General features: G+C 69.7%; 61 protein-coding genes and 3 pseudogenes (2 of these 64 running past the window's edge). 24 read left to right on the plus strand and 40 right to left on the minus strand.

The window, feature by feature from the left end:
* Positions 1-1,903, plus strand: the 3' portion of a protein-coding gene (locus ACGFY5_RS34030) for an indolepyruvate ferredoxin oxidoreductase family protein (RefSeq protein ID WP_392726644.1). The gene continues 1,550 nt to the left of window position 1, outside the view; only the last 1,903 of its 3,453 coding nucleotides appear in the window; its start codon lies beyond the left edge, outside the window; its stop codon occupies positions 1,901-1,903.
* On the opposite strand, the gene ACGFY5_RS34035 is transcribed toward ACGFY5_RS34030, so the two are convergent.
* Positions 1,875-3,236, minus strand: a complete 1,362-nt coding sequence (locus ACGFY5_RS34035; RefSeq protein ID WP_392726647.1) for an FAD-binding oxidoreductase — start codon at positions 3,234-3,236, stop codon at positions 1,875-1,877. The genes ACGFY5_RS34030 and ACGFY5_RS34035 overlap by 29 nt on opposite strands.
* Complete coding sequence (locus ACGFY5_RS34040) at positions 3,233-4,030, minus strand: SDR family NAD(P)-dependent oxidoreductase (protein WP_392726650.1); 798 nt, start codon at positions 4,028-4,030, stop codon at positions 3,233-3,235. The genes ACGFY5_RS34035 and ACGFY5_RS34040 overlap by 4 nt, the downstream gene beginning before the upstream one ends.
* A gap of 132 nt (positions 4,031-4,162) precedes the next feature.
* On the opposite strand from ACGFY5_RS34040, the gene ACGFY5_RS34045 reads away from it, so the two are divergent.
* Together ACGFY5_RS34045 and ACGFY5_RS34050 are read left to right on the plus strand one after the other, a co-directional pair.
* Positions 4,163-5,068 (plus strand): LysR family transcriptional regulator, encoded by a 906-nt coding sequence (locus ACGFY5_RS34045; protein ID WP_392726651.1) that lies wholly within the window; start codon positions 4,163-4,165, stop codon positions 5,066-5,068.
* Positions 5,069-5,109: 41 nt separating this feature from the next.
* Positions 5,110-6,048 carry a phosphoglycerate dehydrogenase gene (locus ACGFY5_RS34050; RefSeq protein WP_392726653.1) on the plus strand — a complete coding sequence of 313 codons (939 nt, stop codon included), beginning with the start codon at positions 5,110-5,112 and terminating at the stop codon, positions 6,046-6,048.
* Positions 6,049-6,071: 23 nt separating this feature from the next.
* Here the strand turns inward: ACGFY5_RS34050 and ACGFY5_RS34055 are convergent, their stop codons facing one another.
* Complete coding sequence (locus tag ACGFY5_RS34055) at positions 6,072-6,608, minus strand: TetR/AcrR family transcriptional regulator (RefSeq protein WP_392726656.1); 537 nt, start codon at positions 6,606-6,608, stop codon at positions 6,072-6,074.
* A 60-nt stretch (positions 6,609-6,668) separates the two neighbouring features.
* Between ACGFY5_RS34055 and ACGFY5_RS34060 the strand changes: the two genes are divergently transcribed.
* Positions 6,669-7,748 (plus strand): FAD-dependent monooxygenase, encoded by a 1,080-nt coding sequence (locus ACGFY5_RS34060; protein WP_392726658.1) that lies wholly within the window; start codon positions 6,669-6,671, stop codon positions 7,746-7,748.
* Here ACGFY5_RS34060 and ACGFY5_RS34065 read toward each other — a convergent pair.
* The 4 genes from ACGFY5_RS34065 to ACGFY5_RS34080 form a co-directional block, all read right to left on the minus strand.
* Positions 7,745-8,446 (minus strand): hypothetical protein, encoded by a 702-nt coding sequence (locus ACGFY5_RS34065; protein ID WP_392726660.1) that lies wholly within the window; start codon positions 8,444-8,446, stop codon positions 7,745-7,747. The two genes, ACGFY5_RS34060 and ACGFY5_RS34065, sit on opposite strands and share 4 nt — an antisense overlap.
* Positions 8,443-9,312, minus strand: a complete 870-nt coding sequence (locus ACGFY5_RS34070) for an ATP-binding cassette domain-containing protein (protein WP_392726662.1) — start codon at positions 9,310-9,312, stop codon at positions 8,443-8,445. Before ACGFY5_RS34070 ends, ACGFY5_RS34065 begins: the two co-directional genes overlap by 4 nt.
* The gene (locus ACGFY5_RS34075) at positions 9,293-9,661 is read right to left on the minus strand and encodes a GntR family transcriptional regulator (protein WP_392726664.1); all 369 of its coding nucleotides are present in this window, start codon (positions 9,659-9,661) and stop codon (positions 9,293-9,295) included. Before ACGFY5_RS34075 ends, ACGFY5_RS34070 begins: the two co-directional genes overlap by 20 nt.
* Before the next feature lie 71 nt (positions 9,662-9,732).
* A complete protein-coding gene (locus ACGFY5_RS34080; RefSeq protein ID WP_392726666.1) occupies positions 9,733-10,725 on the minus strand; it encodes an SDR family oxidoreductase in 993 nt (330 codons plus the stop codon).
* Positions 10,726-10,823: 98 nt separating this feature from the next.
* Between ACGFY5_RS34080 and ACGFY5_RS34085 the strand changes: the two genes are divergently transcribed.
* On the plus strand, positions 10,824-11,906 hold the full coding sequence (locus tag ACGFY5_RS34085) for a magnesium transporter CorA family protein (protein WP_392726668.1): 1,083 nt from the start codon (positions 10,824-10,826) through the stop codon (positions 11,904-11,906).
* Here the strand turns inward: ACGFY5_RS34085 and ACGFY5_RS34090 are convergent.
* The 7 genes and pseudogenes from ACGFY5_RS34090 to ACGFY5_RS34120 form a co-directional block, all read right to left on the minus strand.
* Positions 11,903-12,511 carry a hypothetical protein gene (locus ACGFY5_RS34090; protein WP_392726670.1) on the minus strand — a complete coding sequence of 203 codons (609 nt, stop codon included), beginning with the start codon at positions 12,509-12,511 and terminating at the stop codon, positions 11,903-11,905. The genes ACGFY5_RS34085 and ACGFY5_RS34090 overlap by 4 nt on opposite strands.
* A gap of 90 nt (positions 12,512-12,601) precedes the next feature.
* Positions 12,602-13,012: pseudogene (locus ACGFY5_RS34095) on the minus strand (pyridoxamine 5'-phosphate oxidase family protein).
* Between the two features lie 7 nt (positions 13,013-13,019).
* Entirely contained in the window at positions 13,020-13,496 is a 477-nt protein-coding gene (locus ACGFY5_RS34100) for a group II truncated hemoglobin (protein ID WP_392727821.1), read from the minus strand.
* Between the two features lie 121 nt (positions 13,497-13,617).
* Positions 13,618-14,388, minus strand: a complete 771-nt coding sequence (locus ACGFY5_RS34105) for an aldolase/citrate lyase family protein (protein ID WP_392726672.1) — start codon at positions 14,386-14,388, stop codon at positions 13,618-13,620.
* Positions 14,373-15,158 (minus strand): 2-oxo-hept-4-ene-1,7-dioate hydratase, encoded by a 786-nt coding sequence (gene hpaH / locus ACGFY5_RS34110; protein WP_392726674.1) that lies wholly within the window; start codon positions 15,156-15,158, stop codon positions 14,373-14,375. Before hpaH ends, ACGFY5_RS34105 begins: the two co-directional genes overlap by 16 nt.
* Positions 15,159-15,854, minus strand: coding sequence for a GntR family transcriptional regulator (locus ACGFY5_RS34115; protein WP_392726676.1), 696 nt, complete (start codon positions 15,852-15,854; stop codon positions 15,159-15,161). It abuts the gene before it with no gap.
* The gene (locus ACGFY5_RS34120; protein WP_392726679.1) at positions 15,851-16,348 is read right to left on the minus strand and encodes a hypothetical protein; all 498 of its coding nucleotides are present in this window, start codon (positions 16,346-16,348) and stop codon (positions 15,851-15,853) included. The genes ACGFY5_RS34115 and ACGFY5_RS34120 overlap by 4 nt, the downstream gene beginning before the upstream one ends.
* A gap of 3 nt (positions 16,349-16,351) precedes the next feature.
* Between ACGFY5_RS34120 and ACGFY5_RS34125 the strand changes: the two genes are divergently transcribed.
* On the plus strand, positions 16,352-17,038 hold the full coding sequence (locus ACGFY5_RS34125; protein ID WP_392726680.1) for a GntR family transcriptional regulator: 687 nt from the start codon (positions 16,352-16,354) through the stop codon (positions 17,036-17,038).
* Here the strand turns inward: ACGFY5_RS34125 and ACGFY5_RS34130 are convergent.
* Positions 16,996-18,279 (minus strand): DUF3500 domain-containing protein, encoded by a 1,284-nt coding sequence (locus ACGFY5_RS34130; protein WP_392726682.1) that lies wholly within the window; start codon positions 18,277-18,279, stop codon positions 16,996-16,998. The two genes, ACGFY5_RS34125 and ACGFY5_RS34130, sit on opposite strands and share 43 nt — an antisense overlap.
* Positions 18,279-19,328, minus strand: coding sequence for an amidohydrolase family protein (locus ACGFY5_RS34135; RefSeq protein ID WP_392726684.1), 1,050 nt, complete (start codon positions 19,326-19,328; stop codon positions 18,279-18,281). Before ACGFY5_RS34135 ends, ACGFY5_RS34130 begins: the two co-directional genes overlap by 1 nt.
* A gap of 118 nt (positions 19,329-19,446) precedes the next feature.
* Between ACGFY5_RS34135 and ACGFY5_RS34140 the strand changes: the two genes are divergently transcribed.
* From ACGFY5_RS34140 to ACGFY5_RS34165, 6 genes and pseudogenes are all read left to right on the plus strand, one after another.
* The gene (locus ACGFY5_RS34140) at positions 19,447-20,733 is read left to right on the plus strand and encodes an FAD-dependent monooxygenase (RefSeq protein WP_392726686.1); all 1,287 of its coding nucleotides are present in this window, start codon (positions 19,447-19,449) and stop codon (positions 20,731-20,733) included.
* A gap of 1 nt (position 20,734) precedes the next feature.
* Positions 20,735-21,211, plus strand: a complete 477-nt coding sequence (locus tag ACGFY5_RS34145) for a nuclear transport factor 2 family protein (protein WP_392726688.1) — start codon at positions 20,735-20,737, stop codon at positions 21,209-21,211.
* Between the two features lie 7 nt (positions 21,212-21,218).
* Positions 21,219-22,055, plus strand: a pseudogene (locus tag ACGFY5_RS34150) (fumarylacetoacetate hydrolase family protein); the annotation flags it as partial.
* A gap of 96 nt (positions 22,056-22,151) precedes the next feature.
* A complete protein-coding gene (locus tag ACGFY5_RS34155) occupies positions 22,152-22,445 on the plus strand; it encodes a RidA family protein (protein WP_392727824.1) in 294 nt (97 codons plus the stop codon).
* Positions 22,442-22,720 (plus strand): hypothetical protein, encoded by a 279-nt coding sequence (locus ACGFY5_RS34160; protein ID WP_392727872.1) that lies wholly within the window; start codon positions 22,442-22,444, stop codon positions 22,718-22,720. Before ACGFY5_RS34155 ends, ACGFY5_RS34160 begins: the two co-directional genes overlap by 4 nt.
* Positions 22,690-23,628, plus strand: a complete 939-nt coding sequence (locus ACGFY5_RS34165) for a DUF3500 domain-containing protein (RefSeq protein ID WP_392727826.1) — start codon at positions 22,690-22,692, stop codon at positions 23,626-23,628. Before ACGFY5_RS34160 ends, ACGFY5_RS34165 begins: the two co-directional genes overlap by 31 nt.
* Here ACGFY5_RS34165 and ACGFY5_RS34170 read toward each other — a convergent pair.
* Complete coding sequence (locus ACGFY5_RS34170; protein ID WP_392726689.1) at positions 23,615-24,538, minus strand: LysR family transcriptional regulator; 924 nt, start codon at positions 24,536-24,538, stop codon at positions 23,615-23,617. The genes ACGFY5_RS34165 and ACGFY5_RS34170 overlap by 14 nt on opposite strands.
* A gap of 67 nt (positions 24,539-24,605) precedes the next feature.
* Between ACGFY5_RS34170 and ACGFY5_RS34175 the strand changes: the two genes are divergently transcribed.
* The gene (locus ACGFY5_RS34175; RefSeq protein WP_392726691.1) at positions 24,606-25,526 is read left to right on the plus strand and encodes a LacI family DNA-binding transcriptional regulator; all 921 of its coding nucleotides are present in this window, start codon (positions 24,606-24,608) and stop codon (positions 25,524-25,526) included.
* A 167-nt stretch (positions 25,527-25,693) separates the two neighbouring features.
* On the opposite strand, the gene ACGFY5_RS34180 is transcribed toward ACGFY5_RS34175, so the two are convergent.
* The 8 genes from ACGFY5_RS34180 to ACGFY5_RS34215 form a co-directional block, all read right to left on the minus strand.
* Positions 25,694-26,266, minus strand: a complete 573-nt coding sequence (locus tag ACGFY5_RS34180; RefSeq protein ID WP_392726693.1) for an anthranilate synthase component II — start codon at positions 26,264-26,266, stop codon at positions 25,694-25,696.
* A complete protein-coding gene (locus ACGFY5_RS34185; RefSeq protein WP_392726696.1) occupies positions 26,263-27,003 on the minus strand; it encodes an ABC transporter permease in 741 nt (246 codons plus the stop codon). The genes ACGFY5_RS34180 and ACGFY5_RS34185 overlap by 4 nt, the downstream gene beginning before the upstream one ends.
* On the minus strand, positions 27,000-27,788 hold the full coding sequence (locus tag ACGFY5_RS34190; protein WP_392726698.1) for an ABC transporter permease: 789 nt from the start codon (positions 27,786-27,788) through the stop codon (positions 27,000-27,002). The genes ACGFY5_RS34185 and ACGFY5_RS34190 overlap by 4 nt, the downstream gene beginning before the upstream one ends.
* A complete protein-coding gene (locus tag ACGFY5_RS34195) occupies positions 27,778-28,596 on the minus strand; it encodes an ABC transporter ATP-binding protein (protein ID WP_392726701.1) in 819 nt (272 codons plus the stop codon). The genes ACGFY5_RS34190 and ACGFY5_RS34195 overlap by 11 nt, the downstream gene beginning before the upstream one ends.
* 23 nt (positions 28,597-28,619) lie before the next feature.
* The gene (locus tag ACGFY5_RS34200) at positions 28,620-29,630 is read right to left on the minus strand and encodes an ABC transporter substrate-binding protein (RefSeq protein WP_392726703.1); all 1,011 of its coding nucleotides are present in this window, start codon (positions 29,628-29,630) and stop codon (positions 28,620-28,622) included.
* A 394-nt stretch (positions 29,631-30,024) separates the two neighbouring features.
* Positions 30,025-31,035, minus strand: coding sequence for an aldo/keto reductase (locus ACGFY5_RS34205; RefSeq protein ID WP_392726704.1), 1,011 nt, complete (start codon positions 31,033-31,035; stop codon positions 30,025-30,027).
* A 74-nt stretch (positions 31,036-31,109) separates the two neighbouring features.
* Positions 31,110-31,481, minus strand: coding sequence for a hypothetical protein (locus ACGFY5_RS34210; protein ID WP_392726706.1), 372 nt, complete (start codon positions 31,479-31,481; stop codon positions 31,110-31,112).
* Positions 31,482-31,502: 21 nt separating this feature from the next.
* Complete coding sequence (locus tag ACGFY5_RS34215) at positions 31,503-33,131, minus strand: methyl-accepting chemotaxis protein (protein ID WP_392726709.1); 1,629 nt, start codon at positions 33,129-33,131, stop codon at positions 31,503-31,505.
* Positions 33,132-33,264: 133 nt separating this feature from the next.
* Between ACGFY5_RS34215 and ACGFY5_RS34220 the strand changes: the two genes are divergently transcribed.
* Positions 33,265-33,924, plus strand: coding sequence for a histidine phosphatase family protein (locus ACGFY5_RS34220; RefSeq protein WP_392726710.1), 660 nt, complete (start codon positions 33,265-33,267; stop codon positions 33,922-33,924).
* Here the strand turns inward: ACGFY5_RS34220 and ACGFY5_RS34225 are convergent.
* Positions 33,921-34,739 (minus strand): endonuclease/exonuclease/phosphatase family protein, encoded by an 819-nt coding sequence (locus ACGFY5_RS34225; protein WP_392726713.1) that lies wholly within the window; start codon positions 34,737-34,739, stop codon positions 33,921-33,923. The genes ACGFY5_RS34220 and ACGFY5_RS34225 overlap by 4 nt on opposite strands.
* Positions 34,736-35,491, minus strand: coding sequence for an SDR family NAD(P)-dependent oxidoreductase (locus ACGFY5_RS34230; RefSeq protein WP_392726715.1), 756 nt, complete (start codon positions 35,489-35,491; stop codon positions 34,736-34,738). The genes ACGFY5_RS34225 and ACGFY5_RS34230 overlap by 4 nt, the downstream gene beginning before the upstream one ends.
* A 35-nt stretch (positions 35,492-35,526) precedes the next feature.
* Between ACGFY5_RS34230 and ACGFY5_RS34235 the strand changes: the two genes are divergently transcribed.
* On the plus strand, positions 35,527-36,009 hold the full coding sequence (locus ACGFY5_RS34235) for a hypothetical protein (protein WP_392726716.1): 483 nt from the start codon (positions 35,527-35,529) through the stop codon (positions 36,007-36,009).
* 91 nt (positions 36,010-36,100) lie between these two features.
* Here the strand turns inward: ACGFY5_RS34235 and ACGFY5_RS34240 are convergent, their stop codons facing one another.
* Positions 36,101-36,877 (minus strand): EI24 domain-containing protein, encoded by a 777-nt coding sequence (locus ACGFY5_RS34240; protein WP_392726719.1) that lies wholly within the window; start codon positions 36,875-36,877, stop codon positions 36,101-36,103.
* 171 nt (positions 36,878-37,048) lie between these two features.
* Positions 37,049-37,555 (minus strand): VOC family protein, encoded by a 507-nt coding sequence (locus ACGFY5_RS34245; RefSeq protein ID WP_392726722.1) that lies wholly within the window; start codon positions 37,553-37,555, stop codon positions 37,049-37,051.
* A 115-nt stretch (positions 37,556-37,670) separates the two neighbouring features.
* Between ACGFY5_RS34245 and ACGFY5_RS34250 the strand changes: the two genes are divergently transcribed.
* From ACGFY5_RS34250 to ACGFY5_RS34260, 3 genes are all read left to right on the plus strand, one after another.
* The gene (locus ACGFY5_RS34250; RefSeq protein ID WP_392726724.1) at positions 37,671-38,066 is read left to right on the plus strand and encodes a YciI family protein; all 396 of its coding nucleotides are present in this window, start codon (positions 37,671-37,673) and stop codon (positions 38,064-38,066) included.
* Positions 38,063-39,268 (plus strand): RNA polymerase sigma factor, encoded by a 1,206-nt coding sequence (locus ACGFY5_RS34255; protein WP_392727828.1) that lies wholly within the window; start codon positions 38,063-38,065, stop codon positions 39,266-39,268. Before ACGFY5_RS34250 ends, ACGFY5_RS34255 begins: the two co-directional genes overlap by 4 nt.
* Before the next feature lie 186 nt (positions 39,269-39,454).
* Positions 39,455-40,036 carry a DUF998 domain-containing protein gene (locus ACGFY5_RS34260; protein WP_392726725.1) on the plus strand — a complete coding sequence of 194 codons (582 nt, stop codon included), beginning with the start codon at positions 39,455-39,457 and terminating at the stop codon, positions 40,034-40,036.
* A gap of 132 nt (positions 40,037-40,168) precedes the next feature.
* Here the strand turns inward: ACGFY5_RS34260 and ACGFY5_RS34265 are convergent, their stop codons facing one another.
* The 3 genes from ACGFY5_RS34265 to ACGFY5_RS34275 form a co-directional block, all read right to left on the minus strand.
* Complete coding sequence (locus ACGFY5_RS34265; protein WP_392726726.1) at positions 40,169-41,299, minus strand: ankyrin repeat domain-containing protein; 1,131 nt, start codon at positions 41,297-41,299, stop codon at positions 40,169-40,171.
* 56 nt (positions 41,300-41,355) lie between these two features.
* A complete protein-coding gene (gene gap, locus ACGFY5_RS34270) occupies positions 41,356-42,354 on the minus strand; it encodes a type I glyceraldehyde-3-phosphate dehydrogenase (RefSeq protein WP_392726728.1) in 999 nt (332 codons plus the stop codon).
* 76 nt (positions 42,355-42,430) lie between these two features.
* Complete coding sequence (locus ACGFY5_RS34275) at positions 42,431-43,387, minus strand: GlxA family transcriptional regulator (RefSeq protein ID WP_392726730.1); 957 nt, start codon at positions 43,385-43,387, stop codon at positions 42,431-42,433.
* A gap of 96 nt (positions 43,388-43,483) precedes the next feature.
* Here ACGFY5_RS34275 and ACGFY5_RS34280 point away from each other — a divergent pair, with 96 nt between their 5' ends.
* Together ACGFY5_RS34280 and ACGFY5_RS34285 are read left to right on the plus strand one after the other, a co-directional pair.
* Positions 43,484-43,906, plus strand: coding sequence for a hypothetical protein (locus ACGFY5_RS34280; RefSeq protein WP_392726733.1), 423 nt, complete (start codon positions 43,484-43,486; stop codon positions 43,904-43,906).
* Positions 43,907-43,999: 93 nt separating this feature from the next.
* A complete protein-coding gene (locus tag ACGFY5_RS34285; protein WP_392727830.1) occupies positions 44,000-45,430 on the plus strand; it encodes an FAD-dependent monooxygenase in 1,431 nt (476 codons plus the stop codon).
* Between the two features lie 35 nt (positions 45,431-45,465).
* Here the strand turns inward: ACGFY5_RS34285 and ACGFY5_RS34290 are convergent, their stop codons facing one another.
* The 4 genes and pseudogenes from ACGFY5_RS34290 to ACGFY5_RS34305 form a co-directional block, all read right to left on the minus strand.
* Positions 45,466-45,612 carry a hypothetical protein gene (locus tag ACGFY5_RS34290; RefSeq protein WP_392726736.1) on the minus strand — a complete coding sequence of 49 codons (147 nt, stop codon included), beginning with the start codon at positions 45,610-45,612 and terminating at the stop codon, positions 45,466-45,468.
* Positions 45,613-45,653: 41 nt separating this feature from the next.
* Positions 45,654-45,833 carry a hypothetical protein gene (locus tag ACGFY5_RS34295; protein ID WP_392726738.1) on the minus strand — a complete coding sequence of 60 codons (180 nt, stop codon included), beginning with the start codon at positions 45,831-45,833 and terminating at the stop codon, positions 45,654-45,656.
* Between the two features lie 74 nt (positions 45,834-45,907).
* Positions 45,908-46,321 carry a nitroreductase/quinone reductase family protein gene (locus ACGFY5_RS34300; RefSeq protein WP_392726740.1) on the minus strand — a complete coding sequence of 138 codons (414 nt, stop codon included), beginning with the start codon at positions 46,319-46,321 and terminating at the stop codon, positions 45,908-45,910.
* A gap of 68 nt (positions 46,322-46,389) precedes the next feature.
* Positions 46,390-46,992, minus strand: a pseudogene (locus ACGFY5_RS34305) (sugar nucleotide-binding protein); the annotation flags it as partial.
* A 73-nt stretch (positions 46,993-47,065) separates the two neighbouring features.
* Here ACGFY5_RS34305 and ACGFY5_RS34310 point away from each other — a divergent pair.
* Positions 47,066-47,608, plus strand: a complete 543-nt coding sequence (locus tag ACGFY5_RS34310) for a 1,4-alpha-glucan branching protein (RefSeq protein ID WP_392726742.1) — start codon at positions 47,066-47,068, stop codon at positions 47,606-47,608.
* 75 nt (positions 47,609-47,683) lie between these two features.
* Here ACGFY5_RS34310 and ACGFY5_RS34315 read toward each other — a convergent pair whose 3' ends face one another.
* Positions 47,684-47,950, minus strand: coding sequence for a helix-turn-helix domain-containing protein (locus ACGFY5_RS34315; protein WP_392726744.1), 267 nt, complete (start codon positions 47,948-47,950; stop codon positions 47,684-47,686).
* Between the two features lie 66 nt (positions 47,951-48,016).
* Here ACGFY5_RS34315 and map point away from each other — a divergent pair, with 66 nt between their 5' ends.
* Both map and ACGFY5_RS34325 read left to right on the plus strand, forming a co-directional pair.
* Positions 48,017-48,787: a type I methionyl aminopeptidase gene (map, locus tag ACGFY5_RS34320; protein WP_392726746.1), complete on the plus strand. Its 771-nt coding sequence runs from the start codon at positions 48,017-48,019 to the stop codon at positions 48,785-48,787.
* A gap of 38 nt (positions 48,788-48,825) precedes the next feature.
* On the plus strand, positions 48,826-50,268 hold the full coding sequence (locus tag ACGFY5_RS34325) for a PQQ-dependent sugar dehydrogenase (protein ID WP_392726749.1): 1,443 nt from the start codon (positions 48,826-48,828) through the stop codon (positions 50,266-50,268).
* Here ACGFY5_RS34325 and ACGFY5_RS34330 read toward each other — a convergent pair.
* Genes ACGFY5_RS34330 through ACGFY5_RS34340 form a run of 3 tightly spaced genes read right to left on the minus strand, consistent with a single transcriptional unit; the run spans position 50,247 to position 52,293 of the window.
* The gene (locus tag ACGFY5_RS34330) at positions 50,247-50,678 is read right to left on the minus strand and encodes an iron chaperone (RefSeq protein ID WP_392726750.1); all 432 of its coding nucleotides are present in this window, start codon (positions 50,676-50,678) and stop codon (positions 50,247-50,249) included. The two genes, ACGFY5_RS34325 and ACGFY5_RS34330, sit on opposite strands and share 22 nt — an antisense overlap.
* Before the next feature lie 27 nt (positions 50,679-50,705).
* Complete coding sequence (locus ACGFY5_RS34335) at positions 50,706-51,047, minus strand: putative quinol monooxygenase (protein ID WP_392726752.1); 342 nt, start codon at positions 51,045-51,047, stop codon at positions 50,706-50,708.
* Positions 51,001-52,293, minus strand: coding sequence for an MFS transporter (locus tag ACGFY5_RS34340; protein WP_392726754.1), 1,293 nt, complete (start codon positions 52,291-52,293; stop codon positions 51,001-51,003). Before ACGFY5_RS34340 ends, ACGFY5_RS34335 begins: the two co-directional genes overlap by 47 nt.
* 78 nt (positions 52,294-52,371) lie before the next feature.
* Between ACGFY5_RS34340 and ACGFY5_RS34345 the strand changes: the two genes are divergently transcribed.
* Positions 52,372-53,098 carry the 5' portion of an Lrp/AsnC family transcriptional regulator gene (locus ACGFY5_RS34345; protein ID WP_392726756.1) on the plus strand. It continues 245 nt past the right edge of the window, so 727 of the gene's 972 nt are visible here — the first part of the coding sequence; the start codon lies at positions 52,372-52,374; the stop codon falls past the right edge of the window.

Below are 53,098 nucleotides of genomic sequence, written 5' to 3' on the forward strand. Positions count from 1 at the left end.
CTTCAAGCTCCTCTACAACTCCGCCGTCGCCATGACCGGCGGCCAGCAGGCGGTCGGCCGGATGAGCGTCGCCGAGATCGTCAGCGAGCTGACGGCAGAGGGCGTCAAGCGCATCGTCGTCACCACCGAGGACCCCACGCGCTACCGAGGAATAAGAGGCATCGACGTCCGGCACCGCGACACCCTGGTCCCGACCCAGGAGGAGCTCGCCACGATCCCTGGCGTCACCGTACTGATCCACGACCAGGAGTGCGCTACCGAACTGCGCCGCAAACGCAAACGCAAACTCGTCGACGTTCCGACCGAGCGCGCGTTCATCAACGAACGGGTCTGCGAGGGCTGCGGCGACTGCGGCGCGAAGTCGAGCTGCCTCTCGGTGCAGCCGGTGAGTACCGAACACGGCCGCAAGACCCGCATCCACCAGGCGTCGTGCAACGTCGACCTCTCGTGCCTGGACGGCGACTGCCCGTCGTTCCTCACCGTCACGCCCGGCACGAAGAAGACGAAACCCACCGCTGAGGACCTCGGCGATCTTCCCGCGCCCGCCACCACGGTGAACGCCGACGAGTTCAGCATGCGGATCACCGGCATCGGCGGCACCGGTGTCGTCACGACCGCGCAGATCGTCGCGACCGCGGCGGCCCGCTCCGGCCGGTTCGTGCGCACGCTGGATCAGACCGGACTCGCCCAGAAGGGCGGCGCCGTGGTGTCCGACGTCAAGATCGCGACGCGGCCGCTCAACCGGGCGAACCAGGTCGCGCGCGGCGAAGCCGACCTGTACCTCGGCTGCGACCTGCTGGTCGCAGCCGGCCCGACCTACCTCGGTGTCGCCGACCCGGCCCGGACCGTCGCGGTGGTCTCGACCGCCGAGGTACCCACCGGCGCGATGGTGACCGACACGTCGGTCGCGTTCCCGGAGACGACCCGCACCGTCGATCAGATCCAGGCCGCGTCCCGCGCCGACCACAGCCGCTTCGTCGACGCCCGCCGCCTGACGAAAGACCTGTTCGACGACGACCAGTTCGCGAACCTCTTTCTCCTCGGCGTGGCGTTCCAACTCGGCGCGCTGCCGCTGCCGCCGGACACGCTGGAGGAAGCGATCGGCCTCAACGGGGTCCAGGTCGAACGCAACGTCCAGGCGTTCCGCCGGGGCCGCCAGCTCGTCTCCGATCCGAGCGCACTCCTGGCCGCGCTGCCCCCGTCGACCCCCACGACGGTCGAGCCCTCGCCCGAAGCGGTCCGGACAGCCGAAACCGTGCGCGCACGGAACGACGGTGAGCTCGCGGCACTGGTCGTGAACAGGGTCGCCGATCTGATCGCCTACCAGGGCCCCGGCTACGCGACGAGTTACGTCGAACTGATCGAGAAGGTCCGCGCCGCCGAAGACGCGGCCGTGCCCGGTTCGGAGGAGCTCGCGCTCACCGCAGCGCGGAACCTGCACAAACTCATGGCCTACAAGGACGAGTACGAGGTCGCGCGGCTGTCGCTCGACCCGGCGCTCGACGCTGCCCTCCGGGCCGAGTTCGGCCCGGGGTACCGGGCCTCCTACCGGCTGCATCCACCGGTGCTGCGCGCGCTCGGGATGACGAACAAGCTGACGCTCGGCCGCTGGTTCCGCGGGGCGTTCGTACTGCTCCGAGCCATGCGACGCCTCCGCGGTACGCCGTTCGACGTGTTCGGGTACGCCTCGGTGCGTCGCGTCGAGCGGGCGCTGGTCACCGAGTACCGCTCGATCCTGACTGAGCTCACGTGCACCGTGAGCGCCGACGACCTCGACACCGCCGTGGAGATCGCCGCGCTCCCGGACATGATCCGCGGCTACGAACACGTCAAGCTGCGTAACGTCGACGCCTACCATCGGCGGCTGACCGAACTCAGAACGGAAGCATCTTTCCGGGGTTGAGGATCCCGAAGGGATCCAGGGCGTTCTTGACCGCCAGCTGGGCGCGGGTCGACACCGCGCCCAGCTCGGTCTCGAGCCACGCGCGCTTGAGGACACCGACGCCGTGCTCGCCGGTGATCGTGCCGCCCAGGTCGAGCCCCAGCTTCAGGATCGCTTCGAACGCCGCCTGACCGCGCCGGGTGGCGTCCACGTCGGTGGCGTCGAAAACGACGACGGGGTGCATGTTGCCGTCACCGGCGTGCCCGTTGACGGGAATGCGGACGTTCAGCTCGCGGGCGATGTCAGCGACACCGGACACCAGGGGCGCCAGTTGGCGCCGGGGGACGCACACGTCCTCGACCAACAGACCCAGCCCCAGTCCTTCGAGCGCCGGTCCGATCAGCCGGCGCGCTTCCACGAGCAGTTCGCCCTCCTCGGGACTCTCGGCCACGACGACGTCGATGCTCCGATGCCGACGGCAGGCGTCGGCAAACGCTTCCAGCTCCGAACCGGCGACGTCCGACTGCATGATCAGGAGCGCGCCGACGTCGGCGCCGAAACCCAGGTCCCGATGGGTGGACACCACTTCGATCGACGCTGCGTCCATCAGTTCGAGCAGGGACGGCCGCAGCCCGGAGGCCATCACGTCGTTGACTGCCCGGCAGGCGTCGGTGACGTCGGCGAACGTCGCCGCGGCGGTCAGCGACGGCGCCGGAGCGGGCCGCAGCGCGACCGTGACCTCGGTGACGACGCCGAGCGTGCCCTCGGACCCGACGAAGAGGTGCGTGAGGTCGTAGCCGGCGACGCCCTTGGCGGTACGCCGTCCGGTGTGGAGCAGCGAGCCGTCGGCCAGCACCACTTCGAGCGCGCGGACCGCGTCGCCGGTGACGCCGTACTTCACGCAGCACAGGCCGCCGGCGTTGGTGGCGACGTTGCCGCCGATCGTCGAGAACTCCCACGACGCCGGGTCCGGTGGGTAGAACAGGCCCTGTTCGGCGACGGTCCGCGACAGCACCGCGTTGACGACACCGGGCTGCACCACCGCGAGCTGCTCACCGGCGTCGACGTCGAGGATGCGGTTCATGCGTTCCAGGCTGAGCAGCACACATCCGTCGACGGCGTTCGCGCCGCCGGACAGGCCGCTGCGTGCCCCCTGCGGCACGACCGGCACCCGGGCCTCGTGCGCCGCGCGCATCGTGGTGACCACGTCGTCGGTGGAGCGCGCCCGGACCAGCACCGCCGCGGTGCCGGTCGGGCAGAACGGGGCGTAGTCCGACCCGTAGGCCGCGAGGACGTCCGGGTCGGTGGTCACGACCCCGTCGCCCAGCTGGGCCAGTAGGACATCGGCGATCATGCGGTGATCCCTTCGCTCGCCCAGATCGGTGCGTTCAGTGCTCGGAAGCGCTCCAGCTCGCCCGGTGCGCCGTACTCGCGGATGACGTCGGCGTCGGTGAGCAGTGCGCCGGTGCGGTGCCCGGGCTGCGTCGCGAGCAGGATCGCCGCCTCCACGTAGCTGTCGGGCGGCGAGACCCGGTGGGCGCGCTCGGCCAGCGCCTGCGGGCTCCGGCTCGCGAGCCACCCGGGCGTCGCGATCGCGGCCACCGGGCGCAGCGCGTTCACCGCGATCCCCGCCTCGCGCTGCTCGGCCGCGAATCCGAGCGTCATCTCCTCGACGACCCGCTTGGTGACGCCGTACGGGCTGCTCCTGTGCGCCGCGACCGACGAGACCGTGATGACGTGTCCCCCGCCCTGCGCGGCCAGCACCGGGACGACGGCCCGGACGAGGTGGAACACGCCGTGCACGTTGACGCGGAACTGCTGCTCCCAGTCCGCGGGTGTCACCGTGGAGAAGCCGCCCGCTGCGAAGTGGGCCGCGTTGGCCATGACGACGTCGAGGCGTCCGGTCACCGCGAGCGCCCGTCGGACGAGCGCGGCGATCGAGTCCGGATCGGCGACGTCGACGGGCGCCGCGTGTGCGGTGCCGCCGCTGTGCGCGATCAGCGCGACCGTTTCGTCCAGATCCGACGCCGAGCGGGCCGCCACGATCACTGTCGCACCCTCGGCCGCGTAACCCAGCGCGCAGTACCGGCCGAGCCCGCGGCCGGCACCCGTGATCAGCGCGGTCTTCCCGGTGAGTCGTCCCGACATGACCGCGACCCTAACCACGGGAAGCGCCGGAGGTACCTACGAGCGAGGCATCGTTTCATGCACATCGTGACTGTTGCCGCGTCCTCCGAGAGAGGCCTACGATCGCCTGTTACACAGCACCGGGAGCCTCTCGTGGACATTGAATGGCTCGAAGACTTCATCGCGCTGATCGACCACGGGAGCTTCTCGCGCGCGGCCGAGGCGCGGTCGGTGAGCCAGCCGACGTTCAGCCGCCGGATCCGCTCACTGGAGAAGTGGGTCGGAACGACGCTCGTCGACCGCACCACCCACACCCTCCGGCTCACTCCGGCCGGTGAGCGGTTCCGCACCGTCGCCGAGGAGACGCTCCGCCGCCTCCGCGTGGGGCGCAACGAGGTGCGGCTGCTCGCGCGGGCCAGTTCGAAGACGCTTCGCCTGGCGTCGACTCATGTGTTGTCGATGACGTTCTTCCCGGCGTGGCTGCGGCAGATGGATCTGGAGTCGCCGACGAACGGCACGATGGAGCTGACCGCGGACAACATGGTCGCCTGCGAGAAACGCATGGTGGAGGGGAAGTCGCAGTTCCTGCTGTGTCACCACCACCCGGCGGCGGCCACGCGGATGGATGCCGACTTCCGGTCGATCCGGCTCGGTGAGGATTTGCTGATCCCCGTGCTGTCGCCGGAGCTGGCCGAGCGGTACGCGCTCAACGCCGCTCCGCAGCTGGCGTTCACCGAGGAGTCCGGGATGGGGCGCATTTTGAAGGCGGCGTGGCTGGCGTCCGGTCGGCGGCCGCCGCGTCGGCCGATCTTCTCGTCGCACCTCGCGAGCGTGCTGGTCGAGATGGCGCGCGATGGTCGTGGGGCGACCTGGACGGCGCGCAGTCTGGTGGAGGACGACCTCGAGTCCGGGCGCCTCGTGCACGCCGGTACTCCCGAGGACGACATTCCGATCGAGATCCGGCTCTGGCGGGCGAAGGCCCGGCAGGCACCGGTGGCCGAACGGTTCTGGGAGAAGGTGAAGAAGCGTTGCCCTGAGGGCAAGGTGGCCTTTCCGTGAGCGGGCTTATTCGCTGAAGTTCGGCTCGTTACGGTCCGGTCATGGCTCGCATTCTCGTCACGACCGATTATCTGCGTCCCGGCGACGCGGTGGACGTCTACCTGCGTGAGCACGGTCACGAGACGGTGCACGAGCCGATGACGAAGCGCCGCACCGAGGAGGAGCTGGTCGCTCTGCTCGACGGCATCGAGGGCGCGTTGATCGCGAACGAGCCGATGACTGCGGCGGTGCTGTCGCGGGCCGAGACGCTTCGGGCTGTCGTGCGTACGGGTGTCGGGTACGACTCGGTCGACGTCGCGGCCGCTGATCGGCTCGGCATCAGTGTCAGCAATCTGCCGGGGATCAACGCCAACGCCGTCGCGGAGTACACGATCGGGTTGATGCTCGATGCGTCACGCCACCTGGTCGCGCTGGCTTCCGGCGTCGCGGAGGGTCGGTGGCCCCGGACCGACGGGCACGAACTGCGCGGGTCGACGCTCGGGTTGGTGGGGTTCGGCGCGACCGCGCGCGCCGTCGTGCCGCTCGCGCGGGCGTTCGGGATGACGATCCTGTGCTTCAGCTCGGTGGATGACGACGTGCCCGGCGTGGAGTTCGTGGAGCTCGACGTTCTGCTCGGGCGGTCGGACGTCGTGTCGCTGCACTGTGCGCTGAACGACGCCACCCGCGGGTTGATCGGCGCCCGGACCTTGGCCCTCATGAAGCCGTCCGCCCTGCTGGTGAACACCGCACGGGGTCCGATCGTCGACGAGTCCGCGCTCGCCGACGCGGTGCGCGCGGGCCGGATCGCCGGGGCCGCGCTCGACGTCACCGCCGTGGAACCGCTGCCCGCCGACAGCGTGCTGCGTGGCATCGACGGCATCACTGTCTACTCCCACATGGCCGGCCAGACCGCCGAAGCCCGCGAAGCCGCCGGCCGCGAAGGCGCCATCGAGCTCGTCGCCGCGCTAAAAGGCAAGCCCCGCTTCCGCGTAGACGCGTAACCGACCACCGCGCGCGTCACCGCTTAGCCGACCACCGCGCGCATCGCCGCTAGCAGGTCCGCTCCGGAGGGCGTACCCGCCGGATCCGCTAGCCAGATTGCGGCCAGGCCGCCCAGGAGCGCCTGGTAGAGGGCGCCTACCTGGGCCGGGGCGCCCTCGGATGCTCCGCCGAAGAGCTCGACGAGGCCGAGCCGCGCCTCCCGGTGCGCACCGGCGAACAACTCCCGCACCTCCGGCGGCAGATCCCGCTGCGCCAGCAGCTCGAACTGCACCGCCCACAGTGCCCGGTTGGCCGCGAACGACTCGATCACCCGGTCCCACGTCTCCGCGAATCCCGAAGCCGACGACGACGCCAACGAGCGCGCCAGCTCCTGCCCCCACTCGTCCAGCGCCTGCACCAGCGCAGCCTGGAGCAACGCTTCCTTCGTGCCGTAGTGGTAGCCGATCGCCGCGAGGCTCACCCCCGCGCCGCCGGCGATGTCCCGGGCTGTCGTCCGCGCGTACCCCTTGGTCTCCAGGCACCGCTTCGCAGAGTCCAGGAGGTCTTCTCGATTTCCCATACCCCCAGTCTTGCACATCCGTCTTGCACAACTGTCTAAGACGTGCGTACCATTTGAGCCATGACGAAAACCGCTCTGGTCGTCGGCGCGAGCATCGCCGGCATCTCCTCCGCCTACTGGCTGCACCGCGCGGGCTACACCGTGACCGTCATCGAGCGGTCCCCCGCCCTGCGCGACGGCGGCTACAAGGTCGACATCCGCGGCGCCGCGCTCGACGTCGTCGACCGCATGGGGCTGTTAGAGGACGTGCGGAAGGCACGGACGGACGTGCGATCCGGCACTGTGGTCGACGCCACCGGTCGCCGAGTGGCCAGCATGGACGGTGACACGTTCGGCGGACGCACCCACGGCGACGCGGAACTGCTCCGCGGTGACCTGACCCGCCTGCTCTACGACCACACCAAGAACGACGTCGAGTACCGCTTCGGCGAGGCGCTCACCGAACTGCCCGGTGGCTACGACCTGATCGTCGGCGCGGACGGCCTGCACTCCGCGACCCGCGCCCTCGCGTTCGGGCCGGAGAAGGATTACGTGCACGACCTCGGCTACCGCATCGCGATCGCCACCGTGCCCAACCACCTCGGCCTCGACCGCGAAGAGGTCACCTACGTCGGCCCCGGTCGCACGACGCTGGTCTACAGCACCGCCGGTGAGGCCACCGCGAAGGCGATGTTCCTGTACGAGGGCGACGAGAAAGACCTCCGCGCGGCCTACGAAAACCAGGGCTGGGAGGTCCCGCGCCTGCTCGACGGCGTCGACACGGCAACCGACCTCTACTCCGACGACATGTGCCAGGTGAAGATGGACAGCTGGCACCGCGGCCCGGTCGTGCTCGTGGGTGACGCGGCCTGGTGCGCCTCGCCGGCGTCCGGCCAGGGAACGAGCCTCGCGCTGGTCGGCGCGTACGTTCTCGGCACCGAGGACTCCCCCGAGGCCTACGAACGGCGCATGCGCCCGTTCGTCGAGCGCAACCAGGCGCTCGGCCCGGCCAACATCAAACGGATGGTGCTGCACACCCAGGGGCAGGTGCGGAACTCGATGCGGATGCTCGCGGTGATGGACCGCATGCCCTTCAAGGAGTGGATGCTCGGGAAGGTCATGCAGCCCCTGCACCGCGCCGCGACAGCGATCGAACTCTAGGCTGTCCGCAGCCGGACCGACACGTTCCGGGCGAGGCTCCAGATGAGCGTCACTGCCACAGCGCTGCTCACCGCGGCGAGCCCGAGCGTGCCCCACACGCCGACCTCCGGCCCGATCCACAGCGGCTCCGCGCGTCCGAAGTTCAGTCCGTTGAGGAGCAGAAGCACGACGGCGACGGGCACGAGCAGCAGGCCGCCGCCGTGGAACCGGTAGACCGCGGCGCCGAGCAGCGAACCGGCGAGCGTCCAGACCAGCATCCCGGTCCAGTAGGTCACGAACACCAGGCCGAATTCGGTGCCCGACTCGAACAGGCGACCCGGCTGGAACGTCTCCGACCAGCCGGCGGCCCGGTAGATCAGCGCTTCGCCGACATAGGCCAGCGCGGTCAGGGCAGCGAGCACGGCGGTGGCCACCACCTGGTACGCCGACACTTCCCGCACGTACTCACCGCGGGTGCGCCCGTGCACGAGGAACGTCGGCAGGAGCGTGAAGTAGAGGTACGCGCCGTACCCCAGCGCCGCCCACCGCCAGAACCACCCCGGGCCGAACGTGTCGAGCGCGCTCAGGTCGACGGTTCCGAAGATCGCGTAGACGCCCACGACCGCAGCGATCACGACGACGACCAGTCCGAAGCAGAACGAGAGGAACAGCAGGTGAGTGGCGAGGAAGTACCGCAGGATCGGCCAGCGCGAGCTCATCGGGTGCCTCCCGTCAGGTGGATGAAGAGGTCCTGGACGGCCACCGGCCCCAGTTCGAGCCCGGCCGTGCGGGCGGCGCGCCGCCGTTCGTCGTCGAAATCGCCATAGATCATTGCCGACTTCGTCGGCCCGAGCGTCTGGTGTCCGAGGACGGTCAGCCCGACGGCGAAGTCGTCGACGAGCGAGATCGGACCGGTCACCGAGACCCCGCGGGCTCGCAGGTCGTCGAGGTCCTCCTCGAGCAGGAGGCGACCCTCGTGCAGCACCAGGACCCGCTCGAACAGCGGGCTCTGCTCCTCGATCAGGTGCGTGGAGATGACGATCGTGCGCGGCTGGTCCAGGTAGTCGCGCAGCAGTTCGTCGGCGAACGCCTGCCGGGTCGGCGCGTCCATGCCCAGGTGCGCTTCGTCGAACATCGTCACCGGCGCGCGGGAGGCCAGGCCGACCGTCACGTTGAACGCGGACCGCTGCCCCCGCGAGAGCGCACTGAGTTTGCTCTTCATCGGCAGTTCGAACAGGTCGGCGAGCGTGGACGCGTAGGCGGCGTCCCAGCTCGGGCGCAGGCGGCGCGCCAGGTCGAAGATGTCCCGGAGCGCGTCGCTCTTGTCGCCGACGTGTCCGGGCTCGCCGATCAGGCAGATCTGGCGCAGGATCCGGGGGTTCTCGAAGACCGGTTCGTCGTCGATGTGCACGGTGCCTGCACTCGGCTTACGGAAGCCTGCCAGCGTCGACAGCAGTGTGGTCTTGCCGGAGCCGTTCCGGCCGAGCAGCCCGTAGATCTTTCCGCCCGGTAACGAGAAGCGAAGGTCGCTCAGCGCTTCGGTGGGCCCGTAGCGGCACGTGAGGTCACTGACTGCGATGGTCATCGAGGCCCTCCAGGTGGGAGGCGATCTCCGCGAGCGGGATGCCGATCATGCGAGCCTCGGTGACCATCGGTTCGACGACGTCGGCGAAAAACCGCTCCCGGCGTTCGGCGCGCAGCTTCTCCGCGGCGTCGACACTGACGAACATGCCGATGCCGCGGCGCTTGTAGACCACGCCCTCGTCGACGAGCTGCTGGAACGCTTTCGCCGCGGTGGCCGGGTTGATGCGGTGGTGCGCGGCGTACTGGTTCGTCGACATGACCTGCTCGTCGGCGCGGAGGACCCCGCGCAGGACGTCGGCTTTGATCTGTTCGGCGATCTGCCGGTAGATCGGGCTGCGGTCATCGAACACGATGCCTCTTAGGCTCTGTGGTTCATTACTCTACCAATGAACCACAGAGCCTTCGCGGTGAGCAAGGGCCTTCAGCGCGTGAGCATGTGCACCCGGTTGACCGCCGACGACAGGAGCTCGCCGGGCCGGGCCACCCGCGCGGCGAGCTGCGTCAGCAGGCTGTGCCGCAGGACCCGCCCGGGGTAGCTGCCGCGTACCCGTCCCGGTTCGTCCAGTGCCTTGTCGAGGTTGTCGATGCCGTTGTCCGGGCGCTTGTACATCTGCGACTTCTTCGCGAACAGGCGGATCGCCATCAACCCGTCGGTGAGCGCGGGGCTGAGGCGCTGGCCGAAGTAGAAGCCCAGCGCCGAATCCCCCACCGGGATCTCCCGGCGCGGCCGCTCGACCGCACGCACGATCGCGTCGGCGACCAGCTCCGGGGCGTACACCGGAGGCGGCGGCTTGGGCAGCGCGCCGAGCTTGCTGCGGCCGTGCTCGTAGAGCGGCGTGTCGATCGCCGCGGGCAGCACCGTGCTGACCGAGATCGGCGAGCCGTCCTGCGCCAGCTCGATGCGGAGGCAGTCGTAGAACGCGAGCAGCGCGAACTTGCTGGCGCTGTAGGGCGCCTGCAGCGGCACCGCGCGGATGCTCTCCACCGACGCCACGCCGATGATGCCGCCACCACCGGCCCGGCGCAGCGCGGGCAGTGCGGCGTGGACGCCGTGCACCTGCCCGAGGTAGTTGACCCGGATGACGCGCTCGAACTCCTCGTCGGTGATGTCCTCGATCCGGCCCCAGATGGCGACCGCCGCGTTGTTCACCCAGGTGTCGATGCGCCCGTACGTGTTTTCGGCGACGTCCGCGAGCGCGCGCACCTGGGCGGCGTCGGACACGTCGGTGGGCACCGCGATCGCGTCACCACCAGCGCTCCGGATGTCGGCCACCAACGAGTCCAGCGCGCCGACGTTGCGGGCGGCCGCCACCACCTTGGCGCCCTGCCCGGCGAGGGCGGCAGCGGTGGCGCGCCCGATACCGGTCGAGGCTCCGGTGATCACGACGACCTGATCAGCGATCGGCTTGGGCATGTTCACTCCTTGTCTGGTGTGCCCCCGAGCTACCCGGCGTCATTGCTGGTACGCACCGCTGCGTCGGTTGTCGGTGCGGTGGTGGCAGGCTGGCGACCGTGAACGAGGATTCCGCTCCCGAGCCCCGGCCCGCTCCGGGCGACCCGCAGACCGCCGGCGAGGCCGACCACAGCGTGACCACGGCCACCCCGCCGCGGTGTCCGACCCGAACCCGGCTGTACCGGGACGGCGAGGTCGTCGCCGAGGGCTTCCCCGCGGAGGAGATCAGCGATCGCCTGGCGAGCGATTCCGATGCGTTCATCTGGCTGGACCTGCACCATCCCGACGAGTCGGACCTCGGCATCGTCGTGCAGGAGTTCGGGTTGCACCCGCTGGCGGTCGAGGACGCGCTGCAGGACGAGCAGCGTCCCAAGCTCGACCGCTACCGGACGCACCTGTTCGCGAACATGTACGCGGTGGGATTCGATGCCGTCACGGCCACGCTCACGACCAGCGAGATCAGCGCGTTCGTCACCCCGAGGGCGCTGATCACCGTCCGCAAGAACGAGTTCGACGTCGACGCTCTGCAGGCGCGCTGGGACGAAAACTCCGATCTGGCGTCCGCCGGCGTCGGGTTTCTCGTCCACGGCCTTCTCGACGCAGTGGTCGATGGGCAGTACGACGTCACCGAGACGCTCGACGACTGCCTGGACGCGTTGGAGGACCAGGTGTTCGAGCCCCGGCAGGGCTCCGACCTCGACATCCGACGGAGGGCGTTCGAGCTGCGCCGGGCCGTGCTGCAGCTGCGGCGGATCGTCGCGCCGATGCGGGAGGTCGTCGAGCGGATCCTGCGCAACGCCGGCGAGCACCACCTGGCGCACGACTTCATGCTTCCGTACTACGAGGACGTCCACGATCACGTGCTGCGCGCGGCGGAGACCACTGACAACGCGCGGGACCGGATCGCCAGCATCCTGGAGAGCGAGCAGAACATCCAGGGTCAGCAGCTCAACGAGGTGACGAAGAAGCTCGCGGCGTGGGCGGCGATCATCGCGGTGCCGACCGCGGTGACCGGTTACTACGGCCAGAACGTGCCGTACCCGGGGTTCGAGCAGCACTGGGGGTGGATTCTCAGCACGGCGGTGATCGTCGTGCTGAGCGTCGGGCTGTGGATGCTGTTGCGTCGGCGCAACTGGCTCTAAGGGGCGGTCCACGCGGTGAGGGTGAGGGCGACCCGGTCGGTCGCCGCGTCCGTGTGCACGCGGACGAGTTTCGGTGCGTTGCCGGTCGTGAGGACGCAGACGGTCTGGCCGCGTGCCACCCGCAGGCTCTCGACGCCCGGGTTGGTGCGGAGGGCGTCGAGGCAGGTGGCCGGGGTTGCCTGGGGGTCGGTGACCTCGGCGAAGGAGGTCGTGCCCTCGAAGGTGAAGCGGGTGTCGGTGCAGGCGAAGAAGGTGAGGTCGGCGCCGTCGGGTGGGGCTACGCGGGGTTCGTCGAGGTCGACGGCCTGGCCGGAGCCGACGCAGGCGTTCTGGAGTTTCAGCTGTTGGTTCTCGTAGACGACTGGGTTCGGGCTTCCGGCCGCGCCGGTGGGTTCCGCTGTGTCGGTCGGCTCGGGGGCTATCGACTGCTGGGCGACGATCGTCGGCGCGGGCAGCGTGCGCTCGGCGGCTGCCTGCGCGCTCTGCTGCGCCTGGTCGGATCGTCCGAGCGCGACCATCCCGGTGACCAGCGCGATCAACGCGACGACACCGGTCGCGGCGGATACCCCGATCGCGACGATAGGCATCTTCTCCTGCGGCCCCATGGTCGTCATCGTCTACGTCTGGGGCATTCCGGGCAAATACCGTGACTTTCAGGCGTACCCTGTGCTGCTCCGTGAGTTCTTCGAAGCGCCCTAGTACGAGAAACGGCTCACGTTGTCGGCGTGGATCACGAGGCGGACCTGCTCCTCGGCGAGGAGGTTCTTGAGGTCCTCGGCGCGCGCCGGATCGTCGAGATCCCAGTACTTCTCGGCGAGGCGGGTGGCCAGCTCGTGCGCTCCGTCCGTCTCCACGGTGACCCGCCCGGCCACCGACACCCAGCGCTCACGCTCGTTGACCGGCGCCGCGACGACGATCGAGGCGCGGGGGTCCTTGCTCAGGCGCCGCACCTTGACCGAGTGCGGCCCGGTGAACAGCTAGACCGTGCCGTCGTCGGTCGCTTCGAACCACACCGGTCGGGGTTGCGCGGGCGTCGGGCCGACGGCCACGGTCAGGAAGCCGTGCAGGGGTCGGGCGAGAAACTCGAGGTCTTCGGCAGTGAGCATGCCCCCACTATTTCGCGGGAACGTACGGGGGTGCCACACCCCAGCCCCAGCGCGGTACCGGAGCCTGCTGCACGACGTCGACGCCGGGCTGCGAGTTGCTGAACGCGATCCGGGTGCCCCACTCGACGTAGCCGACGAACGCGGCGCGGAACTCCGGATCGTCCGGCAGGCCCGCGTCGTCGGCCGCGAGGCTCATCGTCGACGCGAACCGGAAGCGCTGCTCGGGGGTGATGCCGAGGTTGACGTGCTTGTTCACCATCCGGTGGTAGCCACCGAGCTCGGACGAATACCGGGCAGGGCCGCCGAAGACCTCGATCCACCAGGCGGTCACGTGGGCGCGGTGCTCGTCGGACACCCCGCCGGGGAACAGGGGGGAGATCAGCTCGTCGTTCTCGACGCGGTCGTAGAAGGCGTTGATCAGCCGCTCGAACGCCGCTGACCCACCCGCCCACTCGAAGAGCGAGGGTGTCTCTGTCATTTGCAACACTGTAATCATTCAGGACGGCGCGGGATGCCGGTTCAGCCAAACACCACCGTGTGGTTGCCCGTCCCCTCGGCGCTGCAGATCGGCGACTCGCTCCCGCCGGAACGCGCTTCCTACGTTGTCACCCCTCGGTGAATCGGTCGGCAAAGGACTCGGCCGCACGGGCGAGGACGGCGACGTCGGCGCCGACGAGGACAAAGGAGGCACCCGCCGCCACGTACCCGTCGGCCACCGCCGGATCGAAAGCGTTGACTCCCACCGGAGTGCCGGTGGAGAGCACGTCGGCGAAGGCGCTGCGGACGGCAGCGGTCACCTCCGGGTGCGTCTGCTGACCGATCAAGCCCATCGAGGCAGCGAGGTCGGACGGGCCGACGAACACACCGTCGATCCCGTCGACCGCGGCGATCTCAGCGGCCGCCCCGACCGCGTCGGCGGACTCGATCTGCACGAAGACGGACACGTGCGAAGCCGCGTCGGTCAGGTAGTCGTGGATGCGGTTCCACCGCGCCGAACGAGCCAGCGCCGAACCCACCCCCCGGCGGCCCCGTGGCGGGTAGAAGGCCGCGGCGACGACCTCCCCCGCCTCCGCCGCGGACGACACCATCGGAACCAGGATCGTCCGGGCCCCGAGGTCCAGTACCTGCTTGATGACGACCGGGTCGGCGGACGGGACGCGCACCACCGGGGTGACCGGGTAGGCCGCGACGGCCTGCAACTGGACGAGCACCGATTCCAGCCCGTTCGGCGCGTGCTCCATGTCGATGAGCAGCCAGTCGAGCCCGCCGCCGGCGCAGATCTCGGCGACCAGCGGGCTCCCGCTGCAGACCCACATTCCCGCGAGTGGCCGGGTCCGCGCGGCCAGCGCGTCACGCAGAGTCAACTGAACTGGCATGAGATCGTCCCCATCGGTCCGTAGTCACACAGGACGCTGTCGCCGCGCGACACCCACATCGGCCGGGTGAACGAGCCGGCCAGGACCAGCTCGCCGCCTTCGAGTCGGCTGCCGTGCTGGTGCAGCTTGTTGGCCAGCCACGCGACGCCGCTCGCCGGATGGTTTCCGACCGCGGCGGCGACGCCGCTCTCCTCGATGGTCTGGTTGCGGTAGAGCAGCGCGGAGATCCACCGCAGGTCGATCGCGCCGGGACGGGTGGGGTTCCCACCGACCACCGTCCCGCCGTACGCGGCGTTGTCGGCGATCGTGTCCACGATCGTGCGACCGTGCAGTTCGATGTGGGAGTTCAGGACCTCCAGCGCGGGGACGACGTACCGCGTCGCGTCCAGCACGTCGTAGACCGTGCAGTGCGGGCCGGACAGCGGGCTCTTCAGCAGGAAGGCCAGCTCGACCTCGATCCGCACGTTGGAGAAGTTGTCGAACGGGAGGACCGATCCGTTCTCCCACACCGTGTCGTCGAGAATGACGCCGTAGTCGGGCTCGGTGATGCCGGTGGCCGCCTGCATGGCCTTCGACGTCAACCCGATCTTGCGCCCGACCACCCGACGACCGGCGGCCAGCTCCCGCTCCCGCCACGCGCTCTGAATGGCGTACGAGTCCTCGACCGTGGCGTCCGGATACCGCGTGGTGATCCGGGGCACCACGACACGGCGGTGATGGGCGTCCGACAGCTCGGCGGCCAGGTCGGCGATGACGTCGGCGTCGAGCATTCAGGCTCCTCGGGGAGTCGGCAGGTCGCACTGACCGGACTCGGGATGGCGGACGGCCAGGTCCGCGGTGACCGAGCCGTTGCGGTGACGCCGCACGGCCTGCTCGATCGTCTCGGCGGGCGCACCGCGCTCGATCAGGTCGATGAGCGCGTCGTGCTCCTCCATCACCGCGGACGCCCGCCCTGCGACGATGCCACCGAGCGTGTCGGGCAGGTTCCCGAGCCGTATCCACTCGGCCTGGACGAGCTCCAGCAGCCGAGGGTTGGGGCACGGCGCGTAGAGCGTGCGGTGGAGCTCCTGGTTGACCGCCCGGAACATCCGCGGGTCCAGGTCGGGAAGTCCGCGGCGGACGACGTCGTTGAGGTCGCGCGCACGCGCGAGGTCGTCGGGCGTGAGCAGCGGGGCGGCCAGTGCCGTCGCAGCACCTTCCAGCAGGCTGATCGCCTGCATGGCGAAGCGGTACTGGGAACCGTCCACCCGCGCCACGTGCGCGCCGACGTTCCGCTCGAACGTGACCAGTCCTTCGGCGGTCAGGGCGCGCACGGCTTCGCGGATCGGTACGACGCTCATCGACAGTTCGGTGGCCAGCGCGCTGAGCACCAACCGGTAGCCGGGACCGAACGCGCCGGTCGCGATGCGTTCCCGGATCCAGCGGTAGGCGATTTGGGACTTGCTGGCCTCTGTTGACGAACTCACCGGCGCGCCCGCCACTCCTGATACCGGGCACGCCACTCCGCGTTCATCGGGAACAGTCCGTCGAGCGCGTGACCGGCCTTCACCTGTCGCGCGATCCAGGCGTCCTCGTCCTCCTGGGCGAGAGTCGCGTCGGCGACTTCTTCGGCCAGCCCCGGCGGGATCACGACGATCCCGTCCGTATCCGCGACGATCACGTCGCCCGGCTGCACGGTCGCCCCGCCGCACGCGATCGTGAGGCCGGAATCCCAGGGAACGTGCCGGCGACCGAGAACCGCCGGGTGGTTGCCCGCGCAGTGGATCGGCAGACCCACGTCGGCGACCGCGTCCGCGTCGCGGACACCACCGTCGGTCACGATGCCCTCCGCTCCCCGGGCTTGCGCGCGGAGAGCCAGGACGTCGCCGAACGTGGCCGCACCGGTCTCCCCTCGCGCCCCGATCACCAGCACCTCGCCCGGCTCGACCGCGTCGAACGCGCTCCTCTCGGTAAGGTTCATGTCATGTCCACCAAGGCCGAGCGGTCGTTCCAGATCCTGAAGGAACGGATCATGGACGGCACGTACGGTCCGGGTCACCGCTTGGTGATCGACCAGCTCGTCCGGGAACACGCGATCAGCTCGGTGCCCTGGAGGGAGTCCCTGCGTCGGCTGGAGGCCGAGGGCTGGGTGGAGATCGTCCCCAACGTCGGGGCCCTGGTGCGGACCTTCGACACCGACGCCTGGCAGAAGGGTCTCAGTCTGCTGGCCCGGATCGGTGGGTACGCCACCGCGCTGTCGGCTCCGCATCTTTCCGCGGACGACCTGGCCACCGCGCGCGACCTGAACCGGCGGATGCGTGAGGCCCTGGCCGCGTTCGATCCCGGTCAGTTCGGACGTCTCAACCGGGAGTTCCACGAGCTGCTGGCGTCGCGGGCCGGGGACGATCGCCTGGTCGCGATGGTCAACAGCGAGTGGGCCCGGCTCGAAGTGATCCGGAAGTCCGCGTTCTGGTACGCGCCCGGCCGCGCGGAGGCGTCGTTGGCGGAGCACGACCACATCCTCGAACTGATCGAGACCGGGGCCGACCCCGATGCCGTGGAGGCCGCGGCGAAACAGCACGAGCTCCGGACCGTCGAGGCCGTGACCAGGTACGACGACGGACTGCGTCACGCCGGAGTCCCCCACTCGGCGATCAGCGCGCGACCGTAGTCGTTGCCGTTCGGGTGGCGCAGCGTGGTGTGGACGTGAAAGCGCGCCGGGAGCCGATTGTTCAGCCAGACGCCGGCGTGATGATCCAGTTCGGCCAGGATGACCGGGCTGTGCACACGCAGGTAGAACGGCTGGGATCCGTCGGTGGCGCCGTACCAGGAGAAGTACGTCTCGTCCCGGTGGGCGTCGTACTCCGCCATCGCCGCCGCGCGCTGGGCGTCGACGATCAGTGCGTGGAAGTCCGCCACCAGGTCGCGCAGCTGGGCCTGCTGCGAAGCGTCGAGCGCGGAGACACGGATCCCTTCGTACGGGACGATCCGGTTGTCGCGAAACGCTCCCGCGACGTGGCGCTCGTCCGCTGGATGCAACCGGCCCTCGGGCATCGCGGGATCCAGGACCGAGTCGTACACCACGGCTTGGGCTCGCTGCTCGGGAGTCAGTGAGCCGGCGAGGCGGAGGGCGAGCTGTTCCCGGGCGGCGAACAGCGGCGGGTGCTCCTCGGAGAGCGCGGGTTCCGCGCCCAGGAACACCGGGGCGACGACGTGCCGTCCGCCGACCGACACGAAGTTGACGGCCACGTGGTGACCGAACAACTGCCAGCCCCACGGCTCGAGCGGATGCGGCCGGCCGAAGATCGAGAACCAGTAGCTCCGGTCGTTCAGCACGGTCGGCAGGTCGACCAACTCGCCGAGGAATCCGTTCAGGGCCATCGCTTCGGCCACCCGGTCGTAGCCTTCCGGGCTGAGCGAGGCTCGCAGCACGTCACGGACGGCGTCGATCTTCTCGGGCGAGAGGTTCTCCAGACGCAGGCCCACCCGGTGGACGACGAACTCGGGGTTGCTCCACGCGCGCCATTCCGGGGCGGTGGCCGGGTAGGAGATTGTCTCCCGCTCCGCGTCGGTCAGGCCCGCCAGCAGCCGCTCGGCCGCGGTGTGTTGGGCATCGTCCACCGAAGGGTGCTCCGGCAAGTGGTAGAGGCCGTCCCGGACCACGCCGTCCGACGTGATGCCGACGAACGGCTCGTCGTAGAGCGAACGCCAGTAGGCCAGCAGGTCCCGCAGGAACGGCGCCCGGTACCGGTCCTGCGTGAACTCCTCGTAGTCCATCCCACGCACGTTGGCGAGCTTCGCGTCGTCCAGGTCGAGCAGGTAGGCCCGGTAACTGTCGCTCGGCAACTCGACCGCTTCCTCCCGCCCGGCCACCCGGGCGGTCGAGAAGAAGCCGTCAATGTCCTGATCCATCAGATCGGCAGGTTGAAGAGGCGCTTCGCGTTACCCGCGAGCACCATCTCGCGCTCGGCGTCGCTGATCTCGACGGTGTTCTTCAGGAACTCGACGCCCTGGCTCATCCAGCCGTAGAAGACCGGGAACGAGGAGCCGAACATGTAGTGGTCGGCGCCGTTGACCTCGATCGCACACTCGACCTGCGCCTTGCCCCAGGAGTGCGGGTGGGTGAGGTCGAAGAAGATGTTGTTCTCGAGGTAGCTCTTGATCTTCTCGCCGCCGGTCGGGTCCAGGCGGGTGATCGCTTCCTTCTTGTTCGACGCGTGCGGGGTGAGCAACGCGGTGTTGGCGAACCAGTTGCCGCCGAGCATGGTGTGGATGAAGCGCAGCCCCGGCATCCGGTCGAACATGCCGCTGAACAGCTCACGCCCGACCGCCGTGGCCTGGTCGGTGATGCGGCCGAACTCGCGTCGCAGATTCGTGTAGTCGATGACGGTCTTCCACTCCACCGGTAGCGGGGTGTGGTGCACGATCACCGGGACGTCCAGCCGCTCGATGACCTTCAGGTAGGGCTCGAACACCGGGTCGTCCAGGTAGAGCTGGCCGTAGTGGCAGGCCAGCTGCACCCCGACGACGCCGAGTTCGTTGACGCACCGCTCGAGCTCGTACACGTTTTCCTTGCCGCCCCACGGCGGCACGCACGCGGTACTGAACAGCCGCCCGTTGGAGCGCTTCACGATCTCGTGTGCGTTGTCGTTGACCGCCTTGCAGGTCTCCAACGGCAACCACTCCTGCCACACCGGGACCCGCATGATGCCGTAGTCGACACCCGCCTCGTCCATCGCGGCCAGTTTGGCCTCGGCGCTGTAGTCGCCCTCGACGTAGTTCAGGTTCTGGTAGCCGGCGGGCTTCTCCAGGATGAGCTGCTGCCGCCCGTCGTCGAGCTGGGCGACCCGGGCGATCTCCCCGAACCCGCGCGGAGCGCTGTCGAGGAAGCCGTTGAGCATCGTCGGGTTGGAGAACAGGTCTTCCGGCAGGTGGTGGATGTTGATGTCGACAACGGTCATCGGAGGGAAACCTCCCGCATCGTGTACGAAATTTGATACGGAATCTAGTGCGGGGTCACCAGCTTCACAAGCAATTTCGTATTTGAAATCGTACACGATTTGGCATACGGTCCTCGGCATGCCTGACAGCTCGTTCGACATCGCCATCGTCGGCGCTGGCCCGGCCGGCCTCGCCGCTGCTCTCCGACTGCACCAGCGCGGTTTCCGGCCCCGGATCTACGAGACCGTGGCCGAGCTCAAGCCGCTCGGCGTCGGCATCGACGTCAAGGTCTACGGCACCAAGGAACTCGACGAACTCGGACTGCTGCAGGAGTTCCGGGCGATCTCCGTCGACGCCCGCGAGTCGATCTTCTACAACAAATACGGCCAGGAGATCTACGCCGAGCTCTGCGGCGTACACATGGGCTATCTCTACGAGCAGCGATTCGTACACCGCGGCTACCTGCAGATGCTGCTCTACCGCACCGTCCTCGACCGGCTCGGCCCGGACTCGGTCGTCCACGGCGTGCGCTGCCTCGGCTATACGAACCACGACGACCGGGTCACTCTCGACCTGGTCGACCAGGCCGGCGAACGCAGCCGGGTGACCGCGGACCTGGCCATCGCGGCCGACGGGATCAAGTCCGCCGTCCGCCAGCAGATGCACCCCGACCACGCCGAGCCGGTGTACTCGGACATCACGATGTGGCGCGGCACGACGCTGATGGAGCCGTTCGGCAGCGGCGGCACGATCCTCCACATCGGCGCCCCGCAGAGCTCCAGCATGATCGTCTACCCGATCGCGAACGACTTCGAAGGCACCGGGAAGGTGCTGGTTAACTGGGTGGTCGAGGCCACCAGGGACGAGTCCGTCGAGGACTGGAACCAGCGCGGCACCGTCGACGAGATCATGCACTACTACGACCAGTGCGACATCGTCCACCTCGACGTCCAGACGATGCTGCGCAACGCCCGCGAGGTCTACCTGTTCCCGCTGATCCGGCACGAGCCGCTCGAGACCTGGACCGACGGCCGGATGATCCTCATCGGCGACGCCGCGCACGCCATGTACCCCCGCGGCGGCAACGGGGCCTGCCAGGCGATCGTCGACGGCAGCGCCCTGGCCGAGAAGCTGGCCACGATGGACGACGTCCCCGCCGCACTGCGAGCCTTCGAGGCACAGCGACTCAAGGCCGTCAACGGCATCGTGATGGCCCACCGCGGCGAAGGCTACGAGGTGATCCGCCGGATGGTCGAAGACCGCACCGGGGGCGAGCGGTTCACCGACATCGAGGACGTCCTGCCCCTGGCCGAGGCCGACGCGATCTTCAGCAAGTACCACGCGCTCGTCGGCCAGCCCCGGCCGGGTTTCGAAGCCGGCGACACCACCGGCTATCGCACCGAGCACGCCGCGACGGGGAACTGACATGTCCGATCCCGTGGTCCACGCCGACGCCACCACCCGGGCCGAGATCCTCGCGGTGGAGGAGCGGCGCCGCACGGCGCTCCTCGACGTCGATCTGGAGGTTCTGGACGACCTGTACGACGAGACGCTCATCCATACGCACGCCCCCGGCGTGACCCACGACAAGACGCAGCTGCTGGAGCACGTCGCGACGCGTCAGGCGTACCTCGACATCACCCGCGGCGAGCTCACCATCCGCACGATCGGCGACGTCGCGATCGTGACCGGCCGCATCCGGAACCGGCTGAGCAGCCCGGACGGCACCGAACGGGTCCTCGGTGGTCAGGTCATCCAGGTACTGCGCCGCTGCGAGGACGGCGCCTGGCGTTTCGTCAGCTTCCAGATGACCCCGGACGGGGAACACGTCTGGCCCGCCACCGCAGCCGAGCAGGCGAGCATCGCCGACACGGCGATCACCCAGAAGGGCGCCGCGAAGTGAAGATCGCCGGTTCCGCGTCGCGGACGGCCCGGTCCGGCTCGGCCGGGTCGACAGCGACCGGGTCACCGACATCTCCGCGGAGGTCGGCACCTCCCTCCGCGCCATCCTGCCGGACCTCCCGACGTCGACCGAGCGGATCCTGGCAGCGGACGGCCCACAGTACGGGGTCGCCGACGTCGTGCTCGAGGCACCGATCGACGACCCCCAGAAGTACCTGGGCATCGGGATGAACTACGCGCAGCACGCCGAGGAGGCCCGCCAGGCCGGCATCCCGATCCCCACCAGCCAGATGTGGTTCAACAAGCAGGTTTCGTGCATCGTCGGCCCGTTCGCGGACGTCGTGAAGCCCGACCTGTCCGACGAGCTCGACTACGAGATCGAGCTGGGTGTCGTCATCGGACGCCGATGCAAACACGTCTCCGTGGACGACGCCCGGTCGGTGATCGCCGGATACCTGGTCGCCAACGACGTGTCGGTCCGGGACTGGCTGCAGAAGCGGTCCCCCACCTTCACGCTGGGCAAGTCGTTCGACACGCACGGCCCGATCGGGCCCTGGCTCACCACCGCCGACGAGATCGCCGATCCGCTCGATCTGCGGATGACGCTCACCGTCAACGGCGAGGTCCGGCAGGACTGGCCGACGAGCGACATGATCTACGACATCTACCACCAGATCGCGTATCTGTCGCAGGTCTTCACGCTCATGCCGGGCGACGTCCTCGCCACCGGGACGCCCTCGGGGATCGGCGCACCGACCCGGAACTTCCTGAAGGTCGGCGACGTCGTCCGGGCCGAGATCGAGGGACTGGGCGCTCTCGAGAACCGCATCGTCCGGGAGGCCTGAGCGGTGCCGGAGCGGGTCAGCATCCAAGTGCCGGGCTTTCAGCACGGTAACCCGATTCCCGCCGCGAGCAGAATCGGCCCGTTCCTGGCCTCCGGAGTGCTCACTGGCCGGGATCCACTGACCAGGGAGATGCCCCGCGATCTGGATCGGCAGTGCGCCAACGTGTTCGGCCACGTCCGCACGCTGCTGACTGTCACCGGCGGTACCCCCGACGACATCCTCAAGATGACGTTCTACCTGGCCGATCCGCAGGACCGGGAAGCGCTCAACCGGGAGTGGCTGGCCATGTTCCCGGATCCCACCTGCCGTCCGGCCCGGCAAGCGCTCGCCGCGCAACTAGACGGCGGCGCGCTGGTGCACTGCGATCTGCTGGCGATCCTCAGCTCGTGACCGAAGAGGAAGCGATGAACTTCGAAGCGCCCCGAGCCATCAAGCGCATGCTCTTCTCGACGTGGGCGCTGCTGGACTCCCTGTCGCCCGACCTCCGCGCCCAGATGCACATCCCGGACATGCACGATCCGCGGCGCAACGACTGGGACTTCATTCCGAAGCCCGACCGCACCGGCGTGCCGCTCACCAACTCGACAACCACCAGAAGACCCTGGCGCACACGCTGCTCGCCTCGGGCCTCAGCCTGCGTGGTTACAGCCAGGTCCTGGCGGTGATGGCGACCGAGAACATCCTGCGTGAACTGGAGGTCATCGACCGGCAGTTCGGGGTTTTCGCCGGAGACTTCCGCAGCCCGGACGGCTACTGGTTCACGGTCTTCGGCCGGCCCGGGTTCGAGGACACCTGGGGATGGCGCGTCATCGGCCACCACCTCTCGCTGAGCTTCACGATCGTCGCCCAGCGGTACCTCACGGTCACCCCGCTGGCGATGGGCGCCCTCCCGATCCCGGCCGGAGTCCTCGATCCGCTCGGCGCGCACGGCCGGATGGCCTTCGACGTGCTGAACTCGCTCTCCCCTGACCTCCGCCGGCGCGCGGTGATCCACGACGTCGCTCCCGCGGACTTCGTCACCCGGCAGGTTCCGCTGGTCGGCGAGGAGGAGTGGTCCGACCACGTCGACCTCGGCATCGTCGGCTACACCATCACCGACGACGACCGGGCGGCACTGCGCTTCGTCAAGAACGCCCCGTCCGGCGTCAGTGGCGCCGACCTCGGCGCGAGCGAGATCGCCGCGGTTCGCGAGCTGCTCCTGCACTACGTCGAAACGGCGTCCGACGAGATCAGTGCCCGGTACCGCGAGCAGATCCTCCGCGGCGATCCCGGAAAGCTGGTCTTCGCCTGGGCCGGCGGCACCCGGCCGGACACGGCGCACTACTACCGGATCTCCACCGAGAGCCTGCTGGTCGAGGCCGACAACGCGGTCGGCGCCGGTCAGCACAAGCACACGGTGTGGCGGGACCTGACCAACGATCTCGGCCACGACCTGCTGCTCGACCACTACGCGCAGCACGGCCGCGACGGCGAGCACCTGAACCGCCGTCTGGTGTCCAACCGCGCGACGACCGACGACGTTCTCCGAACGGACGCGTGGCACCCGCCCCAGGTCTACGTCACTCGTCGGTGATCGGGCCCGATGTGGGCATGGGGTGCTCGGCGAACCACTGAGTGACGAAGTCGAGTAGCGCACCCACCTTCTTCGGGACCTGCGGGCTCGGCCCGTGCACGGCGCACAGCGAACGCTCCTGCACGTGGGCACCACCGAACAGCGCCTCCAGTTCGCCGGTCACCATGCCGGCGTGAGCCAGCCGAAGCGGCAGCAGCGCGACCCCCCGCCCGTGTTTCGCGGCCTTCACCAGTGCGAGATACGAATTCGTCGTGAACGGGCGGCGCGAGAACTTGTGCACGTGCGACTGGCCGCCGAGTTCCAAGCGCCACGAGGACTCGTGCTCGTGCGAGAGGCAATCGAGCTCCGCCAGCCCGGCGATCTCCCTGGGCCGGCCGTGGTCGTCCAGATACGCGGGCGACGCACACAGCACGAACGGGAACGTACTGATCCGCCGCAGCCGCATCTGGGAGTCGCGGAGCGGTCGGGTGTGGAACGACACGTCGTAGCCCTCGTCGATGAACGCGTAGGCCCGATCCTGCACGCCGCCGAGCTCGAGGCGGAGTTCGATCTCCGGATAGCGGACCGAGAACGCAGCGATCGCGTCACCCAGGTCGAGCGCACCCAGCCACTTCGGACAGATCACCGACAGCGAGCCGGTGATCTGCGTACTCAGGCCGGCCAGATTCTGCTCTTCTTCTTCGATCTCCCGGATGATGCGCCGCGCGAATACGCTGTAGTGGAGGCCGAACTCGGTCAGCGTGACCGAGCGCGCGGTGCGGTTGACCAGCCGGGCGCCGAGATGCTTCTCGAGGCTCGCCACGTGGCGGGACACGGAGGACGCCGACGTCCGCATCTGCTCGGCGGCACTCGCGAAACTTTCGGTGTCGGCGACAGCGACGAGGCTTCTCATCACGAGCAACTGATCCATCGCCGCGGCACCCCCTCGCTGCTAGAACGTACTAGTCTCGGGGGTTCATCATACCGGCGGAGGGCCCATGGCCGAGCGGCGCGTCACGCAGCGCGATGTGGCATCCGCCAGCGGCGTGTCCCCCGCGACCGTCGGCTTCGTGATCAGCAACACCCCCACGCAGACGATTTCCGCCGCCACCCGGGAACGGGTTCTGCGGGCGGCCAAGGAGCTCGGCTACGTACCGCACGGAATCGCTCGGGCCATGCGCGAGGGCACATCGCGGGTCGTCGTCCTCAACATCGACGCCAGTCTGGAAGGAAACTACTCGCGCTCCTACATCCAGGGTCTCGACGAGGAGCTCGCCACCCATGAGCACGTTCTCGTGATCAAGCACGGCCGTCCCTCCGAGGACTCGACCGCTCGACTGACCCACATGGTGTCGCCCAGGGCGATCGTCGAATTCGCCGCCAACTACTCCTCGGGCAAGGAACTCGCCGACGGTGGATGGCACGACGGGTTGGCCGCGCACACCGCGACGCAGCTGAGCTACCTCGCCGATCGCGGACACCGGCGCCTCGCGATGGCGCTGCCCGAGAATCCGACGGTCTTCGCCCGCATCCGGGAGGAGTTCGCGCGTCAGACCGTGGAGCGCCTCGGGCTACCGCCCCTGGTGACGCTCATCGTTCCCGAACCGGCGGCCGGGGGCGTCGACGCGGTGCGGGAGTTCCTGCGTGCGGACCCGGTGGACGCGGTCGCGGGCTTCACCGACGAGATCGCGCTGCGCGTCCTCCACTGCGCGGCGACGCTCGGGCTGGGCGTTCCCGACGAGTTGGCCGTCATCGGATACGACGCCACTGCCTACGCCGCGCTCTCCTCCCCCGCTCTGACCACTGTGTACATCGACGCCGAGGCGCACGGCCGGCGAGCCGCGCGTCGCCTGCTCGGCCTCGACGAGAGCGATCTCGCCGGCGCCCCCGCCCGAGTACTGGTCCGCGAGTCAGCCTGAGCGTCGCTCGGCTTTCCGGCGCCATGCGGACGCGGCAGTCAACCGGTCGCGCTCGTGCGCCTCGGGAAGTACTCCCTCCGGCGCCGGAGGTCGAGGTGGACGTCGACCGCGAGCGACCGCCCGGACCCCGAAGACGGTAGGTGAGGTTGACCCCGCGCGGAGCTCGATCACGACCGACTCACCCCGAGGAAGTTGGCGATCAGGAGCTGCCCGTGCTCCGACAGCGCTGACTCGGGGTGGAACTGGACGCCCTCGAGGGGCCGGCTGCGGTGCCGGACCCCCATCACCGTTCCGTCCTCGCTCCACGCCGTCGCCATCAGGCACAGCGGAATCACGGTGGCCGCGAGCGAGTGATAGCGCACGGCCTGGAAATCCGCCGGCAGTCCGCGGAACACGCCACGTCCGTCGTGGGCGATGGTCGCTACTTCACCGTGAGCGGGTTCGATCGGCCGCACCTTCCCTCCGTAGGCCGTCACCAATCCCTGGAGCCCCAGGCACACGCCGAGAACAGGAATGCGCCCGTAGCGGAGGATGTCGGCCCCGGCCCGGAAGTCGGCCGGATCGTCCGGCCGGCCCGGTCCCGGGGACAGCACGATGTGCGAACGGGACCGCGTGTCCGCCGGGGCGAGTTCGTCGTGCTGCGCGACGTCCGGCCAGCGCCCGGTGACGTCCGCGATCAGGTGGACGAGATTCCACGTGTAGGAGTCGTGGTGATCGACGACCAGTACATCCACGGTCATCCGGGCCAGCGACGAAGGATGAGCCGCTCGGCGGCACCGATTCCCACGTTGAGCAGGATGCCGACGACGCCGATCACGGTGAGCAGGGCGTACGCCGCCGAGATCTGGAACGTCTGCTGATATTGGACGAGCAAGTAGCCGATCCCTCCGGTCGCGACCAGGAAATCGACGAGGAGCGCGACGATGAGGCAGATGGGCACGGCCACTCGCAGACCGGTCATGATCTCCGGTAGGAGCGACGGCAGCACCACCTTGCGCAACCGGGCCCACCGCGACATCCGCAGACACGCGGCGACCTCGAGCCGGAGCGGAGGCACCGCCGCCCGGGCCGCCGCGGTGTTCAGCAGGATCGGCCAGACCGTGCCGAACGTCACCAGACCGGCCTGCGTCGGCATGTCGGCGCTGAAGAGCAGCAACGCGGCCGGCACGATGGCCGCGGCCGGGGTGGCCCTGGCGAACTCCAGCAGTGGTCCGCAAGCGGCCGTGAGCCGGCGCGACGCGCCGATCGCCGTGCCCACCGCGACGCCGATCGCGAGCGCGGCCAGCAGTCCGATCGCGCCGAGCCGGAGCGTCTTGCCGATCGCCGGCCACAGCTCTCCCGACTCGTCGATCTGCCGGAGGGCTTCCCACCAGACGGACGGCGGCGGAGCGTTGACGGAGTTCTTGTCGCCCACCAGCTGCCAGAGGATCAGGACCACCGCGACGGGCAGCAGACCCCGGAGAGCCTTGAGGTTCATCGCTCGCTCCTCTCCGCCACGGCGGCGACTCCCGGGAACAGGAGCCGGAACGCACGGAGCATCCCGGCGTTTGCGAGCAGGCCGAGCGCGCCGGTGACGAGCACGTAGACCCACATCCGGGCCGGCTGCATGCCGCTCTGTTGGAGCACCAGTTGATTGCCGACGCCGCTCTGCAGCCCGAGCATCTCGGCCACCACGCAGACCACGAGCGTGGTGGCCAGCGACAGCCGCGCGCCCACCAGCATCGCCGCTCCGGCCGCCGGCATGACGACCCTCGTCGCGACGCGGAGGCGGCTCAACCCGAGCGTACGACCGACTTCGCGCAGCCGTGGGTTGACCGAACGCACACCGCCCGCGGTGTTGATCAGCATCGGCCACAGCGCGGCGTACGCGCCGAGGACGATCTCGGTCTCGTCGCCGTTGCCCCACAGCAGGATGGCGATCGGGATCAGCGCGATGACCGGTAGCGATCGCAGCATGTCGACGGTCGCCGTCGACCACGACGCCAGGATCTTGTTCGAGGACAACACGATTCCCAGCACCGCCCCGAGCGCGGCGCCGATCAGCCAGGCGATCAGTACGACGCCGATCGTGTGCTGCAGGGCGGGCCAGAGCCCGCCGTCCTCGCCGCTCAGGTAGCGCAAGCCGGCCCAGATCTCGGTCGGTGCCGGCAGCGCACCTTCGACGGTGCCGGCCTTCGCCAGCACCTGCCACCCGACGAGCACCAGGACGACGACGGCCAGCCCCAGCCAGTTGACTCCCCAGCGCTTCTTCTCAGCCGCCATGGCCGTCTCGCAACGCCTGGGCCAACTCGTGGCGTACCTCCTGGAACCGGGCATCGTCGCGGGTGGCGATCTGATCCCTCGGCCGGCTCAAGTCGATGGCCGCCTCGTGGACGATCCGCCCCGGTGAGGAGTGGATGACCATGACCCGGTCGGACAGGTACACCGCCTCGTCGACGTCATGGGTGATGAACACGATGGTCTGGCCGGTCTTGGCGTGGACGTCCAGAAGCTGGTCGTGCAGGGATCCCTTGGTGATCGCGTCGAGGGCACCGAAGGGCTCGTCCAGCAGCAGAACCTGGGGTTCGCAGACGATCGCGCGAGCGATCTGGACGCGCTGCTGCATCCCACCGGACAGGCGCCAGGGGTACTCGTCCGCCCGTTCGGCCAGGCCCACGATCTCCAAGGCGCGGTGGACGCGCTCTTTGCGTTCCGCCCGGGACACCCTTCCTTCCAGCGGCAATGCGACGTTACGTGCCACGCTGCGCCAGGGCAGCAGCGCCGAGGCATAGTCCTGGAACACCGTGACGGCGTCCGGTGAAGGCCCCGCGACGGCTCGGCCGCCGAGGCGCACCGATCCCGTCGTCGGCGGCTGCAAACCGCCCAACACGCGCAGCAGCGTGGTCTTTCCCGTGCCGGAGGGCCCGATGATGCCGACGATCTCCCCCGCGGCGACCTGCAGATCGACGTTCGCCAGGATCGGCCGTCCCGACGGGCCGGCAGGCAGCGTGACGCTGACGTCGACCAGCTCGAACGCCGGCTCGGGTGTGACCGGCTCCGACCGCAGTTCGTCGGTCTGGACAGCACTCATGTCGTCTCCTTCCGAGCCTTCGCTCACGGTGCGTGGACCAGGTCCTCGGCTTTGGTGTCGAAGCTGTTCGGGAGGTCTCCGACTTCCTTCATCGGCTCGATCCACGGCTCGAGGTACTCCGGCTTGACGTCGAAGGAGAAGCTCTTCGTCACCGGGTACGTCTTGGCGACCTGCTCCGGAAGTTTGAGCTCGGTCACGAGCAGCTGCCGGCCCGCATCGACGTTCTGCTCCAGCCACGTCACGGCATCCTCGGACGCTTTCCGGAACGCCGCGATCGTCGGCCCGTTCGCTTCGGCCCACTTCTTGGACGCGGCCCACCCGGCCGCGAGGGCCGTCCCGTCACTGATGTCCACCGTGGAGTTGCCGAGGTCGTGAGCGCCCTGTCCGAGCATCTGGCCCTGGAACGGGAAGATCGTGACGGCCGCTTGGAACGTGCCTTTCTGGAGTCCGGCCGCCATGTCGGCGAACGGGATCTGCAGGAACTTGACGTCGGACTTTTTCAGACCGGCTCCGTGCAACGCGACGACCGCGCCCTCGTAGAGGTTCCCGCTCTGGCTCGGGACCGCGATCGTCTTGCCCTTGAGGTCCTTGACCGAGTTGATTCCCTTGGCCCCCAGGAAGTACGTCGACCGCAGGTCCGCGTTGTTCTCGATCGTCTGCGCGGACACCAGCAGCGGATCGATACCTCGGGCCGCTGCCTGGAGCAGCGTGGGCGGAGTAGCGGTGATGAGGTCGTACTGCTTACCGACGCTCGGCAGCAGACCGGCGGCAGCCTGGCTGGTGGTCAGCTCGACGTCCAGGCCGTTCTTCGTGAAGAAGCCCTGCTTGTCCGCTACCAGGATCGTCAGGTTGGTCGGATTGAGGTTGTAGGCGATCCGGAGCCGCACCGGGTCCGCCGCCGACGGCGTCTTGCCGCTGCTCACGGCCGCGTCGTCAGCCGAGGAGCCGCCGCAACCCGTGGTCGCGGCCGTCAGCGCCAGCGCTAAACCCGCGAGGGCGATCCGTGCCATGGGCAGCCGGCCCTTGATCGTCATCCGACCTATTCCTCTCGTCATTGTGAGAAATCGCGGCGATGCGGCACGAAATTGTCCGACCGCGGGTAAGCGCCCGAATTCGGTCGCGTGACTCGTGCCACGCCGTCGTCGTTCCGCGACGGTAACAATGGTCTGCTCCGCACGGTTCGGATCGCGGCCCGCGAATCACGCACGCGAAAGATGCACGCTGTGCATGCTCACAATGTTCCGACGAAAAGGGTGGAGCCGGACCGACTCCCTAATAGCTCTGCTGCCTTTTTCTACTCGAACGCTAACCAATTCATCGTGGCCATGCCTGCTGCGGCGCAAATGCCGGAATCGCGATCATCACGACGGCGATCGGCTGCGAGAAGTCAGGTCGCCGGGGCCAGGAACCGGCCCCGGCGCCAGCTTCCTATCGGCTCGTGGCGATTTCCCGCATCGACGCGTCGTACGGGTACGGCGCGGTCACCTCGCTCACCGCCGTCAGCCGCCCCATCTCCTCGTCCGAAAGACGCCACCCCACCACTCCGAGGTTGTCCTCCAGCTGCGAAAACTTGGACGCTCCGAGGATCGGCGCGGTCACACCGGGACGCTGCAGCACCCACCGGATCGCCACCTGAGCGACGCTCTTCCCACGCTCGTCGGCGATCGCGCGCAACGCGTCGAGGATCGACCACGTGGTCTCGTTGTCGTACGCGGCCCAGGTCTCGCTCCACCCCTCGGCCTCGGCCGTCTTCACCCGCGAGCCGTCGGGCGCCCCGCCCATTTCGCGGGTGTAGCGCCCCGACAGCCATCCGCCGCGCAGGGGCGACCACGGCAGCACACCGAGCCCTTCGGCCTCGCAGACCGGGATCAGCTCCCACTCGGTCGGCCGCGCCAGCAGGCTGTACTGCGGCTGCAGCGTCAAGAAACGCTCGTAGCCGAGCGCACGACTGACGTCGAGCATCTTCTGCAACTGCCATCCGACGACGTTGCTCGCGCCCAGGTAACGCACCTTGCCGGCCGTGACCAGCGCGTCGAGCGTGGAGAGCGTCTCCTCCAGCGGCGTGGCCCGGTCCCAGCCGTGGATCTGGTACAGGTCGACGTAGTCCGTGCCCAGTCGGCGCAGGCTGGCGTCGATCGAAGCGAGGATGTGCTTGCGGCCGAGCCCCACGTCGTTGACGCCCGCGCCGGACGGGAAACGCACCTTGGTGGCGACGACCCACTGGTCGCGGTCGCGCCCCGTCAGCCAGCGGCCGGTGACCTCCTCCGACGCGCCGTCACCGTAGACGTCGGCCGTGTCGATGAAGTTGCCGCCGGCGTCGGCGAACGCGTCGAGCATGCGGCGGCTGTCGGCTTCGTCGGCCTCGCGCCCGAACGTCATCGCTCCGAGGCAGAGCTCGCTGACCGTCGTGCCGGATCGTCCGAGGTAGTTGTATTCCATGGATCCAGCTAAGCCCTCCGAGCGCGCTCCAAGTCAAGCGAGGACTGGGAGGCGCCGAGCGCGGCCGGACCGGGTCAGGCAGGGTCGGTCAGGTCCGACGTCGATTCGCAGATGCGGCTGACCTGCTGCGACAGGTCGTGGGCACGGTCGAGGCGCGCCTTGTTGATCGCGGCCCACTCGTCCACCACCCGGATCTGCGCGCGCATGGCGTCGGCCCGGGCCGCGTCGACAGCGACCGCGGCGGCCGACACCTCGGACGGCGGACCGCCGGCCTGAGCGACCGCGGCGAACTCGGCGGCGCGCGCCTCCAGTCGCTGCGCCGAGCCGGCGAACTCGGAGAGGAGCTGGTCGCACCGGGCCTGCGCGACGCGGTCTTCCGCGTCCGCGACCGCGCAGGCTTGGGTGAGTGCTTCGCGCTGGGCTTCCAGCTCTTCGACGACGCCCATCGTCACGCCCTGCTTCGAAACTCAGACACGGAACCTGCCGACCAGGGCCTGGAGCTCGCCCGACATGCGGGACAGTTCCTCGGCGGAGCGCTGGGTCTCGGCGACCGTGGTCGACGTGGTCTGCGCGGCGGCCGCGACGCTGGCGATGTTGTCCGCGATGCTGGTCGACCCGGTGGAGGCCTCCATGATCGAGCGGCTCATCTCGTTCGTGGTGGCGGTCTGCTCCTCGACCGCCGAGGCGATCGTCATCTGGTAGTCGTTGATCTGCGCGATGATCCCGGAAATCTGCTCGATCGCCGCCACCGCGGAATCCGTGTCGGCCTGGATCGCCTCGACCCGCTTGGAGATGTTCTCGGTCGCCTGAGCCGTCTCCTGCGCCAGGTCCTTCACCTCGTTCGCGACAACAGCGAACCCCTTACCCGCCTCGCCCGCGCGGGCCGCCTCGATCGTCGCGTTCAACGCCAGCAGGTTCGTCTGCTCCGCGATCGACGTGATGACCTTGACCACGTTGCCGATCTCCACCGACGACTCACCGAGCTTCGCCACCGTCGCGTTGGTCTGCGCGGCGGCGTCCACCGCGCGGGACGCGACACCGGCGGCGTCGTTGGCCGACTGCGAGATCTCGCGGATCGCGGACCCCATCTCCTCGGTACCTGCCGACACCGTCTGGACGCTGCGGGAGACGTCCTCGGCGGCCGACGCGAGCACGCTGGTCTGCGCGGACGTGTCCTGGGCCGTGCCGGAGATCGCCTCGGCGGAGGCCGTGAGCTGCTGCGAGGAGTCGGCGAGCGTGCGGGCGGAACTGGAGAGCGCCGACACCGTCTGGCGGATCGATTCGATCGCCCGGTTCACCGACTGGGCCATCCGGCCGACCTCGTCGCCGGAGTCGACGCGGGCCTGGCGGGTCAGGTCGCCGTTCGAGACGCCGTCGAGCACTTCCTGGACGTGGGTGAGCCGGGCGATGATGCCGCGGCTGATGACGATGGCCAGAGCGATCGCCACGAGCAGCCCGACGACCAGCACGATCGCGATCATCGTGCGGGCGCTGGTCGCCGCCGAGTCGGCAGCGTTCGCGGAATCCGCCGACTCCTGGGCCTCGATGGTGTTCAGCGCGGACATCGTCGTCGTGAACGCTTTTTCGGTGCGGGCGAACTCGGCGTTCTGCGCGGCGGCGTTCGCCGGCGCGGTGACGCCAGCGGGCAGCGGATCCTTGAACAGGATGTTGTTGGCCAGTGCGACGTAGGTGGTGAACGCCTCGTCGAAGTCGGCCACCTGCTTCTTCCACTCGGCCGCGTCGCTGGGGTTCTTCTGGAACTCGTCGAACGCCGAGCTGACGGCGGCCTGGCCGTCCTTGATCTGCTGCTGACTCGTGGTGTCTGTCGGTGCGACGTAGATGTTCAGGATCCCGCGGTACATCTTCGCGAGTCCTGCCTCGATGTCGACCAGAGCGTTGAGCCGCGAGATGTTCTGGCTCTTGAGATCCTGGATCCGGCTGTCGAGCGACCCGAGGCGCTGCCAGGCGAGCCCGCCGGTGATCAGCGCGACGACGGCCACGACCGCCACCGACATCAGGATCTTCTGCCCCACGCCGAGACCGGAGAGCTTGCCGCCGCTTTCCGTGCCGGACGTCGATTCCAGCAGACTCGTCATGCGTTGCCTCGACCTCGTGTACGCGACCGTTGCCGGCCGACCGCCAGTTGTCCGTTCTCATCGGCCGGACCGGAGCTGGGCTGAGTCATTTGCCCCCGGACTGCTCCGCTCGGCCGTTTGAGAGAATCGAGAAGTGCGCCTCATCCTGATCCGCCACGGCCAGACTCCGTCGAACGTCGCTCACCTGCTCGACACCGGCCTGCCGGGCCCCGGGCTGACCGACCTGGGCCACGAACAGGCAGCCGCACTGCCCGAAGCGCTGGCCGACGAGGACATCGAGGTGCTGTTCGTCTCCACGCTGGTGCGCACCCACCTCACCGCGGCGCCACTGGCTGCCGCGCGAGGTCTGGAGCCGATCGTCCGCGACGGGCTGCGCGAGATCGTCGCCGGTGACCTCGAGATGGCCAGCGACAACGAGTCGGTGAAGACGTACCTGACGACGTCGTTCGGCTGGTCGGCCGGCCAGACGGACCTCCGGATGCCCGGTGGCGAGGACGGCGTCGAGTTCCTCGGCCGCTACGACGCGGTGATCGACGAGGCTGCCGCGACCGGCGCGGACACCGTGGCCCTGGTGAGCCACGGTGCGGCGATCCGGGCGTGGGTCGCTGCCCGCGCGGTGAACGTCGACGTCGACTGGGCGGGCGAGCGCGCGCTGAGCAACACCGGCATCGTGACGCTCGAAGGCTCGCCCGCCGACGGGTGGAAGGCGCTGACCTGGGAGGGTCAGGCCGTCGACCTGCCCGAGGACCCGGAGGACAGCGGTCCCGCCGGTCAGCCGTTGAACGAGGGTTAGACGGAATACTCCAGATCGACCAGCACGCCGTGGTGGTCGCTGAGCGGGGCCTTCTCGCCGATCAACTCCGCGCCCACGACGCGCGCCCGGGCGTCCGGGTGCGCGGGCACGGATCCGACGAACACGTAGTCGATCCGGCAGCGGACGTCCGGCTGGCCGACGAGCCGGTCGATCTCCGCGGCGCCGAGCGGGTTGTCGACGGTCCAGGTGTAACCGGGGCCGTTCCCGGCGATCGCCCAGGCGTCGTGGTAGCAGGCGCTGTGGCCGTCGAGGGACTGGAGTCCGGTCAGGAAGCGGATGCTCGCCGTTTCCGGAACGGCGTTGAAGTCGCCGGCGACGATCGTGGGCAGCTTTGTACGGTGGTGCGTGTCGAGGGCGGCGAGTTCGCGCATCTGCTGCTCCCGCCAGGCCTCCGCGTCGAGCTTCCAGAACGTCGTCGGGGTGAGGAGAAGTACCGGGCCGAGGTCGGGCAGCTCGATGGACACGGCGAGCGTGTACCAGTAGATGCCGTCCGGGGTGCGGCCGTCGACCACCTCGAGGATCCGGTGCGGCCACCGGGTGGCGACCGCGGTGCCGCCGTACACGTCGGCGTCCGGCGGCATGCGCTCGAGGATGTCGGCCTGGTGCGTCGTGTGCAGGTCCAGGCCGTCGACCAGCTCCGCGAGTTGGTTACGCGTGTCGTCGGGGTAGCGCACCTCCTGGAAGACGACGACGTCCGGCACGAGCCGTCGCAGCTCGGCGTTGATCCGCGCGGTGCGGCGCGGGTCGCCGGCGTCGTGCTGGACGTTGAACGTGACGACGCGGACGCGGGTCACGGCAGCGCCACGCCGCTCAGGGTGGCGCAGTAGTCGACGAGCGCGTCCTCGGCGGCTGCGGTCGTGGCTGTCGCACCGTGCGGTTGGCGGTGGTACCAGTAACCGCCGGTCGCGGGGTCGTCGGTGACCGCGAGCCAGGCCTGGGTCTCCGCGCCCTGCCGCAGGTCGTCAGGGGCACCGCGGCCGCCCATGCGGGTCGGCACCCAGCCGGGGTCGACGGCGTTCGACGGCACGTCCGCCCACCGGCGTGCCACCGCACGGCTGAGCATGAGGTCGTAGAGCTTGCTCTCTGAGTACGCGCGCGACCCGTTCCAGCGCCGGTCCACCCACTGCGGGTCGTCGACGTCGGTGCGGCCGCTCTGGTGCATGCCCGAACTCAGGTACACCAGCCGGTCGGGCCGGGTGATCAGCGCGGTCAGTACGTACGGCGCGAGGACGTTGACCGCGAACACGTGGGCCAGCCCGTCGGCCGTCTCGATCCGGCGCGGTTCCTGGTAGCCCACCGCGACGTTGTGGATGACGGCGTCGTGCCGGCCGAGCGCATTGACCTGCTCGGCGACCGAGCGCATCGCGTCGAGCGCGGAGACGTCCCCGACGACGACCGCGTCGGCTGCGGGCAGCGCCTTCCGCGCCTCCTCGGCGCGCTGCTCGGTACGGGCGTGCAGCGTCACCCGATGCCCTTCGTCGACGAGCCGCCGCGCGGCCAGCATTCCGAGTCCGTCAGCAGATCCGGTGATGAACACTCGAGACATGCCCTCAGCCTGCCTCGGTTAGTAGGCTCCCGCGGGTGAAGTCACTCGCGCGGGCCGCCTACGTGGTCGGTGTCGGTGCGGCGCTGCTGGTCGCGGCGCTGTTCCTGCCCCGTTCGCACACCGTCGACGCGATCACCGGAGCGAGTTCCGACCGGCCGAACCTGGCCGAGAGCGGGCTGCTGCTCGGCGCGGTCGTGGTGGCCGGGATGCTCGCGGTGCTCGGCCTGATCCTCACGAAACCGTGGATGGTGGCCTTCGCCGGCATCCCCGGGTTCCTGACGTCGCTCGCCTGGATCTGGTACGTCGTCGATCTCCGCAGTGGGAACCGCGACATCAGTTCCTGCGCCCACGACTACTTCTGCACCGCGCTCCTGCGCGTACGCCCGGACGTCGGCGCGTACCTGATCGTCGTCGCCGGCCTCGTGATCACCGCCGGCGGCGCCTTCGCCGCCATCCAGGCCCGCCGCCCGACGCCGAAGCGCGCACCGGCCGCCTCCGCCCAGCGCGGCGACGACTGACACCCGTCGCGACGAGTTCCCGGGCCTACGACGAGTCGCCGGGCCTACGATCCGCGGAGGTAGGGCCGAGAACCTGTCGTAGGGCCGGGAACTAGTCGATCGTCTGGCCGTGGACGCGCCGCGTCAGCAGCGTCCCACCCGCGATCGCGGCCGGAACCACCACGATGTTCGCAAACGGCACCAGCGCCAGCGCCGCCACCGGAATGCCGAACCCGAGCGCCAACGCCCGGTGCTGCCGGAGCACACGACGGCGCTCCTTCAGGAACACGCCCCGCCGGTTGAACGGAATACCAGTCAGATCGACGCTCAGCAGCCAACCACCGATGAGCAGACCGAGGATCGGCGCCAGAACCTGCCCCACGAACGGCACCAACCCGATCAGCAGCACCGGGATCGCGAGCAGAAGCTGCGTACCGATCACCCGGATCGAGTCCGCGGCGTTGCGCGGCAGCGTCTTGTGCCACGGCAGGTCGGGATGGTCGACCGCGCCGAGCCGATGCTCGATGTGCTCGGAAATCTTCTCGTAGAACGGGTCACCGATGATCAGCGTCAACGCCGTGTAGAGGATGACCGACAGCCACAGCGACCCGATCAGGATCGCGGCCTCGATCAGGAACTCGGCGGCCTTCCGCGCGTCCTCCGACCAGCTACCGGCGAACGACCCGGCGATCCACTCACCGATGTCGCCGATGAACACGACCAGCGTCACGAACGCGGCCAGCAGCACGAAGAACGCGATCACCGCCGGGATCAGCCCGAGCAGCAACAGCCCGGGGTACTTCGCGTACATCCCGAAGCCGCGTCCGAGCAGACGCAGCCCCCAGAGGAACTCGGAGCCGGCGGTGGGGCGGGGGGTCACGGCGCTCACGCCGCGCAGCCTACGGGAGGGCGTGGTTCACGCTTCCGCCCGTGCACCGGCCGCCCGATGTCCCTGGCTACGCCAATCGTGACGTGGCGACGCAGATCGTCGTCGGGCGTGACGTCGCAGTGAAGATCGACAACCGGACGTCGAACACCGAACGGGACCCGGCCCGGAGCGCTACGCGCCGGAGGAACCGGCTCCGAGCTCCCGCAACGCCGAATCCAGCGACGTGAACACCACGTTCGATCCGCCCTCCCACGACGGCACCGGATCCGGCTGCCCCGGCGCCGGCTCGTACAACCACCACAAGTTCCCCCACGAATCAGCCATCCGCGCCAACGTCGTCTCCCCGTAGAACGGAGTCGGTTCCGTGATCGTCGTGGCCCCGCGCGCGCCGGCCCGATCCAGCACCGTCCGAGCCGACGACACCCACACCTGCAACAGCCCCGGCCGCGCCGGCCACCCGTCGAGCCGATCGGCCAGCATCAGATCGACGGTGCCGAGCCGCAACTGCGCATGAATCAACTGCCCGGACGGCAGCGGTGTCCGAGCCTCGACCGTCTCCGGCACCCCGAACACCTCGGCCACGAACGTGACGAACCCAGCGGCGTCGTCCACGATCACGAACGGGTTGAGTACGGCGCCCTGGTCAGGAATGGCGTCTGCAGCAACGAGAATGGTCATGCCTCAAGAGTCACAGTCATTCCGGCCACTTCTCGACCGCAATACGCGACGTTGTCCGGACGCTCCCACCCGCTCCGACGTCCCCCACGACGAAGCACCACCCGAGGAGGACCCGATGAAGTACCTCATCCTGATGTACGGCTCGCAGCGCGACTACGACCTGATGACGACGGCCGGCCCCGACGACTTCGCGCCGATGCACGCGTTCATGGAGCAGTTCAGCAAGGACCTTGTCGAGTCCGGCGAGTTCGTCGACACCCGCGGCCTCGACGCCCCCGTCCACACGCGGCGCGTCGGCCAGCAGAACGGTGTCCCGGTCGTCACCGACGGCCCGTACGCCGAGACGCAGGAGGTGCTCGCCGGCTACTGGGTCGTCGACTGCGAGAGCTTCGACCGCGCCACCCAGATCGCCGGACGGCTGGCGTCCTGCCCGAGCCCGAACGACGTCTTCGCCGACGGCTACTGCGACGTCCGCCCGATCCTCGACCACGCGCCGGAGCCCGAACTCTGAACACCGCACAAAGCCCCGAGGACCTGCTGCGCACCCTCGCGCCGCAGGTCCTCGGCGCGGTCGTCCGCCGGTACGGGCACTTCGACGCCGCCGAGGACGCCACCCAGGAGGCCCTGCTCGCCGCGGCGCTGCAGTGGCCGAGAGACGGCACGCCGGACGATCCCAAGGCCTGGCTGATCCGGGTCGCGGCCCGCCGCCTCACCGACATCCTCCGCAGCGAGCAGGCCCGCAAGGCTCGTGAGTCGCGCGTGCTCCCCGACGAGCCCGCGCAGACCCGGAACTCCGACGACACGCTCATCCTGCTGTTCCTGGCGTGTCACCCGTCGCTGCCGGTCGCGTCGCAGATCGCGCTCACGCTGCGTGCGGTCGGCGGCCTCACCACCGCCGAGATCGCCCGCGCGTTCCTCGTCCCCGAAGCGACGATGACCCGCCGTATCACGCGCGCCAAGCAGCGGATCAAGGATAGCGGGCTGCCGTTCGCGCTCCCCGCCGACCAGCGGTCGCGCCTCGCGGCGGTGCTGCACGTGCTCTACCTGATCTTCACCGAGGGTTACGCCAGCACCGCTGGTCCCGCGCTGCACCGCGTCGAGCTCACCGCGGAGGCCATCCGCCTGGCCCGCCTGGTGCACGGCGTGCTGCCGGACGACAGCGAGGTCTGCGGCCTGCTCGCCCTCATGCTGCTGACCGACGCGCGGCGTCCTGCCCGCACGGCGTCGGACGGTTCGTTGGTGCCCATGTCAGAGCAGAACCGCCGGCTGTGGGACGCCGAACGCGTGGCCGAAGGGGTCGCGTTGCTGGAAGCCGTGCTCCCTCGGGGCGAGGTGGGGCCGTATCAGGTCCAGGCGGCGATCGCGGCGTTGCACGACGAGGCGCCGAGCGCGGAGGAGACCGACTGGCCGCAGATCCTCGCGCTGTACGAGGTGTTGTTGGGGATGGCCGACAATCCGGTCGTCGCGCTGAACCACGCCGTCGCGGTGGCGATGGTGCACGGGCCCGACGCCGGTCTGCGGCTGGTCGATTCCCTGGTCGACGACGGACGCCTGGCCGCGGATCACCGAGTGGCCGCCGTTCGCGGCCACCTCCTCGAACGCGCCGGCGACCCCGCCGCCGCCCGCGCCGCCTACGAAGAAGCCGCCGCCCGCACCGCCAGCCAGCCCCAACAGCGCTACCTACGCACCCAAGCCACCCGCCTCCGCAGCTAGCCCGCCCCCGCTCCGCAGCCCGCCTCGGCCCCTCGCGCCCCGACCCTCGCGACGGCACGGGTTCGCAGGCAGCGCCACGCGCCCCGGACCCGCGCCCGCGGGTGTCCGGTTGCGTGGGGTGGCTTCGACGTCTCGGTGCATGTGCCGTCGGACTCGGAGGGAACCATGACTCGTGCTGCTGCATTCATGGCTGGACCGTTGTTTGTTGGTGTCTGGGCTGTGCAGGCACTCACTCGGGAAGGATTCGAGGTGGGGCGGCACCCGGTTAGCCTGCTGGCGCTCGGGGAGTTCGGGTGGGTGCAGATCGCGAGTTTCGTGATCACCGGCGCGCTGCTCGTGCTCGCCGGCGCGGGACTCCGCCCACGCTGGGGCGGTGCACTGATCGCCGGCTTCGGCGTCGGCATGGTTGTGGCAGGTGTCTTTGTCACCGACGCAGGCGCGGGCTTCCCGGCGGGAGCGCCCGCCGGCGCGCCGGAGAGCACGAGCTGGCACGGGATCCTGCACGAGCTCGGGTTCGTGCTCGCGTCGCTCTGCTGGACCGCGGCGGCCATCGGATTTGCCGTGCACTTCCTGCGCCGCCGTCAGTGGGCGGCCGGCGCGGCAACGGTCGCGGTTCTGCTCGCCGTACTGGCGCTGGCCGCCTGGCCCGACACCGACGGCATCCCGATCCGCCTGGTGATCGCCACCGCCCTGCAACTGGGCTCCGTCGCCGCCCTCGCCGCAATTCCGTCGATGGTTCGCCCGGGCCGCCCGCTGGTCGTTGCGTGAACACCGAGGAGGAAACCCGAGCAGGCATCGCCGGGAACGAGCACATGTGATCGAGCAGCGGGGGCCGCACGGCGACGTCGACTTCGGACTCGACCGCGAGTCCGTCGCGTGGGTCAAAGGTCGGCGACGTGGCTACCGGCCGATCGAATCGAGCAGCTCCGCAGTAGCCGGTTGGCCCAGGTGGCGGGCCCAGTCGAGCGGGGTGCCGTCGAATCGGCGGTCGCGGATATCGGGGTCGGCGCCCAGCGCGAGCAGGCGCCGGGCGAGGTCGACGTCCCCGTTGCCCGCGGCGTGGTGCAGCGCGGTCTCCCACTCCTGCTCGAGGGGGGCGTCCGCGCGGCCCAGCGCGTTGACGTCGAAACCGAGTTCGACGAGCAGCTCGACGACACCGGCGGGCGCCTGCGCGGCGGCCCAGACGACGAGGCCGGGGCGTTCCCCGCGGGCCTGCGCCACGACGTCGGGCGACGCCGCGGGCACCTCGCCGCGGAACGTCGCCGCGATCAGGTCCGCGACCGGATCGGGTCGCGGCGGCATTGCGCCGTGGGTGAGCAGGTACTCGACGATCTCGGTGTTGCCGCACAGCCGGGCGAGCTCGACCGGTGTACGGCCGTCGCCGGCGGCCCAGGCGGGACCGTCGCCCTCGTACGGCGAGAAGATGTCGACGCCGTGCTCGGTGAGCAGCCGCACCCGGTCGCGCTGGTCGTGCTCGACGGCCCACCGCAGCTGGACGCGCAGCTGCCCCTGGTCCGCGAGCCCGTACTCGAACAGCAGCTCGAGGTGGTCGTTGGAGGCGTCGAACATGGTGTTGTAGAGCGCCTGACCGTCGTTCGGGTCGGCACCGGCGTCGAGCAGCAACCGGGCGAGCGCCTCCCACTGGGGGTGTCGGACTCCGCTCCCGAACACCCCGGTGAGCGGACTGAACGTGTTCGGCCCGAGCACGAACCCACAGTTCGGGTCGGCGCCGTTTTCCAGAAGTGACCGCGTAACGGCAAGTACGCCCTCGCCCGCCGCCCGGGAGTACGTGAGATACAGCAACGGTTCCCACCCGAACGGCCCACCGCCGGCCCGCGCCAACCCCGGCTCGCCCCCGAGCAACTCCCCGACCGCGGCAGCATCCCCCGCCGCCGACGCCGCCCAGACGTGCCCGCGCGTCAGCTCGGGATCGCTGTCGAGGAGACGGGCAGCCGCTTCCCACCGGTGCGGCCCGTCGTCCCCCGTATACGTGAGACACGCCAGCCGACAGAACTCGGTCCCAGCATCCACGGGGTTCCTCCCTGGCAGCCGCCCTCCACGATAGCGACGGCCGCCAGGCGGGAGGGTCAGCTCGCGGCGAGCAACTCGAGGGTGTCGATCACCCGGTTGGAGAAGCCCCACTCGTTGTCGTACCAGGCCACGACCTTGATGTGCCGACCATCGACCCGGGTCAGTGCCGAGTCGAAGATCGACGACGCCGGGTTACCGGTGATGTCCGAGGACACCAGCGCATCCTCGGAGTACTCGAGGACGCCGGCGAGCGGGCCGTCCGCCGCTGCGCGGTACGCGGCGAGAACGTCGTCGCGGCTCACGTCCCGGCTGACCACGGTGTTGAGCTCGACGATCGAGCCCACCGGAACCGGCACGCGGATCGAGTCACCCGAGAGCTTGCCGTCGAGGTTCGGCAGCACCAGACCGATGGCCTTCGCGGCACCGGTGGTGGTCGGCACGATGTTGATGCCGGCGGCGCGGGCCCGACGCGGGTCGCGGTGGGGGCCGTCCTGCAGGTTCTGCTCCTGCGTATAGGCGTGCACTGTGGTCATGAAGCCGTGCTCGATGCCGGCCAGGTCGTCGAGCACCTTCGCCAGCGGCGCGAGCGCGTTCGTCGTGCACGAGGCGTTGGAGACGATCGTGTGCGTGGCCGGGTCGTAGGCGTCGCTGTTCACGCCGTACGCGAGCGTGACGTCGGCACCGTCGGACGGCGCGCCGACCAGCACCTTGCGCGCCCCGGCGTCCAAATGGGCACGGGCGGCCTTCGCGGACGTGAAGCGACCGGTGGCCTCGAGCACGATGTCGACCCCGAGGGCGGCCCAGGGCAGGTTCGCCGGGTCACGCTCGGCGAGTACGTTGATGCGGCGGCCGTCGACCACCAGGTCGTCGCCCTCGGCCGTGACCGGGCGGCCGAGGCGCCCCGCCGTCGAGTCGAACGCGAGCAGCCGGGCGAGCGCGGCGGGTTCGGTGAGGTCGTTGACGGCGACGACGTCGAGTTTCGTGTCGCGCTCGAGCATGGCGCGGAGCACGTTGCGGCCGATACGACCGAAGCCGTTGATAGCAATCCGAGTCATGTCACCAGGCTCGCCCACCCCATCGACAAAAAGCAGTGGCGCGAGCGCCACGGCTCAAAAGGATCACGCCACGCGGCTATTCGCCCCTCGTGAACGTTCGGCGGTATTCGCTCGGGGTGGTGCCGAGGATGCGTTGGAAGTGCAGGCGCAGGTTCGTGCCGGTGCCGAGACCGACGTCGGCCGCGATCTGTTCGACGCTCCGCTCGGAGCGTTCCAGCAGCTCGCGGGCCATGTCGACGCGTGCCCGCATCACCCACTGCATCGGCGTGTAGCCGGTGTCCTCGACGAACCGGCGCGAGAACGTCCGCGCCGACACCGCCGCGTGCTTCGCGAGCACGGCGAGGGTGAGCGGCTCGCCGAGCCGGTGCAGCGCCCACTCGCGGGTGGCCGCGAACTGCTCGCCGAGCGGCTCGGGCACGCTGCGCGGCACGTACTGCGCCTGACCGCCGCTGCGGTACGGCGCCGCGACCAGGCGCCGGGCCGCGTGGTTCGACGCCGCCACGCCCAGGTCGCTCCGCAGCACGTGCAGGCACAGGTCGATGCCCGACGCTGCTCCGGCCGAGGTCAGCACACTCTTCTCGTCGACAAAAAGAACGTTTTCATCGACGCGGACGCGCGGGTACTTCGTGGCGAGCGCACGGGTGTAGTGCCAGTGGGTCGTCGCCCGCCGTCCGTCGAGAAGGCCGGTGGCGGCGAGCGCGAACGCACCGGTGGAGATCGCCGCCAGGCGCGCGCCGCGGTCGTGCGCGGTGATCAGCGCGTCGACGACCGGGCGCGGCGGCTCCTCGCGGTCGGGGAACCGGTAGCCGGGAACGAACACGATGTCGGCCCACTCGAGCGCGTCCAGGCCGTCGGCGACGTGGTAGGAGAGACCGTCACCACCGGTGACCAGACCGGGCTCGACGCCGCAAACCCGCACCTCGTAGGGCATGCTCGCGCGGGTCGTGAACACCTGCGCGGGGATACCGACGTCCATCGGCTTCGCGCCCTCGAGCACGAGCACCGCGACGCGATGCAAGCCGGAAGCCGCCACCCACCCAGCGTAGGCGTTGGAGCCCGAGCCTCCGATCCCGCTGCGAGCGGCTGACGAAAGTAGTGGTTCCGGCCCGATCGCGGCCGATGGACCGGCATGCGCACCCCCACCGCCGCGGCGATCGCCCTCACCCTGGCCGCCGGCCTCACCGTCGGGGCGGCCACGCCCGCACAGGCCGCGACTTGCACCCGCCCGACCAGCACGGTGACGATTCCGCTGACCACGGCGAAGCACTCGACGCTCATCGCGCACGCCCGGCGCGCGGTCGCCCACGGCTATCCGACGGTCATGGTGTGGAACCCGAACGGCGCGGCCAAGCGCCGTGCCCAGTTGCTCAAGGACGTCAAGACCAAACGCGGTCACGACCGCGACGAGTACCCGCCCGCCTCGGGCCGCGCGGTCGTGCGGGCCGACGTCGAACTCGTGCCATCGGGGCAGAACCGGTCCGCGGGAGCGGTCATGGGCAACACGATGCGCAGGTACTGCGCGGGGACGAAGTTCCGCTACGCCGGCGTCTGAGCCAGGCCGCTGCTCTCTCCACTTCGAAGCTATAGCGCACCCCGGGGCTTGCGGCAAGACCCCGGTCGTGGCGCAGAATCCTGAGCCGTGCCTATGACCAGCGAAGACGTCATTGTCATCGGAGCCGGCCCGACCGGTCTGATGGTGGCCGCCGAACTGTGCGCGGCCGGTGTCCGACCGGTGGTGCTGGAACGTCACCCGGGCTTGCGGGACGTCGCCAAAGCGGGTGGCCTCGGCGGTCAGATCCTGGAGCTGCTGCGGTGTCGGGGTCTGCTCGAGCGGGTCCGTGCGGTCGCCGACAACCCGCATCCCGCGCCGCGTTTCCCGTTCGGCGGGGTGCACGTCGATCTCACGCAGTTGGCGGATCCGCCGATGCACGCGATCGGTGTTCCGCAGCAGCGGCTCGAACGTGTCCTCGACGAGCGCGCGCGGGAACTCGGCGCCGACATCCGGCGTGGTCACCGGGTCACATCGGTGACCCAGGACTCCGAGTCGGTGACCGTCGAGGTCGACGGTCGGCAGCCCATGGTGGCCCGGTACGTCGTGGGCTGTGACGGCCCGCGCAGCCTGGTCCGGGACCTCGCCGGGATCGAGTTTCCCGGCACCACCTATCCCGAGGTCAACCGGCTGATCCGCGTCACCGTGCCGTCGCTTCCCGACGGTGACCTCGATGTTCCCGGCGTCGGCCGGCTCGGGGTCGGGTTCACGCGCACCGACGGCGGTGTCTTCGGGTACGGCGGGATCTCGGACGGAGTGCTGTTCGCGAGCACCGTCGAGGAGGAACTCGTCGAGTACGACGACGACAAGCCGATGACGCTGACGGAGTTCCAGGACAGCGTGCGCCGGGTGCTCGGCGTGGACCTGCCGCTGGGTGAACCGCTGCGGCTTTCGCGCTGGCAGTTCCAGGCGCGGCAGGCGTCGCGGTACCGCGAGGGGCGGGTGCTGCTGGCCGGTGACGCGGCCCACCTGCTGCCCGCGACCGGGGCCGCGCTCAACCTCGGCATGCTCGACGCGGTCAACCTCGCGTGGAAGCTCGCCGCTGAGGTGCGGGGGTGGGCGCCCGGCGGTCTGCTCGACACGTACGAGACCGAGCGTCGGTACGCCGCCGACCGGGCGTTGCGTCAGACGCAGGCTCAGGTCGCGTTGCGCCGCGGGTTGGATCCCGCCGCCGACGCGCTCCGCTCCGTCGTCGAAGAACTTCTTGTCGACGAGGAAGCCGCGCGCCGGCTCGCGGCGATGATCGGGGGCGCGGAGCTGCGGTATGCGGGGGTCGGCTCGCACCCGCTGACCGGTAGGTTCGCGCCTGACCTGCCGACCGGTGGGCTGGGTGCCAGGCCGGTGCTCCTCGCGGGCCGCGACGATCTGCGTAACGCGGCCGAGCGGTGGAAAGACCGCGTCGACGTCCGTCGAGCGGCCACCACCGACGCCCTCCTCATCCGTCCCGACGCCCACATCGCCTGGGCCGGCACCGACCCATCCGAGCTCACCGAGGCGCTCACGACCTGGTTCGGCGCCCCTCGGTAGGCTCTAGTGCCTCGTACAGCGCAAGCGCGCTCCGCTCATCCGCTCAGCGCTGACAGCGCGACGTGTACCGGGATCACCCGTGCCGCGCGGGCGACGTTCCGATCCTCCCCGAGGGCCTCGAGGATCAGCTCGCCGAACGTGCCCTGCGCGGCCACCGGCTCCAGGTACCGCTGCCGGAGCATCGCGTTGACCTCCCCGGAGTGAGCGGCGGCCGCGCGCCAGCTCAGGTCCTCCAGGGCCTTCGACGTCCGTCGCGGACCGAGCCCATCGCGAACCGGAACGCGGGCATGATGTCGTGGATCGGCTCGCCGTGTTCGGCCCGTGCCCGCGAGGACTCCTCCGCCTGCCGCAGACCGTCTTCGGGGATGTCGACGAGTCCCTCGGCGAGAGCGGCTTCAACCACGTCTGCCTCGAGGTGGACGACGTCGACGCCACGCTCGCCACAGTGCGCGCGCGTGGCGTCGACAGCGCTGCGCGTCAGCGCGCGGTGACGACCGCTACGGGGAACTTCCGGTCGGTCTTGGTCTCGTAGTCGGCGGCGTCCGGCCAGTACTCGCGCCACACGCCGTACAGCTTTTCCCAGTCGTCGCTGCCGGGGCGGACCACCCGGACGTCGGCCTGCAGGGTGTCGCCGTTGAGCTCGATCGTCGTCGGACCGTCGAGTGCTTCGAGGTTGGCGACCCACTGCGGGTCCTCCGGCGCACCGCCGGCGCTGCCGCAGACGATGTACGAACCCTCGTACGGGGCCGCCACGAGGGGGTTCACGAAGTTCTTGCCGGACTTACGACCGGGGGTGTGCAGGAGGAGGACCTGCTTTCCCTCCCAGTGACCACCGAGCTCACCATCGTTTGCCCGGTAGTTCTCGATCACCGTGTCATTGAACGAAGCCATGGGCCGCACATTAGTGGACGGGTCAACTTTAGATGGACGAATCGTCGAGCAGGGTGGAGGCGACCGCACTACTGAAGGGCGCCTAGGAATTCACGGGCTCCGCGGAGGCGGGTGCGGAGGTGTGACTGGGTTCGGGTGCAGTCGAGGCGGACGTCCAGGGGGCCGGTGGTCTGCAGTGCGGTGGGGATCGCGGCCTCGTCGAGGCCGTCGCGCCGCGCGATCAGAACCCCGAGTTCGTAACGGCTGAGTGCATCACTGCCCGCTACGTGCATCATTCCGACGTCAGTCGAGCCGGCGAACTCGAGCAGCGCGGCCGCGAGATCGGCGACCTGAACGGGGCACCGGATCGAGTCGGTGTACAGGCCGCCGGTCGCCCTGCCATCGACGAGAGCGTGCACGAACTTCTCGTGGGGCCCGTTGCCGAGGATCAGCGAGGTCCGCGCGATGACGGCGTCGGGCACCAGCCCCCTCACCGCGGTCTCGGCAGCGGCTTTCGCAGCACCGTACGGGGTGATCGGGTCCGGAACGCAAGACTCGTCATAACGCACCGCACCCCCCGAAAAAACCACGTCGGTGGAGACGTGTACCAGCCGCGCACCCACCGCGGCGGCACCGGCCGCGACGTGCATCGCCCCGTCCGCCGTCGTGACCCAATCCGCCTGCCGGTACGCAGTCGGACCACTTCCCTGCCCAGGAAACCACTACCGCCCACCACCAGAAGATGCACCCGGCCACACTAGGCACATGGCTACTGTCCACAACACCACGTTGACGCCGACGAAGCTCGAGTTGCTGACGGTGTGGCTCCCCCGGCAGCCGTGGTACCGCGGCTCCGGTGCGCCGGAGCTCACCAAGGCGGGTGGTTTCCGGCTCGACGACCCGGCGGGTGAGGTCGGGATCGAGCTCATGGTCGTGGTCGACGCCGGAACGTCGGACGCCTACTTCGTGCCGATGACGTACCGCGGCGCGGAGACCGACGGCGACCTCATCGGGACGATGGAGCACGGCGTCCTCGGTACGCGGTTCGCTTACGACGGCGCCACCGACCCGGTACTACGCGCCGCCCTGACCGCCCTGATTCGCGGCGAGGTGCGCCCCCAGGCCCAGTCCACCAGCAACACAGAGGATCCGACCGTGCACGTAGGTCTCCACCTTGAGGCGACCGGAGTCGACATCCTCCGCCTACTGACGTCCTCCGACGCACCCCCACGACCCGGCGAGGTAAGCGTGCCCTGGCGCGCTGCGGACGGCCAGACCGTCCGTGGCGTGCTCACCCACCCGGCGTAGAGCGACAAGCAGCCGCGCGAAACGGTGCACGTTTCGAGCCCCTGGAGGAGCACAAGTGTGCACCGCCCACGGCGGCTACGACGCGAGGCGTTCGCGGGACGCGTGGTTGATCTCGGACCAGACGGCGTCCAGGGAGAGACCCAGCACGTCGGCGATCGCGGCGATCGTGGGGAATGCCGGCGTGGCGACGCGGCCCGACTCGATCTTGCGCAGCGTCTCGGGCGAGACCCCCGCGTCCAACGCGGTGTGCAGCATCGACCTCTCTCCCCTGGCGCTGCGCAGCAGCGCACCCAGGCGCTGACCGCGTTCGACCTCTTCGGGAGTGAGCGGCAACCTGACCATGAGACCGATTCTAATACCGGGATACTATGGCCGGGATAGTTATTGGAAGCGCGAGTTAGGCGTCGCATGATCGAGATCCTGAACCTCACCGACCTGCCCAAGGCCAGGGCCGCGGGCGCCCTGGTTGCGAACATCCTGCAGACGACGAAGAGCCGCAGCGGGGTCGGCACCAACCTCCTCGAGATCGACGAATGGACCCGGGCCATGATCGTCGAGGCCGGTGCGGAGTCCTGCTACGTCGACTACGAGCCGTCGTTCGGGCGCGGACCGTTCGGGCATTACATCTGCACCTCGGTCAACGACGCCGTGCTCCACGGCAAGCCCTACGACTACACGCTCGCGGACGGCGACCTGCTGACGCTCGACCTCGCGGTCTCCCTGGGCGGGATCGTCACCGACTCCGCGGTCAGCTTCATCGTGGGCGAGAAGTCCTCCCCGGAAGACCTGAAGATGATCGACACTACCCAGCGCGCCCTGAGCGCGGGCATCGCCGCCGCTCGCCCCGGCGCCCGCATCGGCGATCTGTCCCACGCGATCGGCACAGTACTGAACGCCGCGGGTTACTCCGTCAATACGGAGTTCGGCGGCCACGGCGTCGGATCGACGATGCACCAGGATCCGCACATCTCGAACACCGGCCGGGCGGGCCGGGGGTACAAGTTGCGTCCAGGACTGCTGCTGGCGCTCGAGCCCTGGATCATGGCCGACACCGACAAGCTCGTCACCGACGACGACGGCTGGACGCTCCGCAGCGTCACGGGGTGCCGTACCGCGCACAGCGAGCACACGATCGCGATCACGGACGACGGCGCGGAGATCCTCACCCTGCCGAAATAGCACCGTTTAGTTTTGGACAAAGCGGCTAAAACGGAAAAATGAATGCGATTGGGCGCGCGGCACTGGCGGGTGGCCTAGCAGTAGGGGTCGCAGCATCCCTGATCACCGGCCACCCAGCCCCAGCGGCCCCGCCCGCCGCGCACGCGGCCAGAGTCGGCGGCCTACCGGCCGAAGCCGCAGCGGATGCGGGCCTGACCGCCGACCTACCGGCCGGAACTGCGGCGCGCGCAGGCCGCGCCGCGGGTCAGGCGGCCAGGCGTCCGGCGCTGGCCGGCGCCGCCGACCGGCTCGTTCCCACCACAGTGCGCCCCCTGGCGGGGACGACCGCCGCGCCGTTCGATCGCGTCCGGCGGCTCGACGCGCCGCCCGGCTGGACCGTCACCGTGTGGGCACGCGTGCCCAAGGCGCGCCTCCTCGCCTGGACGCCGGACAACCGCCTCCTGGTCTCCCGCCCCGAGCACGGCGACATTCTCACCCTGACCCCGGGCACGGAAGCCCCCACCCCACGCACCCTCGTCAGCGGCCTGAACAAACCGCACGGGCTCGCCTTCGCCGGCTCCACGCTCTACGTCGCCGAATCCGACCAGGTCGACTCCTTCACCTACCGGGCCGGCGCCCTCACCCGCAAGCGGGTGGTCGTCGACAACCTCCCGGACGACCGCAGCCCTGAACTCCGTGGCCAATACGCGCACGAACTCAAGAGCGTCGCGGTCGGCCAGGGCGGCGTGCTCTACGTATCGGTCGGCTCGACCGGCAACATCTCCGCCGAGGACCGCACCTCCCGCCCGGAACGCGCCACGATCCTCCGGGTCCAGCCCGGCGGACGGCCGACCGTCTACGCCCGGGGCGTCCGCAACGGCACGGGGCTCGCGATCGCCCCCGACGGCGCCGTCTGGACCGCCGTCAACAGCCGCGACCAGGTCCCGTACCCCTACGATCGGGACATCAGCGCCGACGGCCGCTCCGACCTCGGCGCCGTGCTCCAGGCCTACGTCAACGACCACCCGTTCGAGCCGCTGGCCCGCCTCACGCAGGGCCGCGACCTCGGCTGGCCGTACTGCAACCCCGACCCCGCCGAGCGCCCGACGAGCTACACCCGCCGACCGTTCGTCCGCGACTTCCAGACGAACCGCGACGGCTCGAAGCTCGACTGCGGATCGCTCCCGCCGATCGAGCAGGGCGTCGGTGCGCACTCCGCGCCGCTCGGCCTGAGTTTCGCGAAGGGAGCCGGAAGCCTCGGCCCCGGCGCGCTGCTGGGCCTCCACGGCTCGTGGAACCGCCAGCCCCCGCGCTCACCCGAGGTGTCGTTCTTCCCCTGGCGCAACAACACTCTCGGCCCGCAGCAGACCCTGCTGACCGGCTTCCAGCAGCCCGACGGCTGGCGCTGGGGCCGCCCGGTCATGGCCGTCCAGGGCCCCGACGACGCGCTGTACGTCAGCGACGACAAGGCCGACGCGATCTACCGCGTCACCGCACGCTGAACGAGCTCGGCGATCTGCTTCTCGACGGTCGGTGACCACGTCGCCAGCGCGTACGACGTCGGCCAGAAGTCACCGTCGTCGAGGTGGGCCTGGTCCTGGAAGCCGAGCGTCGCGTAGCGGTAGTTGAACTTGCCGGCGTCCTGGAAGAACAGCACGATCTTGCCGTCCTCGTTGGCCCACGCGGGCATGCCGTACCAGGTCTTCGGCAGCAGCGACGGCGCCTCGGCCGAGACGACCACGTGCACCCGCTCGGCGAGCGCCCGGTCGTCGGGTGCCATCGTCTCGATGCGGTCGAGCAGCGCCTGGAGGCCGTCGGCCTTCTTGGCGCCCTTCCTGCCCTCGGCGCGCAGCTCGGCCGCGCGCTCCTTCATCGCGGCGCGCTCTTCGTCGGTGAAGCCGTCGGAAGTCATTGTCTTCTCCCTCGCGGTTGGTGTGCCTCAAACGCTAGGCGCCACCCCGTTCGGGTCGCTTCTTGATTCCTGACCGACCCCGAGCCCACCCACGACCACCGTCTCCTGGCTGGTGAACTCGCCGGTCAGCAGCGGCATGGCCGTGCCGATCGCCGCCCGCGTCTCCGGCAGCTGCAGCGACGCGTCGTGCGCTTCCCTGGTCTGCCAGACCTCGCTCACCCAGATCGTGACGTCGTCCGCCGCGGACACCCCCACGACGTACAGCTCGCAGCCGACCTTCCGCAGACCGTCGACACCGCTCAGCAGAATGGCGACGACCTCGTCACGGTGACCCGGCTTGGCCTTCATCGACCCGATGTACCCGAACATGCGCCCCACCGTAGAACCCCGCGCCGACAAAACCGACGGCCGCGGCCGCGATCAGCACCGGCTCGAGCCCGCCGCTCCGGAACAGCAGCCCGAACAACACGACGCCGAGCGTCTGACCCAGTTGCCGGAACGTGGTCATCAGCCCGGCGGCGAGGCCGGTCCGCTCCGGTGGCAGCGCTGCGAACACCGCTGCGCCCAGCCCCGGCCCGAGCACGCCGATCCCGACGCCGGTGATCGCGAGACCGCCGTCGAGCCAGAGAATCGACAGCCCAGCACCCACCCCGGTGAGCAGCAACCCCACACCCACCACGCTCCGCCCGTGCAGGCGCCGCCCCGTGACCAGGGACGTCACGAACGCCGCCCCCGCCAGCGGCAGCAGCGCCAATCCCGCCCGCACCGGCGAATACCCGAGCCCCGACTGCACCCACACCGACACCCACACCAGCGCCCCGAACGCCCCCGTCGACGCCACCACGTACACCATCACCGCCGTGAACCGCAACCCCGTGAACAGCCGGACGTCCACCAACGGTGCAGCACTCCGCAGCTCGACCCGCACGAACATCCCCAGCGCGCCCGCCGCGAGCACCAGCCAGCCGGCGTTGCCGGCCGTCAGCCCGTACGTCAGGCTTCCGGCGCTCACTCCGAACGTCACGACACCGCCGATATCGACGCCATGCCGCGCGCCACCGCCCGCGGTGCGAGGCAGCGCGGCCCTGCCGACGGCCAGAGCGAGCGCTGTGAGCGGCACGTTGACCAGGAAGATCGCCCGCCACCCCAGGTACTCCGTGAGCACACCGCCGAGCAGGGGCCCGATCGCGGCGGCGAGCCCGGTCACCGCGCCGAACACGCCCATCGCACGACCCAGGTCGGGACCGCGGTACACCGCGCCGAGCAGCGCGAACGAGGTGACCGCCAGGGCCGTGCCGCCCACCCCCTGCACGGCACGGGCCGCGACGAGGGCCTCGATCGCGGGCGCGAGTGCACACGCGAACGACGCCACCCCGAAGATCCCCAGCCCTCCGAGGTAGACGGTTCGCGCGGTCCACCGATCGGCCAGCGAGCCCATCGTCAACATCAGTACGGCCAGCACCAGCGTGTAGACGTTCGCGACCCACTGCAGCGAATCGAGCGGGGCGTGCAGGTCGGCGCCGATGCGAGGCAGTGCGACCGACAACACGGTCGTGTCGAGCAGGAACAGGAACGAGCCGAGACAGACCGCCGTGAGCGGCACCCATTTACGCATGGGCACACGGTCGGTTCCGGCCAACATCTTCTGCGAGCCAGGCGCCGATGGGCGAGTGAAACTGGCAGATTGAGGCCTATGCCGACGGAAACCGTCACCCTCGACGACGTCGACGAGGGTCTGATTCACGCCCTCCAGGTCGACGGCCGGGCCCCGTTCCGGCTCATCGGCGACGTGCTCGGTGTCTCCGAGAACACCGTGGCGCGCCGGTACCGCCGGCTGCGCACGGCGGGCCTGCTCCGCGTCGCCGGGGCGTTGAACGGAGCGTCGCTGGGTTACTCGGCGTGGACGATCCGCCTGCAGTGCATCCCCGACGCCGCCCTGCCGATTGCGACTGCACTCGCCGCGCGGCCGGACACCTCGTACGTCCATCTGCTGTCGGGCGGAACCGAGATCTCGTGCAGCGTCCAGACCCGCAGCGCCGAGGAGAGCGAGGCGCTGCTGCTGCACAAGCTGCCCCGCACCGCGCGGATCACGGCCGTGTCCGCCCATCTGCTGCTCTCCGGCTACGCGCTGCCGAACAACTGGGCCGGTCCGGCGCGGCTCAGCCCCGACCAGGTCGCCCGCCTCACCCCGGACGGTGGCACGGACGAGCGGGTCACCGTCGCGCCCAGCGATGCGGCACTGTTCGACCGGCTCGCGCTCGACGGGCGCGCCACCCACACCGAACTCGCCGCCGCCACCGGTTGGTCCGAGCCGACCGTCCGCCGTCGTCTCCTCGCGCTGCGCCGTTCCGGCCTGCTGACGTTCCTCGTCGACGTACCACCGCACGTGCTCGGCTTCACCGCCGAAGCCCGCCTCTGGA

The sequence above is a fragment of the Cryptosporangium sp. NPDC048952 genome, from assembly GCF_043197895.1.
Classification (GTDB): domain Bacteria; phylum Actinomycetota; class Actinomycetes; order Mycobacteriales; family Cryptosporangiaceae; genus Cryptosporangium.

Bases quoted from the DNA above. Each gene is read 5' to 3' on its own strand.
- ACGFY5_RS34035 (WP_392726647.1), bottom strand. From the start codon at position 3,236: ATGATCGCCGATGTCCTACTGGCCCAGCTGGGCGACGGGGTCGTGACC.
- ACGFY5_RS34040 (WP_392726650.1), bottom strand. From the start codon at position 4,030: ATGTCGGGACGACTCACCGGGAAGACCGCGCTGATCACGGGTGCCGGC.
- ACGFY5_RS34050 (WP_392726653.1), top strand. From the start codon at position 5,110: ATGGCTCGCATTCTCGTCACGACCGATTATCTGCGTCCCGGCGACGCG.
- ACGFY5_RS34055 (WP_392726656.1), bottom strand. From the start codon at position 6,608: ATGGGAAATCGAGAAGACCTCCTGGACTCTGCGAAGCGGTGCCTGGAG.
- ACGFY5_RS34060 (WP_392726658.1), top strand. From the start codon at position 6,669: ATGACGAAAACCGCTCTGGTCGTCGGCGCGAGCATCGCCGGCATCTCC.
- ACGFY5_RS34065 (WP_392726660.1), bottom strand. From the start codon at position 8,446: ATGAGCTCGCGCTGGCCGATCCTGCGGTACTTCCTCGCCACTCACCTG.
- ACGFY5_RS34070 (WP_392726662.1), bottom strand. From the start codon at position 9,312: ATGACCATCGCAGTCAGTGACCTCACGTGCCGCTACGGGCCCACCGAA.
- ACGFY5_RS34080 (WP_392726666.1), bottom strand. From the start codon at position 10,725: ATGCCCAAGCCGATCGCTGATCAGGTCGTCGTGATCACCGGAGCCTCG.
- ACGFY5_RS34090 (WP_392726670.1), bottom strand. From the start codon at position 12,511: ATGGGGCCGCAGGAGAAGATGCCTATCGTCGCGATCGGGGTATCCGCC.
- ACGFY5_RS34105 (WP_392726672.1), bottom strand. From the start codon at position 14,388: ATGCCAGTTCAGTTGACTCTGCGTGACGCGCTGGCCGCGCGGACCCGG.
- hpaH (WP_392726674.1), bottom strand. From the start codon at position 15,158: ATGCTCGACGCCGACGTCATCGCCGACCTGGCCGCCGAGCTGTCGGAC.
- ACGFY5_RS34120 (WP_392726679.1), bottom strand. From the start codon at position 16,348: ATGAACCTTACCGAGAGGAGCGCGTTCGACGCGGTCGAGCCGGGCGAG.
- ACGFY5_RS34125 (WP_392726680.1), top strand. From the start codon at position 16,352: ATGTCCACCAAGGCCGAGCGGTCGTTCCAGATCCTGAAGGAACGGATC.
- ACGFY5_RS34130 (WP_392726682.1), bottom strand. From the start codon at position 18,279: ATGGATCAGGACATTGACGGCTTCTTCTCGACCGCCCGGGTGGCCGGG.
- ACGFY5_RS34135 (WP_392726684.1), bottom strand. From the start codon at position 19,328: ATGACCGTTGTCGACATCAACATCCACCACCTGCCGGAAGACCTGTTC.
- ACGFY5_RS34140 (WP_392726686.1), top strand. From the start codon at position 19,447: ATGCCTGACAGCTCGTTCGACATCGCCATCGTCGGCGCTGGCCCGGCC.
- ACGFY5_RS34145 (WP_392726688.1), top strand. From the start codon at position 20,735: ATGTCCGATCCCGTGGTCCACGCCGACGCCACCACCCGGGCCGAGATC.
- ACGFY5_RS34170 (WP_392726689.1), bottom strand. From the start codon at position 24,538: ATGGATCAGTTGCTCGTGATGAGAAGCCTCGTCGCTGTCGCCGACACC.
- ACGFY5_RS34175 (WP_392726691.1), top strand. From the start codon at position 24,606: ATGGCCGAGCGGCGCGTCACGCAGCGCGATGTGGCATCCGCCAGCGGC.
- ACGFY5_RS34180 (WP_392726693.1), bottom strand. From the start codon at position 26,266: ATGACCGTGGATGTACTGGTCGTCGATCACCACGACTCCTACACGTGG.
- ACGFY5_RS34185 (WP_392726696.1), bottom strand. From the start codon at position 27,003: ATGAACCTCAAGGCTCTCCGGGGTCTGCTGCCCGTCGCGGTGGTCCTG.
- ACGFY5_RS34190 (WP_392726698.1), bottom strand. From the start codon at position 27,788: ATGGCGGCTGAGAAGAAGCGCTGGGGAGTCAACTGGCTGGGGCTGGCC.
- ACGFY5_RS34195 (WP_392726701.1), bottom strand. From the start codon at position 28,596: ATGAGTGCTGTCCAGACCGACGAACTGCGGTCGGAGCCGGTCACACCC.
- ACGFY5_RS34200 (WP_392726703.1), bottom strand. From the start codon at position 29,630: ATGACGATCAAGGGCCGGCTGCCCATGGCACGGATCGCCCTCGCGGGT.
- ACGFY5_RS34205 (WP_392726704.1), bottom strand. From the start codon at position 31,035: ATGGAATACAACTACCTCGGACGATCCGGCACGACGGTCAGCGAGCTC.
- ACGFY5_RS34210 (WP_392726706.1), bottom strand. From the start codon at position 31,481: ATGGGCGTCGTCGAAGAGCTGGAAGCCCAGCGCGAAGCACTCACCCAA.
- ACGFY5_RS34215 (WP_392726709.1), bottom strand. From the start codon at position 33,131: ATGACGAGTCTGCTGGAATCGACGTCCGGCACGGAAAGCGGCGGCAAG.
- ACGFY5_RS34230 (WP_392726715.1), bottom strand. From the start codon at position 35,491: ATGTCTCGAGTGTTCATCACCGGATCTGCTGACGGACTCGGAATGCTG.
- ACGFY5_RS34245 (WP_392726722.1), bottom strand. From the start codon at position 37,555: ATGACCATTCTCGTTGCTGCAGACGCCATTCCTGACCAGGGCGCCGTA.
- ACGFY5_RS34250 (WP_392726724.1), top strand. From the start codon at position 37,671: ATGAAGTACCTCATCCTGATGTACGGCTCGCAGCGCGACTACGACCTG.
- ACGFY5_RS34260 (WP_392726725.1), top strand. From the start codon at position 39,455: ATGGCTGGACCGTTGTTTGTTGGTGTCTGGGCTGTGCAGGCACTCACT.
- gap (WP_392726728.1), bottom strand. From the start codon at position 42,354: ATGACTCGGATTGCTATCAACGGCTTCGGTCGTATCGGCCGCAACGTG.
- ACGFY5_RS34280 (WP_392726733.1), top strand. From the start codon at position 43,484: ATGCGCACCCCCACCGCCGCGGCGATCGCCCTCACCCTGGCCGCCGGC.
- ACGFY5_RS34285 (WP_392727830.1), top strand. From the start codon at position 44,000: ATGACCAGCGAAGACGTCATTGTCATCGGAGCCGGCCCGACCGGTCTG.
- ACGFY5_RS34290 (WP_392726736.1), bottom strand. From the start codon at position 45,612: ATGCTCCGGCAGCGGTACCTGGAGCCGGTGGCCGCGCAGGGCACGTTC.
- ACGFY5_RS34300 (WP_392726740.1), bottom strand. From the start codon at position 46,321: ATGGCTTCGTTCAATGACACGGTGATCGAGAACTACCGGGCAAACGAT.
- ACGFY5_RS34310 (WP_392726742.1), top strand. From the start codon at position 47,066: ATGGCTACTGTCCACAACACCACGTTGACGCCGACGAAGCTCGAGTTG.
- ACGFY5_RS34315 (WP_392726744.1), bottom strand. From the start codon at position 47,950: ATGGTCAGGTTGCCGCTCACTCCCGAAGAGGTCGAACGCGGTCAGCGC.
- map (WP_392726746.1), top strand. From the start codon at position 48,017: ATGATCGAGATCCTGAACCTCACCGACCTGCCCAAGGCCAGGGCCGCG.
- ACGFY5_RS34325 (WP_392726749.1), top strand. From the start codon at position 48,826: ATGAATGCGATTGGGCGCGCGGCACTGGCGGGTGGCCTAGCAGTAGGG.
- ACGFY5_RS34330 (WP_392726750.1), bottom strand. From the start codon at position 50,678: ATGACTTCCGACGGCTTCACCGACGAAGAGCGCGCCGCGATGAAGGAG.
- ACGFY5_RS34335 (WP_392726752.1), bottom strand. From the start codon at position 51,047: ATGTTCGGGTACATCGGGTCGATGAAGGCCAAGCCGGGTCACCGTGAC.
- ACGFY5_RS34340 (WP_392726754.1), bottom strand. From the start codon at position 52,293: ATGCGTAAATGGGTGCCGCTCACGGCGGTCTGTCTCGGCTCGTTCCTG.